The organism is Chamaesiphon sp. (assembly GCF_041738855.1).
Lineage (GTDB): Bacteria > Cyanobacteriota > Cyanobacteriia > Cyanobacteriales > Chamaesiphonaceae > Chamaesiphon.
This window is the reverse complement of record NZ_JBGSPA010000137.1, coordinates 57,672-108,614: the sequence shown is the minus strand read 5'-3', so window position 1 is coordinate 108,614 and position 50,943 is coordinate 57,672. Positions and strand designations below refer to the sequence as shown.

Below are 50,943 nucleotides of genomic sequence, written 5' to 3'. Positions count from 1 at the left end.
TTGGTGCAACACATGCACCAGGGTTCCTCCGCCTGAACAGCATCCGCAAACCCTCGGCAGAGCCTACGTATCGCGAGCCGCTGGTGCAACACATGCGCCAGGTATCCTCCGCCTGAACAGCATCCGCAACTGTCAACTGTTAACCGATCGCTAGCCGCCATGCCAACCGATCGAACTTCCTTGATATACTAAACAGACAAGCATAGACTAATCGCCATCCCCCAGACATGCAGCCTACAGATCCTTCCAAATTTACTCTCCAAGCCTGGGATGCAATTACTAAGTCACAGGATGTCGCGCGGCGATTCTTCAATCAACAGTTGGAAGTCGAACATGTGGCGATCTCGTTGTTGGAACAACAGGATCTCGCTCCGAGGATTCTCGCGCGCGTGGGGGTGGATGCCGAAAAATTGGCACGGCAATTGCAGGAATTTACCACCCGTCAACCCAAGCTAAATCGGGTTGAGGATCTATATTTGGGGCGAGGTTTGGATTTATTACTCGATCGTGCCGAAGCTAGTAGAGAGAGCTGGCAAGACCCGATTATCGGTGTCGATCACCTGATTTTAGCGTTGAGTGAGGACGATCGGATCGGGAGACGCTTACTCAAGGCATTTAATTTCGATCGATCTCAACTCGAAGCTGCTATCAGACAGCTTCGCACGACTACCCCCAAACCTACTACTACGGCGATCGAAACTAGTGGTGAGGCGTTACCCAAATATGGTAAGGATCTCACCGCAGCCGCCAGAGCGGGGAAAATGGATCCCGTCATCGGACGCGATGAAGAGATCAAGCGGGTGGTACAGGTACTCTCTCGCCGTCAGAAAAATAACCCCGTCCTCATCGGCGAACCAGGTGTGGGTAAAACCGCCATCGCCGAAGGATTGGCGCAACGGATCGTCAATGGGGATGTGCCCGAATCACTCAAAGATCGCACCTTAATCTCGCTTGATATGGGGAGTCTGATCGCAGGTGCCAAACTGCGCGGCGAATTTGAAGAGCGGTTGCGGGCGGTACTCAAAGAAGTCACCGAATCAGCCGGACAAATCGTCTTATTTATCGACGAACTCCACACCGTCGTCGGTGCAGGTGGCAATCAGGGGGCGATGGATGCCAGCAATCTGCTCAAACCGATGCTAGCACGGGGCGAATTGCGCTGTATCGGTGCGACAACAACTGATGAATATCGCAAATATATCGAGAAAGATCCCGCCCTAGAGCGGAGATTTCAGCCCGTACAGGTGAGCGAACCCAGCGTGGATGATACGATCTCGATCCTGCGGGGACTCAAAGAGCGATATGAAGTCCATCATGGGGTCAAAATCAACGACTCGGCATTAGTCGCCGCCGCCAACCTCTCTAGTCGGTATATTGCCGATCGCTTTTTGCCAGACAAAGCGATCGATTTAGTGGATGAAGCTGCTGCTAAACTGAAGATGGAGATCACCTCCAAACCCGCCGAACTCGAAGCGATCGATCGCCGCGTGATGCAGCTAGAAATGGAGAAGCTCTCCCTCCAAGGTGAAAATCTCCACAGCAACAGCGATCGTACCACCCAAGGACGCCTAGAAAAAATCGACGCCGAGATCGCCCAGCTCACAGTCAAACAAGACGAACTCAATCATCAATGGCAAGGCGAAAAGCAACTCCTCGACGGCATTAAAAGCCTCAAAGAACAAGAAGATCAGATCCGCGTCCAAATCGAACAAGCCGAACGCGCCTACGATCTCAATACCGCCGCCCAGCTCAAATACGTCAACCTCGAAAAACTCCAACAAGAGCGCGAAGTCAAAGAATCCGAACTCGCCGTAGTTCAAGTGCAAGGCTCCACCCTCCTGCGCGAACAAGTATCTGAAAGCGACATCGCCGAAATCGTCGCCAAATGGACGGGCATCCCAGTCAACCGCCTACTGGCTTCAGAGCGGCAAAAACTGCTCCAACTCGAAGCTCACCTCCATCAGCGCGTGATCGGGCAGCATGAGGCTGTCAGCGCAGTCTCAGCCGCGATCCGTCGCGCCCGCGCGGGGATGCAAGATCCCAATCGCCCGATCGGATCGTTCCTATTTATGGGGCCGACAGGTGTCGGGAAGACCGAACTCGCCCGCGCTCTGGCGGAATTCTTGTTTGATAGCGATACGGCGATGGTGCGGCTGGATATGTCGGAATATATGGAGAAACATGCAGTCTCCCGCCTGATTGGTGCGCCGCCAGGATATGTGGGACATGAAGATGGCGGACAACTGACTGAAGCCGTGCGGCGGCATCCCTATAGTGTCGTGTTATTTGATGAGGTCGAAAAAGCTCATCCCGACGTGTTCAATATCCTGCTCCAAGTCTTGGACGATGGTAGAATCACCGACTCCAAAGGTAAAACCGTCAGCTTTTGCAACACGGTGATCGTGATGACGAGTAATATCGCCAGCGACCAGATTATGAGTGTATTACTCAATCCCGCTCGCGACAATACTCAAACCAACGATCTCCGCGAACAGGTGACTAATACCCTGCGATCGCATTTTCGTCCAGAATTTATCAATCGGATCGACGAGCTGACGATCTTTGAACCGCTCAACAAGAGCGAACTTCGGCAAATTGTGACGATCCAAATTCAGGGGATCGAACGGATGTTGGCAGACCAAAAAATCAAAATTCACCTCACCCCAGCAGCCCAAGATTATCTCGCCGAGGTCGGCTACGATCCGAGCTATGGTGCCAGACCCCTAAAGCGCGCCATTCAGCGGGAACTCCAAAACCCGATCGCGACTAAAATCTTGGAAACTACTGTGGGGGCAGGTGATACAATTTTTGTCGATTGTGTCGTTGGCGTTGGCGATAGCCTGCCGTTAGGCACAGCCTCTCTGAAAGAGAATCGATCGTTGACTTTTGGCACCAAACCACTCAAGGTCAAAAAGTCAACGCCAACGGCGATATCGGAGATTGTTTTACCAACGGTTGCAGTTGAAAAGTAGCGGATCGCCCACCCTCCAATCTACATTAAAATATAATCGCCGATGACCATAATTGAGTAAAGCTAAACGATCGAATCACTCAGATCTATTTCAGAGGTGAAGCTATGTTGACAGTCATCAATACGGGTGAAGAGAGAACCTTTCTCCACAATATCAGTTGGCAGCTCTACGAAAGTCTCCTCGCCGAGATTGGCGATGATGGAAAAGCGCGACTGAGCTATTACAGTGGAAATTTAGAATTCATGACTCCGCTACCAGTACACGAAAATTATAATCGTCAGATCGATCGCCTAATCATCGTCATAGCAGAGGAACTCGATCTCAACCATAATGTGTTTGGCTCGATGACGATTAAACGTCCAGATCTCGCAGCAGGGAAAGAACCAGACTCTTGCTACTACTTCGCTAATGAACCCGCAGTACGGGGCAAAACCAAACTAGATTTTACTCAAGATCCGCCACCAGATTTAGCAATAGAAATCGATATTACTAGCAGTTCACTCAACCAACTTGCTCTATACGCGACGTTGGGAGTTGGTGAAGTGTGGCGATATGATGGAGCCGAATTAGTATTTTACCAGTTGCATTCAGCCAAATATGTCGCGGTCGATCGCTCTTTGACATTCCCGATGCTAGCTCCGGCTAGAGTGCTAGATTTTCTCGCAGATTGTCAAAGTGAGGGCGTAAATCAGGCGGTGAAAAGTTTACGCAAGTGGGTTCAAGCGCAGCTCTAACAGTTTGACTCCTCCTCATTCAGGGAGGGCTAGCTGCTCGCTGGCGGTGGCTAATTCGCGCTGAGGAGATATTAGCGCGATTGTCCAGACCAGACAGCGCAACATTAGACTTCCTGCGAAAGTCAGGTTTTAGGCTTTAGGCTTTAGGGGAAGATATGGACGAAAACAGCGGTGCGCTCCCTTGGAGGTTTCCTCCGCATGAAGGCGCAACAAGACAACACTAGCAAAGATTTTGTTTTTACTTTCGCAGGAGGTCTATTGTGTCGATCGACTGCAACACCTTTGCAAACGGTCTAGTAAATTGCTAAACATAGCGAGAATTGATAAACTTGTTCGTATTACCCGACGAATGAGCAATGTGCGATGACTCTCGATCCACTTTCTCAGCAGCCCAGTGAGTCCCCCACACCAGCCTACACAGCTTTATTTCCGATTGTGGGGATTGCGGCATCTGCGGGCGGATTAGAAGCATTTTTGGAGCTAGTCAGCAATCTCCCGATCGATACGGGGATGGCGTTTGTGCTGATTCAGCATTTGGCTCCCGATACCAAAAGCCTGCTAACGGAAATCCTGGCGAAGGCGACACCCATGCCCGTGCAGGAGGTTACTGCTGGGATGAGGGTCGAGCCGAACCAGATCTATGTAATTCCGCCCAATACCAAAATGATCGTCGCGGCAGGTACGCTGCAACTCTCCGCCCGCGAACGAGTATCCGGTCAATATATGCCAGGAGACTCCTTCTTTACCTCGTTGGCGGAGGATTGCGGACACAAGGCGATCGCGATCGTCCTATCTGGTGGTGATGGCGATGGCTCGTTGGGGCTGACCGCCATCAAGGCGGCGGGGGGCGTGACGTTTGCTCAGTGCAAAGATACGGCACGGGTGAACAGTATGCCCAGTCGGGCGATCGCCACTGGGAATGTGGATTTTGTCCTACCGCCTGCCGCAATTGCCGCTCAACTAGTCAGACTCAGCACTGAGCCGATCTTGTCTGCGCCACTGCTCACCCTGGCGGATGAATCTGCGCCGACAGATGGGTTAATCCAGATTTTCGCGCTGCTCAGAGCGGCTACGGGGGTTGACTTTAGCTACTATAAGTCCAGCACGATCTCACGGCGGATTCAACGCCGGATGTTGCTGTTGCGGCTGGAACGATTGGATGAATATGCTTCGTACCTAACCAACGATCCGGCAGAAGTCAAGGCATTGTATCAAGAAATTACGATCCATGTAACGAGCTTTTTTCGCGATCCTGAAGCCTTTGAGCTGCTCAAAACTCAAGTCTTGCCCCAACTGCTCCGCCACAAGTCGCCAGAGTCGTCAATGCGGATCTGGGTACCTGGCTGCTCCACTGGCGAGGAAGTGTATTCGATCGCGATCTGCTTGCTAGAGGTGTTGGCACTAGCAGACACGCCACCACTGCAACGACTGCCGATCCAGATTTTTGCCACCGATATCAGCGATCTGGCGATCGACAAAGCTAGATCGGGGATCTATACCGAGAATCAGATGGTGGATATTTCCCCCGAGCGTCGCCGCCGCTTTTTTAATGCGATCGAGGGCAATCGCTACCAGATCGGGAAGTCGATCCGCGAACTGTGCGTATTTGCCCGTCAAAACCTGGGTGGCGATCCGCCGTTTTCCAATCTCGATCTGATTAGTTGCCGCAATGTATTGATTTATTTGGGCGAATCGCTCCAAAAGCGGATTATCCCGATCTTTCATTACAGCCTCAACTCGACTGGATTTCTACTCCTCGGTACCTCCGAAAGTACGGGTACTTCAGACCTGTTTCATAATATCGATAAAAAGTACCGAATTTATACCAAAAACCTCACTGTCAATCTGCCGACATTTTCACTTACACCCAGCAGTTACCCGGCAGTGAAGCTCCACGATCGCCAGCCACTAACAGCTCCCGCCGATCGGTTTGACCTACAGCAGCAAGTCGATCGGGCGATCGCCGCGCACTATGCACCCACTGGAGTAGTCATCAACAACCAGATGCAGGTACTGCACATGCGGGGCGAGATCGATCGCTACTTGCAACTGCGATCGGGAGTCGCTGATTTCAATATCTTCAAACTGGTGCGATTCTCCACAACTGAGACGACATCCACAGACTTGCGAATCGAACTCCGAGCGGCGATCTATCAAGCGCAACGGCAGGATTGCCCAGTTACCAAGCAGGGAATTGCGATCGAGATCGATCGCCGTATCGATCTTCAGGTGATTCCGTTTAAAGTGCCCACGACTGAAGCATATTGCTTTTTGATATTATTTGAAGAAGCGTTGCCCATCAGGACGATCCAGCCGATTTCCATCGAGCCAGTCAACCCTCAAGGAGATTTGGAGCGGGAAAATATGCGCCTGCGGCAAGAACTCGACGCAGCAATCCTCGAACTTAATACTACGCAAGAGTATCTCGAAGCAGTCATCATCGAACACGAACGCAGTGATAGCGACCTCAAAACCGCCAATGAGGAAATTCTCTCCAGTAATGAGGAAATGCAAAGCACCAATGAAGAGTTAGAAACTGCCCAAGAAGAGATCCAAGCCACCAACGAAGAACTGACCATCACCAACGACGAACTCCGCAGCCGCAATCGGGAACTGTACCGACTCACCAACGATCTCACCAACCTCCTCGGCAGTATCAACATCGCGATCGTCATGTTGACTGACGATCTGCGGATTCGTCGCTTCACACCGATGGCGCAGCGGTTATTTAACTTGCTCCCTGCCGATACTCACCGCCACCTCAGCGATATCCGTAGCAATCTCGATCTGCCCGACTTGGAACAAGCGATCGTCGAAGTCCAAGAAACCCTCGGCACCAAAACTCTCGAAGTCCAAACGCGATCGGGACACTGGTATATGCTCACCATCCGCCCCTACCGCACCACCGAAAATCAGATCGATGGAGTTGTCCTGGTTTTGCACGATATCAACGCCTTCAAGCGCGCTCTTGCCACCGTAGAAGCCGCACGCAACTATGCCGAAGAGATCGTCGAAACCGTCCAAGTCCCCCTGCTAGTACTAGAGTCGGACTTCCGCATCAATAAAGCCAATCGCGCTTTCTACCAAACATTTCAAGTGGAATGGCTCGAAACCATTCGCGCGTCGCTGTTCGAGCTAGGTAATGGTCAGTGGAACATCCCCAGACTCCGACCACTGCTCGAAGGGATCTTGACCGCTACTACCACCGTCGAGAATATCGAGGTCGAGCATCAATTCGAGCAGATCGGTACCAAAATCATGCTCCTCAATGCCGTGAAGATCGCCGAAGTCGGAGCGTCACAGCGGATCTTGCTATCGATCGAAGACATCACCGCCCGCAAGCAGTTCGAGCGCGAAAGCTTGCAGCTCCTGACGGCACAACTAGCCCGTCAAGAGGCAGAGACTGCCAACCGCGCCAAAGATGAGTTCCTCTCCAATCTCTCGCACGAACTCCGCAACCCGCTCAGTGCCATCATCGGTTGGGCGCAACTCCTCACCGCCCGTCAGCTCGATGAGCCAACCGTCAGACGGGCATTGGATAGCATTTATCGGAGTGCGCGGGCGCAGTCACGACTGATTGAAGACATGCTCGATATCTCGCGGATCGACAGCGGCCAACTGCGCCTCAACACTCTGCGGCTCGATCTAGTCTCCGTCGTCAATGCCGCGATCGATTCTGTCCAACTTGCTGCCGATGCCAAATCGCTCCAGATTAGCTCCCGCCTCACCTCCACCATGTTTGTCGGCGATCTCGATCGATTGCATCAAGTGCTGTGCAATCTCCTCTCCAATGCGATTAAGTTTACCCCAACTGGCGGACGCGTCGAAATCACCCTCGTACCGCTCCCAGATCGAGCCGAGATTCGCGTCAGCGATACTGGGATTGGCATCAGTGCCGAGTTATTACCGCACATATTCGATCGGTTCCGACAGGGAGATAATGGCACCAACAAAGCCAACCAGGGTCTGGGCTTGGGCTTGGCGATCGCCCGTCAGATCGTCGAACTGCATGGTGGCACCATCCGCGCCGAGAGTCCTGGCGTCGGGCAGGGCACCACGCTCATCGTCAGCCTACCACAGCGATCGATCCCAGCTCTACCAGCCGCGATCGAGCCAACCACCGTACCCCTACCCCAGCTCACCACCGAGCTACCCTCGCTCTCCAGCTTACAACTCCTCTCCGTCGATGACGATCCCGACCTCCTCGAACTGATGAAATATCTTCTCGAAAGCGTCGGCGCACAAGTGACGAGCGTTACCTCAGCCCGCGCCGCCATCGCCGCTCTCACCGCCGAGCCAGACAAGTACGACGCCCTCCTCGTCGATCTGGGGATGCCAGACGAAGATGGTTTGGCATTACTAGCGCACGTTAGAGGATCGGAGCGAGAATCGATCGCCCAGATCCCTGCTGTCGCCGTCACCGCATACGTCAGCGATCTCCAACGCCGCCTCGCGATCGCTGCTGGCTTCCAGCTCCACTTAGCCAAACCGATCGATCCAACTCAACTGATTCAGGCGGTTGCTAGTTTGACGGGTAGGGGGTAGAGGGTCGAGGGTAAATCTAGGACGTTGTGCGAGGCTAGATCCCCGACTTTTCCAAGCAGTCGGGGATCTGATCGTCCTAACCAAAGAGATCGATGTTACGTTAATTAATAGGTATTCCCTATTCACCATCCACCATTCACCATTCACCCTCCACCCTCATGGCAGCACCCGCACCACTGCATGGCACCGAATTAATCGACTGTGCCCAAGCCAATGCTAAAGAAAGCATCGAAGTAGCCGCCAATCTCTGCGGATATAGTGACGATATCGTCACCTTCGAGCGAGAATTACAAGCCGCCGCTCACCAAATGGGCATCACACTGCATGGTTTTCAAGGTTTGACAAAAAGTTCCGAAGAGGAAGAACCGCTGGGAATTGAAGTCGAACCTGATACTTCCACCGAGCTATGAACGTGCGTAGCCAAAAGCTCGACATCAATCTAAATGACCGCTAAACAGCATCAACCCAACGAGCCGCATGACAAGTTTATCAAACAAGTCGTGCCGATCGTCCTCAAAAATTTATTCGAGAGTCAAACGAGTGTATCCGTTCAACTATCAGAACAACTAGCAGTCGATATTTTATGTACCGCGATTAAGCGCGATCCTCAAGTCACAATTACCTCCGGTAGCTTCGCCAACGATGACTCGTTAGGACTGCTAGGTCGCCTAGTCGCCATTCATCCGACGATTATCATCGAGCATTATAGTAATTATTTAGATTTGGAAGATATAGATTCATGTATTCTTCGCAGTGCCATTTATTGGGAACTAAATAAAAGCAAAGCTGATAATTTACGTAAAATGAGGGTAACAAAAGATTCGGTATCTAGAATTGAGAAATGATATCATAGAAGTATCGATTAAGCACTGTGTCTATCTGGAACAATTTCGATCGGGATTAACTGCGGAGGATCTAAGTTTTATGACTTATGTAAAAGAAGTTGAAGAAGCCTATCAAGACTGGGTAAAAAAAAGACAAGCAGAAGGCAAGATTGAAGGCAAGATTGAAGGTAAGATTGAGTTAGTAAATAAGATGGTGAGGGCTAAGTTTGGCATCGATACTCTGACACAAGATTTAAGCGATCGACTTGCAAAATTAAGCGATCGCCAACTTGATGAATTTACGTCAAAAATTTTTGAGTGGCAGGATCTGAGTGAAATGACAGCTTGGTTACAAGATCTATCAGCTTAATGCAGAAAACTTTGAATCAGCTCGAACCGCAACAGCGGCGGGATTTGCTCGTATTATTTAGTGCGGGCTTATTATTTTGGATTAGTATCGGAGTTTTACTACCAACATTGCCTGCATATCTCGATGCGATCGGCATCAAGCAGCAGCAGATTGGGTTAATTATCGGGGCATTTGCGATCGGCTTACTGGCAACACGTCCGCTAGTAGGGAAGCTCGTCGATACGCGCGGACGCAAGTTAGTATTGCTGATTGGGACGGCAGTAGTCGCGATCGCGCCATTGGGTTACTTAGCGACTACTTCGATCCCTTTATTGGTGATTATTCGAGCATTTCATGGGATTAGTATCGCCGCTTTTACGACCGCTTATAGTGCCTTGGTGGTAGATTTGGCTCCGCCCAAACAACGGGGGGAAATCATCGGTTTGATGAGCCTTACCAACCCTGTGGGGATTGCGATCGGCCCCGCAATTGGCGGCTATCTCCAAGTAGCAGGGCTGTATCGGGAGATTTTTTGGATATCGATCGGTTGTGGAGCAGTTGCCTGGATCGCTACAACTCAGTTGCGCCAACCGTCAAGCACTTTGGCGCAGAAGCTTTCAGAGAAAATCGATCCGCGCGAAATCGAGCCAGTCCCCACTACGTCAATTTGGAAAATCTTAACGAATCCAGCTTTGGGGATTCCAGCATTGGTACTGATGCTGATCGGGTTTCCGTTTGGAGCGATTCACACATTTTTACCGCTCTATATTCAGACGATTCACATCGATTTCAATCCTGGCTTATTTTATACCATTGCGGCGATGGCAAGTTTTAGTGCGCGATCGCTGATTGGCAGCAGATCCGATCGCTACGGACGCGGCATCTTTATCGCGGGAAGTTTGTGTTGTTATACCGCTGGGATTGCTTTTCTGGCTACAGCCAACAGCGAACTGAGTTTCATCTGCGGGGCAGTTTTGGAAGGATTGGGAAGTGGGACTTTGATCCCGATGACAGTTGCGCTGGTATCCGATCGCTCGTTGCCGCAACAACGGGGGCAGGTATTCTCAACCTGTATCACGGGGCTAGATCTGGGGATTGCGATCGCTGCGCCTGTATTTGGCTCGATCGCGCCAGCAGTGGGTTATCCTGGTATCTTTACAATCGGGACGGGGATGGCTGCAAGTGCGATCGTCGTGTTTTCGATCTGGGGCAATCGCAGCTTACAACACTCGATCGGCTTTTGCTTGGGTCGCGATCGCGATGTTTATCGGCAGAATTAGCGATCGATCCTCACTCTCATAACTCATAGCGGATAAGAAGAGCCTAGAGACTGAAGTCTCTGCTCATGATGCAAAGTCCGCCGACGCGGACTGAAATATTAGTCCGCATGAGCCACGATGTTAATCGTTGGTGGCACTAGAACGAAGCCAATATCCTTGACCCGAACTGACCAAATACGGTTCGATTAAGTCCATTTTCTTCGATATTGTCAGTCCGCGAAGGCGGACTTTGCATCACTAGCGGCGGTTTCAACCGCTACCTAACTAGCTAACCGAACCGTATTGCGAACTGACCGATCGACTATCAATTATTTAACGCCTGATATGCAGACTCAGTCACCGCTCGAATTGCGACCAGATCTGGCGGCATCACCAGCTCATCACCACCAGTATTCAACCACAACAGGTACTCAATATTTCCGGCGGGGCCAACCAATGGCGACCAAGTAAGTCCCCGATAATTCCAACCCAGCGATTGTGCTGTAGCCAAGACCCCCAAAATCGCCACTGCTTGCGCCGATAAGTCTCGAACTACTCCATTCTTGCCGATCGCCCCTTTACCTACCTCAAATTGCGGTTTAACCAGCAATAAGAGTTCTTTTGGCGACCCGAGCAAAGATGTCAACGCTGGTAAAACTTTGGTCAGCGAAATAAATGAGACATCAACTACCCCCAGGTCTGGTAAAGTAACTGGATAAATCCCCTCAACTGGCTCACCATAGAGTTCTACTGAGGTGAGATGTCGAATATTCGTCCGTTCGCGTAAGATTAAGCGATCGTCAGTCCGCAGTTTCCAGTCTACTTGCCCGTACCCGACATCAATCCCATAAACTTGCCGTGCGCCAGCCTGCAACAGACAGTCTGTAAAACCGCCTGTCGAGATCCCGCCATCTAGGCAAATCCGATCGCGTGTCTCAATCTCAAACATCGCCAACGCCTTCGCCAACTTCTCACCCCCACGGGAGACAAATCGCGCTCTAGCTTTGACTTCGACCGTTGAAGTCAGTGAGATTGCCGTGCCCGACTTATCTACTACCTCGCCATTTACCCGCACTTCTCCCGCCTGAATCCACCGCTGTGCTAACTGGCGAGATTCACACAGATTGCGCTCTACTAGTAACAAGTCCAGGCGTTGCTTTTTCAACTTAACCAATATCTGTCTGGGAATCGATCTGAGGGGTGGAGCATCTTCTGTGCTAGAGCATCGGTCACTCACATCTATATCACTGTAGCGACTACCCGAGTGCGCTATCACTGGCAAATGAGTGCTGATTTGCGCTCGACCACAATTCCCACAAGTACGATTCTACTCGATCGGGCAAGTGCGTGACGAAGATCCCTTCCGCACGATCTAGATTGGTACACAGCCAATAGCCAGTTAGTCCGATTTCAACTCGATCTAGATCGCAGCGATGCACGGTGACACTTTTAATGCCCTGATTGTGGAGATAAAAATTCACGGCAGTAGCTTCGCAGATCGTTTCTGGCAAAAGAAAATTTGCCCTCTCCGCAGTTGCCAAGAGCGTCTCACCAGTGCTAGTCGCGAAGATCAGCCGCCGCTCGATCCAATCATCTAGATCCGCCGTGAGTAATTCTAGATGTACGGCTGTTTCCGTGTAAATCAATTTCAACATGAAGTTTATGGGGTGATGAAGTTGAGGTGTTGACTCTTGGCAGTAGCTTAAATAAAGATTGTGAGGAATTTGTGAGGAACGGGAGCGATCGCCGCTGGGATCGAGTAGCAATGTATCGCTCGGTATCGGCTCAAGCTGGCAGCTACTCACTATTATTGCTCCCGATCGTCAAGATCGAAATTCTCCCAAAGAATCGTAACTACCTGCCGTTGCCAATATAAATTACGTGAGGAATTTAAGATCGATTTTTGATGCCCGCACACATTCCCGATCGTTTGATATTTACTTGCCCACCACAGCTACAACTACCACCATCCCAATTCCCTAACCAAGCGATTAAAAAAATGACAGATGTTACCAAGTATTGAATAATTAGGAAAGTTGAGCATAATCTTTGCAATTTGGTGCAAAAAATACTACACTAAATACACCACCCTGTTCGTTCAAACTCTCGGAGCAATCACACAATGCACACACTCAAGCGCACCCCCACGACCGAAATGGAGGTTACTAGCATTCGCCTAGAACGCGAACTTAAAGAACGTCTCAAGGAAATCTCCGGTCATCAAGGCTACCAAGCATTGATCCGCGAGGTATTGTGGAAATATGTCCAGCAAAAATCTGGTGATTACCGCCATCGGTTTACCTCTGAAGATATCCGCGCTACCGTTGCGGCAACTGCCAATACCGAAGAACGTTGTGGGATTACAGGTAAAGTTATCGATGCCAATGAACCCATGTTGTTGGGTTTAACCAGCACCTGTGATTTTATTCCGCTCTCACTTGATAGCTTAACTGCTGCGGCTCCAGAGGCAGCCGCCTAGTGGCGCGATGCTATGCTGATTTGCTTCGATCGACTCCAACTCAGCTAGCCGGATCTAGTTTTAGTAACTAGTTTTCCATCCGATCTCACTAAAAAATCGATCGACATAATTGCTGATTTTAGCAATTATGCCGATCGATTTTTGCAGATATTTGAGCGATTAGTTACAGATCGCGTTCGCTGATTTCACGAGTCATATGGTCGAACGGTGCATCCACACAGCTAGTATCAGTCGCCCCAGCTAGAGCCAATCGATCCTTGATTGCTGACTTCATAATTTGAATCCCTCGCACTGTCGGTGCGATCGGCGTACCTAAAGAATTATACGTCTCTCGCAAGCCTTGGAGCACCCGCTCATCCAAGACGTTGGTATCTCCAGCGACGATCGCATAGCTAGCATACCGGAGATAGTAATCCAGATCCCGCAGACATGCTGCATAACGCCTGGTGGTGTAAGCATTACCACCAGGACGGATCAACTCTGGTAACTCTTCAAATAATTGCAAGCTGGCTTGCTTGACGATCGCGGCTGCATTGGCATTGATGACTCCCGCAGCAGCAATTCTCGCCGCACCAGTATCAAAATATGATTTTAAGCTATCGATCGCGTTCCGGTCTAAATAACGACCTGTTATATCGTAATTTCTAATGAGATTTGTTACAGCATCCCGCATGAGATCGTCCCAACAATAATTCTTTTATCGGTTTATCAGTATCGCAGAAAATGGCACCCGTACGGCATAGCCGCGTTACAATTCGCAATTGTCCAAGTCTAGACCTGGGGTAGCAAATCGCAACTAGCGACGACCGATCGCTAACTGAGAACTACTACCGCTTTTCGCCCAAGGATTCAACCAATTGAATCCACTACCAAGCGGGGAAACCAAGTTCAACTCTTCAGGATAACGGGGTTGGGGATCGTTGGCTAGCACAACTGGGGGTACCATACTGGGATCGTAAGCAATGACTGTATCGACGATCCCCGGACGGTGCTTGATTTCGACTCTTTGTCCAGGGCGATAAATTGCCATTTCTTGCGCTTCGCCCCAGGTTGCTTGCTCCGCCATTGCTACGATCCCCGTTATATTACTGATTAAGTTTACTTATCTGATGATAACTAAAATTATCTAACAATAAAATAGAGTTTGGTCAATTACGATACTTTTTTTTAAGATTTTATCCCAGCGGGGATCGCGATCGTCGGCAAGATCGCGATCCCCGCACCCTTATCAGCGTCAAAGATCGATTAGTCCGGTCGATCTAATGAAAAGAGTTGCAGATCGACCGCACTGACATAATCCCGATCGGTGAGCGTAGCTGGAGTCAATTGCTTTGCCGCGATCGCTGCTTTAATGACATCTTTCGCCGTAATCTGGCGGTAATGATAACCGAAGATCAGCGAAGCAAACCCAGGGATACCCTCGCTCCGATACGTCCCTTGATAAGCCAGCGAAACCAATTGAAATGGGGTAATCTGGCTGCTAGGTTCGATTGCGATCATCATGGCGATCGATTTAGACTCATTGCTGATATTAGTTGTCGCCTGGACTGATGTAGTTGCAGCCAAGGATAGACAAATCAGTGACAAACTGGCAATTGCAAAGTACTTCATTATCGATCGGTTATCAATTATTTAACCTCATTACTATCATAAGACTCTTTCGTGAGTCGATCCCGATGGGTTGTCGATCGACCAGATCGAGAGGACTATGCTGATGTTACTTGAGTGTTGTGCTCTCATGAGAGAAAAAGAAAGAGAGAGATAATGGATAGAGTGCAAGTAAAATCGGACTCCCAGTGAGGATGTATGCAACTGCCAATAGTAGCTCCAGCAGCAATCGTGAGCAAACATGCTCAGGTATTTCGGCCGTTATTCAACGATGTGCGCCAGTATCAAAACTTTCAGAACTATCTCACAGGGCTGATGGTACTGGAGAACAAAAGCTTGGCAAATATCAGCCGCTGCATCATCAACAGTGCAGACAAAAGTAATCTGTCACGGTTTATGAGTGAATCACCGTGGCAACCAACAGAGGTAAATCGAGTACGGATCGATTACATGCTGGAGCAGACAGGCGGAATCAGAATGGCAGCATCAGAGTCATACTTCATCATTGACGATACATTATGTGAGCATGTAGGGAGTTTGTTTGAGTACGTAGATCGTCATTACGACCATTGTGACGGCAGTTATCCACTCGCACACAATTTAGTGACCAGCCATTATCTTAGTGGAGCAGTGCGGATGCCAATCCACGCAGAAATTTATCAACGCTACGAGACAGTCTTACAAAAAAGTTGAGATTGGCCAGCGTACTTATTGGTGTTTCACTTTCTGCGTCCGCCTAGATAGTCTGGGCAAAGTCCGTCTGACAATTAGCTTTGACAACCCTGAATTGACTGGGACTTATGCTGTTCTCATCACCAATCGCTGTGACTGGTCAGCCGCTCAAATGGTTGCCAAATACTTGCGCCGATGGCCAATTGAAACCTTCTATCGGGATAGCAAACAACTTCTTGGTCTTGATGAATACCGCACACGTTCATTTGCAGCCATCGAAGCACATTGGTGTTTAGTGTTTGTGGCGTATTCGTTCTTGCATCTTGATTGTCTCCCGCTATCATCGACTCAAGACTCATCTCCACGACCGACAATTCCCTACCAATCCATTGGAGCTGTCTGCCGACAACAGGCTCAATCGTTAATTGAGCACCTAATTTTATTTGCTCATGACCGCTTAATCGAAGGATCCTCTGCTACTGAGTTATTTAGCACCTTGTTTGCTAAACAACATTCAACGACAAGATCATCCTCTCCCGTATTCTCATAACTGATTTTTCTCTCATGAGAGCACAACACTCAAGATGTTATATTGAGATTGTCGTTACTTAATGGAGCCTTCCTAAATGTCACATGACGAACTATCCTCCGCTCACCATTTCGCGCCTCAGTCAGCTCACCGATCGAGAACTACAATCTAACTATCTCAATCATCTCGATCGTACCGCCGAAATTGCCACTCTCTTAACTCAGATAACCGATAAAGATCTGGCATTGAGGATCGTCAATCTCGCTTTAGAAGTCGATCTCTATCTGGGTGCTAGTTTGACGGGATCGATCGAGCCAGAATTACAAAAGGTGGTGGTTGATGCGATCGATCGATTAGAAATTACGACTCGCCTCAAAATCGAACTTTGGAGCGTAACTAAATCTAAAGCTGCCTTGTCATATTTACAATATATTTTTATCCTTAAAAATCGATATCGGAATAGTGAGTATGAAACGATCGAATCGGCAATATCAGCTATTATAACGATCGATCGCGATCTAGCTATAGCTCTATTAATTGAAGATTTATATGATTCTCGATGCTATTATGCCGCCATCAAAAACTTAGTAGATTTAGATCCTGTCGAAGCGGTAGAAGCACTAGGAGATGTGCTATGCAATCAAGAACACAGAGATATTTCAGCTAAATCTCTTGCGATCGATATTTTAGATAAGATTGGTACAAAATCAGCTATTGAAAAGATTCATGATGCACTGAATTATTGCAAATGTCGATGGTCTGATAGTTACTGGGTTAAGGGATTGGGAATTGTTGCCGCACCCGCAATGGTAGAGCATTTAATCTACTTGCTCTATGAACCGAATCGATATGTCTATAGATCTACTGAGTATCCTGCTAGTGAAGAGCATTATGCAGATGAAGCTGTTCGTCTATGTTGTGAAGCGATCTCAGCACTAGAACGGATTAATGGAGATAAAGTATTTGATTGGCTGCATCAAGCAATGTACTGGACTCAAGCTTATGATTATCCATGTCCATTTAACGATATTGTCGAAACTTTATTTCGCCTAGATCGTAGTCGTACCTTTTCAGCATTAGAAAACGACCTTAAAAATCAAGAGCCAGCTATAAGAAAACTTGCTGTCATTGCATTGTCAGAGGAGGATAATCATTACTTAGATTGTAATTTATCAATTTTGTTAAATGTAATTGACGATCCTAATTTAGATGTACAGCTAAATATTACTGATAGCATCAGATGGATTATCCGTCGTTGCGAACGAACTGATGTTACTCCAGAACTAATTGAATATGCTATCTTTATCACTAAACCAATTATTGTCAAATTGACTAATCATCCCGATCCAGAGATTCGAGAGCGAGCTTTTAGCCAGCTATTAGTAACAGAACCAGATGAACGAAAATTAATGCTTCAATCATTGGAGAATGCTGGTAACGATAATATCGCTATATTTAGATATGGATCTAATGAATTTCTAGAACTTTCCGATCTGCCGATTCTACTCACACATCTGCAAAGTAGTTGGATTCACGTTAAAAATTATGCCGTAATTGGTATCGGAAAGATCGGTAATAATTCGATTCTTCCAATCTTAATAGAGCTAATCCACGATTCAGACAGTGGTATCCGTAACACAGCAGTACAGAGTATAATTGAGTTAGGAAGTGCGGCGATATTTTCTACGGTATTAGAACTAGCCAATAATCTCGAACTAGTGTCAACACTCATTTGTGAATTCATGAATACTAATAGATTGGAGACTCGATCTATAATCTTTGAGGAGTTTCGTCGAGATCTATCGACTACATTAAAGTTTTTACAAACTGCCGAACAATCTTTACTTGAAGCGATTGAGAAGAAGATTGGTGCCATTCACAAAAATATTCATGCGTTAGGTGAAGTTGGTACCGATCGAGCGATTCCTATTCTCTTACAACTTATTCAGACTGGCGATCCTACTGATTATGAAGTAGACCAGTACTGTGTATCTGCTTTAACAAAAATAGGTACGGATCGATCGAGAGTCGCACTCTTAAAACTTTTGCCTGATGACAGTACTTTAGGGGGTTCGATCTGGAGGGAGTTACTTTACAGTGGTAAATTAGGTCTTCTGCCGCAGATATGGCAATTTGAACATCAATCTCACTCCCCACGTTCGTTCGATCTCATCTCCACAATTCAAGAACGAGAAGGATTGTATAATCCTGAATTTAGCGAGCGATCTCATCCATTATTTGAGCCGCCTCGTCCTCGATTGCGGCACATGCTTTTAGGCGATAACTAGCAACTAATAAGCTCGATTATGAACACCAAAGATAAACTTATTTGCGCCACCTACGGGCTAATTGCCTTGGTAGCTCTACCAGCTACCTGGATTAATAATATTGCCTTCATGAGCCAGCCCACCAAAAATTCCATGCTGGATTTTGGTCGTGCTGCTTATGCAAACGCTGCGGCTGCTTCACTCGCCAACGACCTATTTTTACTAGCCGCCGCCGCGAGTATCTTCATGGTTATCGAAGGTCGGCGGGTGGGGGTGCGTTATCTGTGGCTGTATCTCCTGCTATCGCCGCTAATTGCAATTAGCGTTACCTTTCCGCTATTTCTCCTCGCCAGACACCTCAAGATGACCCAGCAGCCTGCCCAAAATCTGACCGAAACCGCTTGAAATACGGCGCGAATGAGCTGGCGACTTTCTGGATGCAAAACCAACCTATCGCCCTCTCTCTGGCACTCGATCGGTAGACCGCACACCCATAAATGAGTGGCTGATGATACCATAAATAAATAAGAAAGCTGTACATGTAACGATATAAATAGTTCAGCACTCATATTTTTAGATTAAATTCCCCCATCGCTTGCCTCCTATGCTGAAAAAATTATTTGGCGATCCCAACGTTCGCAAACTTAAAAAATACCAACCGATCGTCACTGAAATCACCCTGCTAGAGGAAGAGATGCAGCAGCTCAGTGACGAACAACTCAAGGGAAAAACCACAGAATTCAAGCGTAGACTGGAGCAAGCGAATAACGATGAGGAAGAAAAGGAACTCCTCGACGAAATCCTCCCCGAAGCCTTTGCGGTAGTCCGTGAAGCTGGCAAGCGCGTCCTCGGTTTGCGACACTTCGATGTGCAAATGCTCGGGGGGATGGTGCTCCATGAAGGGCAGATTGCCGAGATGAAGACGGGAGAAGGCAAAACCCTGGTAGCGACTCTCCCAGCTTATTTAAACGCCCTCACAGGCAAAGGCGTCCATGTCATCACCGTCAACGATTACCTCGCCAGACGTGATGCGGAGTGGATGGGACAAGTCCACCGCTTCTTGGGACTATCCGTCGGACTGATCCAATCGGGGATGAATCCCCCCGAGCGGAAGAAAAATTATGGTTGTGATGTCACTTATGCAACCAACAGTGAGCTAGGCTTTGACTATCTGCGGGACAATATGGCTGAAGCGATGGGAGAAGTCGTCCAGCGTCCATTTAATTTCTGCGTTATTGATGAAGTAGACTCGATCTTGATCGATGAAGCGCGGACACCACTGATTATCTCTGGTCAAGTCGAACGCCCGACTGAGAAGTACCTCCAAGCTGCTGATATCGCGCGGGGATTGAATAAAGAGAACCACTATGAAGTAGATGAAAAAGCTCGAAATGTACTTCTCTCTGATGAAGGCTTTGCCGAAGCAGAGCGACTTCTGGGTGTAACGGATCTCTACAATGAAGAAGATCCGTGGGCGCATTATATCTTCAATGCGATCAAAGCCAAAGAACTCTTCATCCGCGATGTCAATTACATCATCATGAACGATGAAGTGACAATCGTCGATGAATTTACCGGACGCGTACTATCGGGACGCCGCTGGAGCGATGGCTTGCATCAAGCTGTCGAAGCCAAGGAAAAAGTCAAAATTCAGAATGAGACTCAAACCCTCGCGACGATTACTTACCAAAACTTCTTCCTCCTCTATCCCAAACTCGGCGGGATGACGGGTACCGCCAAAACCGAAGAAGTCGAGCTGGAAAAAACTTATAAAATCCAGGTAACTGTCATGCCCACCAATCGCAAGAGCCAGCGGTATGACTATCCCGATGTCGTCTACAAAACCGAAGAAGCCAAGTGGCGCGCTGTCTCCCAAGAATGTGCGGACATGCACGGTACGGGACGACCAGTATTGGTCGGTACCACCAGTATCGAAAAATCGGAAATCCTCTCCCGACTATTGCATCAGGCGGAGATCCCCCATCAACTGCTCAATGCCAAACCTGAGAACGTCGAACGGGAGTCAGAAATCATCGCTCAAGCCGGACGCAAAGGCGCAGTAACGATCGCCACCAACATGGCAGGTCGCGGTACGGATATCATCTTAGGTGGTAACTCTGACTACATGGCACGGCTCAAGCTACGGGAATACTTAATGCCCCGCATCGTCGCACCTGAAGATGATGGTAACTTTAGCCCCGCGACAGTCGCCGCCGCCCAGCAAAGCAAAGCTTCCGGTAAAGGTTTCGCACCTGGTAAGAAAGTCAAAACTTGGAAAGCATCTCCCGACATCTTCCCCACCGAACTCTCCAAAGACACCGAAGCTCTGCTCAAAGATGCGGTCACATTTGCCGTTGGCTACTATGGCGAACGTAGCCTGTCCGAACTCGACGCGGAAGAAACCATCGCCGTCGCCTGCGAAAAAGCACCGACCGAAATCGAAGCGATCCAAAAACTGCGAAACGCCTATAAAGCAATTCGTCAAGAGTACGATACCTTTACCAAAGTCGAACATGAGGAAGTACTTAGCAATGGCGGCTTGCACGTCATCGGTACCGAGCGTCACGAATCGCGTCGAGTTGATAACCAATTGCGCGGTCGTGCAGGTCGTCAAGGCGATAAAGGCTCCACTAAGTTCTTCCTCAGTTTAAAAGATCCCTTGATGCAAATTTTCGGTGGCGATCGCGTCAGTGGTTTGATGGATGCCTTCCGCGTCGAGGAAGATATGCCCATCGAGTCCAAAATGCTCACCAACAGCCTCGAAGGTGCTCAGAAAAAGGTCGAGACTTACTACTATGACATGCGGAAGCAGGTATTTGAATACGACGAAGTGATGAACAATCAACGTCGCGCCATCTACGCCGAACGCCGCCGCGTCTTGGAAGGTCAAGATCTCAAGGAACAAGTAGTCCGCTATGCCGAGCGGACGATGGATGATATCGTCAATGCCTACATCGACCCAGAGTTACCACCTGAAGAGTGGAAGCTCGAAAGCCTAGTCTCCAAATCGCGGGAATTTGTCAATCTGTTCGATGACTTGACCCCTACCCAAATCGACGATATGACCTACGACGAAATCAAAATCTTTATGCGCGAAGAAGTGCGTAGAGCCTATGATATCAAAGAAACTCAGATCGATCGAGTTCAAGCCGGACTGATGCGTCAAGCTGAACGCTTCTTCATCCTCCAGCAAATCGACACCCTCTGGCGCGAACATCTCCAATCAATGGATGCCCTCCGCGAATCAGTCGGTTTACGCGGTTACGGTCAAAAAGATCCGTTGATTGAGTACAAGCAGGAAGGTTATGAGATGTTCTGGGAAATGATGACTGACATCCGTCGGAATGTGGTTTACTCGATGTTCCAATTCTCCCCCGAACGTCAAGCCCAAGCAGCGTAGAAAATTATGAAACCCAACACTTAAATGTTGGGTTTTATTCTTCAACCTAATTACGCTGCTCTTAAGCTATCTAAGATATTTAAAGCGATCGATCGCTATAGAAGCTAAGGTTAAGTGGCGGGCAGTGACCACTACAAATTTGATGTTGTGACTACGACAAATAATATCGATCTTTTATCTAGGTTTATTTGAGCCGATTTGTGCCAGAATATCACTCCGAATCAATAACCGATTGCCTCCGGCACGCTACACGAACGATTTGCTCGTCCAAGCAATCTCAGCAGGCATGGATGTTCAGATCTTGGAACACCGCAAATCGCTCGATTACAGTAGAATCAGATGAAGGTAAAAGCAGCAATTTCTCTAATCGAAGATGATGGTTGGTATTTGGTTCGGATTCGTGGTAGTCATCGGCAATATAAACATCCTGTTAAATCTGGATTGGTGACAATTGCAGGTAAATTATCTGACGATCTCGCAAGTGGAACGGCAAATAGTATTTTAAAGCAGGCACAACTCAAAGATAAGAAAACAGATGAAGTCGATCTAGAAGAGCAAGTTTCAGATGAAGATAATTTAGAGGAATTAAACTAATGCGTTACGCGACCATCATTGAAAAAATGCCGAATAACTATTCTGCTTATGTCCCAGATTTACCAGGCTGCGTAGCGACAGGTTCAACCATTGAAGAAATTTCAGTCGAGATTCAAGCCGCAATTTCATTTCATCTAGAAGGTTTGCAATTAGAAGGCTTACCGATTCCAGAACCGACGACTATTTGCGAATATATTGAAGCAGCCTAAATACGCGATCGATATTGGCTAAAATAATCATCTGTTTGCTGTATGTACGATCGCGATGACATCGAGATCGACAGCATCAGGTTAAGGTCGTAGTGACGGAATTTTTAGCTTCTTATGGCGAGTTATTAGTTATACATCAATCTCCATCTCCCATATCTAAAAAACAGATATTACTTTCATAGCATACATCCGCAGTTGGACAATGCTCGCAAGTAAATAAATTAATCATTAGTTCCCGATTGATTAGCTGTGCTATTTGTATTCTCTTTTTCTCTTCTTGATGCCATGTATTTAAGTCTTCAATTGATATATATTTAGATATAATATTGTTGTTTTTTTCACGATAGTTCAAATCTTCTGTTGTAAAAATGCTACAATCAATTATCTCGATCGGTATACTCCATTGTCTAGATAATTTAGCTCTGAAATCAACTGATTGATTTACAACCTTTTGTCGATGGTTATTTCTCCGCTTGCGTGCCGTAGGACCAAAATGATTGTAATCTATAAACTTAGTTTCAATTATCATCACTCTTCTCGCTTTAGAAATATAGACAAAATCACATTTTCCTGATTGAGTTGCATCTGACAAATCTGGAGTTTGTTCATACATTAAAATATTAGTGTATTCAGGGAAAAATCGATCTATATTAAAAAACAAAAATGCTTGTAGTAACATTTCTTTATCACAAGAATCTAGTATTATTTCTTGAAATTCTTGCTTAAAAAATAGTTTTCTTCCATCTTGAGATGTTTTACAAGCACAGACAAATCTTGTTAAGGTATCCATATTAATAAAAATTATCGCCGCCAAATAATTACGATATCTTTAGTATTCCCGCTTTTTAACAAAAGTTTCTTGGTAAAGGTAGTTTTGTAGTGTCTCGGCACGACTAAATGTCATAAAAATCGCCAATGTCTCATGCTATTTCTGCGCTAATTCTTAAAGGCAATTTTGACCTAAAGATTGCCAAATCCTACGATCTAATCGGTATTGGGTTGGATTTTGAGTTGACCATGTTCCCCATCACTCACTATTACACGGCTTGCTGGCGGAAAAAACTCGATATTTCAGGAATTTTGCCAGGAGAAAATCCTTTTAACCTATTGATATTTCCGTGTGAACTAGTTGTTGCTCATCTCATGATGAAAATCTCCGATCGATTAGAACCGATATATGCTGCGATCGAAACAGACTACTTTGGTGGAATTGGCAATCAATGGGCACTTGTTTATCAAGGTACTCAGCTAGCCGATACCAATATTAACCAGATAAGTCCAGCCTTAAAGTTTTTGGGCGTCAAATGTCAAGATGGCATGGATGAGTTTGACACGGTAGGATTGGCAAAATATCGATCGATGCCAGAGTATTTAGACAAGTACGTTGATATAGCCGAACAGCTTGGTGTTTGAATTTTAGATCTGTAGGTTGGATAGAGCAAGGCAAAACCCAACAGCCACAACTAATGCTGCTCGATCGATCGGATTTTTGAGCTGAATCGATCGCCTGTACTCACAAGTTCCTCACATTTATCGGTCATAATTTAGATTTTTAGCTCTGAGCAAGGATGCTAGCAGCGATGGCGATCGACGTCGTTCGGCAAGCAGAGGCGATCGCCATTACACTCACCCGCTTTAATTCCATAAATAATGTTCGGGAATCAGATCGTCAGGTGCGAATAAATGGGGACTCATCGGTGCTGATGCTGTGTCGTACCAGGATTCGAGCAAATCTTGAGTCTCTTGCATCTCACCGAGCGACAGATCGCGGGGGATGATGATCCCGATACTGCGATCGGGGATCGCGACATAATAACCGTCAGGAAAATATTTATCTAAATAGGGTGAGAGCAAAATCCGCGAGGAGCCAAAGCCGTCAGTGTGCATCGCGATCGCCCAAATGATACTACCATCAGCGCGGAGCTTTTGATGCGTCCACAATTCTTGTGAGGCTACCTTGAGGTTGATTACCGCTCGTTGTTGCCAGTCGATCCCCTCAGCTTCCCACACAGCTACCATCTCTGATGTGACATTCTGATAAGCAACTCGCCCCTTGGGATGGCGATCGACGATTACCCAACTGAGTGCATAGTCCCGTAAGGGTAATTCCTGATAGGGGGATGCCCAGAGCTTGGAGTTGAGACAAGTAGAGTGAATAATCAATGGCATTAACCGATCGATCGCATCAATGATAGTTCCTGACATAGCGCAGATTGGGGGGACGTGGTAATACTCTCCACTTATATTACCCACCAGATCTCAGTCAGTTCACATTCAGTTAAATTGTTTTTTATGCTCCCATTTTTCAAATTTGAGTGAGTGAGATCTCATTCCTTGGCGACTGCTATAGAACTAATTACCCAGCTTTTGACACCTTGAATCCCGATCGCCGCAGTATCGATCGTTCCTAATCGAAAAAACGATCGTCACCAACTTTTCCATTAAAGAAAGTTTGTCGTCTCGCACCCGATCGAAATCGGTGCTAATGATACAAAGTCTCTAGGCAAATAGTAAACCGAACCTTTACAAGAGCGATCGGTCGGAGTCAAAATAGAGAGTCAGCATCAAAGAGGATCTAGCAACGTGAGTCAAGATTTTGACTATGATTTGGTAATTATCGGTGCAGGTGTCGGCGGACACGGTGCTGCGCTCCATGCAGTTAGTTGCGGTCTGAAGACGGCAATCATCGAAGCGGGAGATATGGGTGGTACCTGCGTCAATCGGGGTTGTATCCCTTCCAAGGCACTGCTGGCAGCTTCGGGGAGAGTCAGAGAGTTAAAAAATGCTCACCATCTCAAGGCGATGGGGATTCAGGTCGATAACGTCAATTTCGATCGCGAAGGCATCGCCGCTCATGCTAGTAATCTCGTCACCAAGCTGCGCGGCGACTTGACAAATAGTTTGACGCGGTTGAATGTCGAAGTGATTCACGGCTGGGGCAAGGTAGTTGCCGCGCAGAAGGTGAGCGTAACCACACCTGAAGGCGAGAAATTTATTACCGCCAAGGATGTGATGATTTCATCTGGTTCGATTCCCTTTGTTCCCCCAGGAATTGAAATTGATGGTAAGACGGTATTTACTAGCGACGATGCGATTAAATTGGAAACAATTCCCCAATGGATCGCGATTATCGGGAGCGGTTATATCGGCTTAGAATTTTCCGATGTCTACACAGCATTGGGTTCAGAAGTCACAATCATCGAATTTTTCGACCAATTGATGCCAGGATTCGATACTGACATCGCCAAACTCGCCAAACGGATTTTGATCGATCCGCGCGATATCGATGCGCGCCCTAGCTTACTCGCCAAACGGGTAATTCCAGGCTCCCCAGTAGTTATCGAACTCGCCGATGCCAAAACCAAAGAAGTCGTCGAGATCCTAGAGGTCGATGCTTGCCTCGTGGCGACGGGTCGGATTCCCGATACCAAAAACCTCAACCTCGAAGCTGTCGGGGTCGCCCTCGACCGGAGAGGCTTCATTCCAGTGAATGATAAGCTCGAAGTCCTCATTGATGGCGAACCCGTCCCGCACTTATGGGCGATCGGCGATGCGACTGGTAAAATGATGTTGGCTCACGCTGCCTCCGCTCAGGGTATTATCGCCGTTGAAAATATCTGCGGTCGATCGAAACAAATCGATTATCAAAGCATTCCCGCAGCAGCATTTACCCACCCCGAAATCAGCTTTGTCGGGATGACGGAAACCCAAGCCAAGGAAGCCGGAACTGCTGGCGGATTTGAGATCGCAGCGGTGAGAAGTTACTTTAAAGGTAACTCTAAGGCAATCGCTGAAGGTGAAGCCGATGGCATGGCGAAGGTCATTTACCGCAAGGATACTGGGGAAGTATTGGGTACTCACATTATCGGCTTACATGCGGCGGATCTGATTCATGAAGCGTCAAACGCGATCGCGCAACGCAATTCGGTACAGAATCTCGCCACCTACGTTCACGCTCATCCTACTCTGTCTGAGGTCTTGGATGAAGCCTACAAACGCGCGGCTGGGGTTCATTAATCTCTAGCTTCGTTCGGCAACCGCCCTCGAATGAATTCGGGGCTAGTGTCGCAAAGTCCGCCAACGCGGACTAGATAAATTAATTAGTCCGCGTAGGCGGACTTTGCATCACCAGCCGAGACTTCAGTCTCCAGGCAATTCTCCAGATCCCCATCAAAATTAGTGAAGCGAGATCGCTTCACAATTCGGCACAGGAAATTAAAAATCTTATGAATAAACTGGTTCTTTTTGATTTAGATGGAACATTGCTGGATCGAGACGAATCAGTTAAGCAATTTATCACAGTACAATACGAGCGATTCAATGATAGTTTTAGCCATATTTCCAAGATAGATTATGTAATCAAATTTACCGAATTAGATTGTCATGGACATGTTTGGAAAGACAAGGTTTATCAAGACCTAGTTGCCGAATTCAAAATTACCAGCATTACTTGGCAAGCATTGTTGAATGATTATGAGACACAGTTTCAATTCCATTGTGTGCCATTTTTCGGTCTAGTTGAGATGCTAGAAATATTGAAACAGCAAGGTTATCGGCTAGGCATCATCACAAATGGAAGAGGCGAATTTCAAGCTAGAGCGATCTCAGGATTGGGAATTAAACAGTATTTTGATGCGATCTTGATTTCTGAAATAGAGCAAGTCAGAAAACCAGCAGCAGAAATTTTCGAGCGCGCGATAACTCGATTGGGAGGCTTGGCACAGGATAGTGTCTTTGTTGGGGACAATCCTGAAGCCGATATGATGGGAGCCAAAAATGCCAAGTTGCGGACAATTTGGAAACATAGTCTACTCTGGGAGGAAGCCGCAGGGGCTGATGCCACCATCGATGAATTGCTGGAAATACCTGCTGTTCTGGAAAAATTCAACTCTGCATTATTTAATCAATCTAAGCACGTAAATCCTTGAGCGCGATCGTCGGTTTGAGGTTAGATTTACAATAACAGAATCAGTAATTACCTAAGTAACTCATGGGATCGAATTAGGAATGCCTTACATCAAGCCCTTGGGAGATAAACTGTATGAAATCAGAGCGGATGTAAATCGCAATGCTTTTCGAGTAGTCTATTTTCTCTACACGGGAAGGAGGTTTATTTTGCTGCATGGCTTCCAGAAGAAGGCACAAAAAACACCCACAAAGGAATTGGCAAGAGCCAGAACGTATCTTGAAGATTTTCTAGAGCGCAATACGGAATCTACAGATTTAGAACAAGAGGATTAAAATATATGCCTGCCAAAACAATTTCACTTGCCGAAGTAGTCGCCAAGAGTCTGAGTAATCCCGCAATTCGACAAGAATATGAAGCCCTTAGAGAAGAGTTTCAGATTGCCCAGCTAATTATTGATATGCGAAAGGCAGCTAAATTAACACAACAAGAACTAGCAAATCGCACTGGTATCAAGCAACCGCAGTTAGCAAGAATCGAGACAGGGGCGCAAATGCCGCGATTAGATACTTTGGCAAACTTGGCAAAAGAAGCTGGCTATGATGTTGAGATTCACTTGATTCCCAAATCTCCAAGTGTTGATAATAATCAAATACTTTCGATCGCAGTTACAGCTTCCACTTAATCTCTGGTGTAATACAGTACGTATTTACCCGGTTGTACTTAGAGTACCTTCGATTTTGGGTATTTTAAGATGATGGAATATGGGAGGATCGATCGTGAATCAAAAAGAATTGGCAAAAGTAATTGAGAAAGCAAGAGTCGATCGAACCTCAATCCTAAACTTGAGTGGTCAGCGGCTTACTCGTATACCAGATAGTATCGGTAATCTCTCTCACCTAACTGAGTTAGATTTATCTGAAAATCGACTCAGTGATTTACCAGATACTATCAGTAATCTCTCACAACTGACCTATTTAGATCTTTCAGATAATAAATTAGATAAACTCCCTGAACATATTAGTTGTCTCTATAGCTTGAGTAAATTATGTCTAGCAGACAATAAACTCACTAGTCTCCCAGAAAGTATCGGTAACTTGATTAATTTAGTCGAACTCGATCTACATGGAAACGATCTCAATAGCCTCCCAGAAAGTATCAGCAATCTTTCAAATTTGATCTATCTTGGTCTAAATTATATTGAACTGACAAGTCTTCCAGAACACATTGGCAATCTTACCCGGTTAGTTTATCTAATTTTATTCGGTCACTCGCTGACTAGCCTCCCAGAAAGTATTGGGAATATGTCTAGTCTTACTTATCTGGATCTAACTCGTAGCGATCTTACTCACCTCCCGGAGAGTATTGGTAATCTCTCTAATCTTAATTATTTGAGGATAAATTCTAGCCAAATTACTATCCTTCCAGAAAATATCGGTAGTCTCTCGGCACTACATACACTATGTTTAGATAATAATCAAATTGCTAGTATTCCAGACAGTATTGGCAATCTTTGTAATTTATCATACTTATCGCTGTCAGGAAATAAACTTATTATTATTCCAGAAAGTATCAGTAATCTCTCTAATTTATTTGATATGTCTATTGATAATAACCAGCTTAAAAGCTTGCCAGATAGCATTTATCATCTTCCTAATTTAAGGCGATTTTCTCTTAATAACAATCAGCTTAACAGCTTACCAGATAGCATTGTCAACCTTACTAATCTGACCGAACTTTCCATCGCTAATAATCAATTTATTGATATTCCTAGCTGTGTTGGCACTCTATATAATCTTACCTATCTAGATATTAGTGGAAATAATCTCACCACTATACCAGGATGGGTTGTCAATCTTACGAATTTGAATCGTTTGGTTATTGAAGACTCTCAACTTATTAGTTTACCAGATAGTCTTGGAGATCTCTGCAACTTAAATCGCATATATCTAAATAGAAATCCCTTGACAGATATGTCTATTCTGAAAACTTTACCAAAACTAGAAATTGTCAGATTTTTCGATTTAGATCTCCCTCGCAAGTATTGGACTAAGTTTAGTGATTGGAACCCTCAGTGGTTATTAACTGAGAAAAATGTGGAGATTAGACGAATGTTAGTCCAAGAGGTTGGTTATGAAAAAATTTGTCATAGACTAAAAGCAGAAACACTTGATAATTGGAGAGAATATACTTTACTTAAAATCAAAGCTGGCATTGATGAAGAACCAATGGTATTACTCAAGATGACTTGTCCATCGACGGGACATGTCCATATTCTGCGCGTACCGCCAGAAATGACCAGTGCCGAAGCCGCAATTACCTGGGTAAATCATGGCATTCATCCCGACGAGTTTAGCGTACAGACTTGAATCGATCGATAGAAGCTATACTAGTACAGGATCCTAACAACCGCCAATATGAAAGTTGTCTCTTTCAGCGAAGCAACGAGTAACCTCAGTGCAGTGATCGATCGCACGATCGAAGATGTAGACTACACTGTTATCGCCAGAAGTGATGCGTCTGATGCGGTGGTGATGTCACTAGATTTTTTTAATAGTTTGCTAGAAACAGTGCATCTGCTCAAATCTCCCGCAAATGCTGTCCACTTGGAGCGATCGATCGCCCAATACCAACAGGGCAAAGCGGTAGAAAGAGACAGTCATTATACATAAAGGATATTTGCTCCGCTCTAGCACCGCCCACGATTGAAATCGGGGCTAGTGTCGCAAAGTCCGCCTTCGCGGACTAATTAAATTACCTAGTCCGCGAAGGCGGACTTCGCATCACCAGCCGAGACTTCAGTCTCCAGGCAATTTCTCATCAAAATTAGTGAACCGATCGCGTCCCAGTGATAATCCCGCTAGAATAGAGATGGTAAACTTATCGCCAAAGATCGAAACGTGCGCGCAAAGATTCTCGCCTGGTTAAATGAAAATGTTCCTCCCAAACGCATCCAGCATATACTGGGAGTAGAACAGATGGCGATCGAGCTTGCCACACATTACCAGCTAGATGTTGATAAAGCCGCACAAGCGGGGCTAATGCACGATCTGGCAAAATATTTCAAACCCCAACGTCTACTATCATTAGCACGAATTGAAGGAATACCGATCGATGAAGTGGATCTAGCCGCACCACACCTCTTACATGCTGACGTGAGCGCAATTGTCGCCAGAGACGAATTTGGATTTACAGATCCCGAAATCCTCCACGCGATCGCCGATCACACTCTCGGTAGACCAGGGATGAGTGCCATGAGTTGTATCATCTTCTTAGCCGACACCCTCGAAGCCGGACGTGGCGACACACCCGAATTGCAATCCCTGCGCGAGTTGAGTTATCAACATCTACATCAAGCCGTCTGGCGCGCCTGCGACTACTCACTTCAGTATCTCCTATCCACTCGTTGCCTCATCCATCCCCGCACGATTCTCACCCGTAACTGGGCGATGACTATGAGCTAGGCTTTAGGTATTAGGCTTTAGGCTTTAGGGATCGGAGTTGAGATTTACTCCTAATCCCTAACACCTAATCCCTAACACCTAACCTAACACCTAACACCTAATCCCTAATACCTAATTGAATGACTGAAACCGCAACTTTGACAAATACCAACCAAACTATCGACTACACGATCGAACAACTAGCACTCCTCGCGGCTGATGCCGCAGACGATCGCAAAGCTGAAGACATGCGGCTGATCGATATTTCGCAAGTATCGACACTTGCTGACTACTTACTGATCGTCACTGGTTACTCCAAGGTGCAGCTCCGAGCGATTTCTGGCTCGATTATCGACAAACTTGAAGAAGATCTCCACCGCCCACCATTGCGGACAGAAGGGCAAGATCGGGGTGGGTGGATTTTGATCGATTATGGTGACTTGATCGTGCATATTATGATGCCAGAACAACGAGAATTTTACGATCTGGAGACTTTCTGGGGGCACGGTCAAACGGTAACACTACCACCAGCAACCTAGACCAATGCGATCGATGAGTAATCCTACTTCTTTTTGTCCGGTTCCCAAAGAGCAGCAACCAATTAATGAATACCAAGAGTTGCAAACTTCTTGGTTTTTTGGCTGGGTGAAACTAGAGCCGATTAAATATGTTGCGAAGCTAGTTTGGGTGGGGATTTGGAGCTTGATAGTGACCGCTCCCCTTGCTGCGGCTAGCTTTCCGATCGCCAAATTCCCACTTCAATTTGGACTGTGTGCGATCGCTGGTAGCTCACTATTCATCACTTTAGCTGCGATCAGATTGTATCTCGGTTGGATTTATGTCAAAAATCGCTTGTATGGAGAAACGATTTTTTATGAAGAATCGGGTTGGTATGATGGTCAAACTTGGCTTAAAACACCAGAAATACTCACACGCGATCGATTGCTAGTCAGTTATGAGATTCAACCCATTCTCAATCGAATTAAAAATACCTTTTTAACCTTACTCGCAACATTTGTGTCTGTCCTGAGCTACTGGCTACTATTTATTAATTAGTAACTCATTATCGATGCCATTGAATCTCGATTAAGTCAAGATTGAATTATCAATTATCAATTATCAATTAATCAAAGAATGGCTCAACGTACCAAATCACCAGCTCTAACTGTCAGCCTACTCAGGGAAGGAATTATCGAATCCGTCCATCAGGTTCAAGCCGTCGTTTGCGATAGTCGGGGGCGCGTTTTATCCGTGGCGGGAGATGCCGAACATCCGACCTTCATTCGATCTGCGCTCAAACCTTTTCAGGCGATCGCCGTCACCAGCAATGGTATTCTCGAACGCTACCAGCTCACCGATCGCGATTTGGCAATCATGTGTAGCTCTCACGCTGCCGAAATCATTCATACGCGGCAAGTCTTCAATATTCTCTGGCAGGCAGATATCGATACTAGTGCCCTCCAATGTCCGACGCCAGCAGACAAAACCAGCCCCCTAGAACACAACTGTTCTGGCAAACATGCGGGGATGTTGGCGGTTTGTCGCGCCCACAATTGGCCCCTAGGTAACTATCTAGAGCGGACTCACCCCCTCCAAAAACTCATTTTGAGTAAATTTGCCGAAATCCTCAAAATGCCGCCGGATGAGTTTATTGGCGTCCATGATGACTGTGGTGCGCCTGTCTACCTGATGCCCCTCTCCCAAATGGCGACGCTTTATGCCTATCTCGCTTCTGGCGAAAGTTTGGATCTAGAGCGGATCGTCCGCGCGATGACTCACCACCCCGAACTGATCGCTGGCACGGGAAGATTTGATACACAACTGATGCAGCTCACGCAAGGCGAACTAGTGAGCAAAGCAGGAGCCGAAGGGATTCAATGTATCGGGAAAGTTGGCGAAGGGATGGGTTTGACAATCAAGTCCAATGACGGCTCAAAACGCGCCAAGTACGCCGTCGCGATCCACCTGCTCCATCAGATGGGTTGGATTACCCCCGCCGTCTCGGAGATTCTCACCGACCAATTTTTATCGATCGGTGCTTATACTCGCTTGGATGTCACAGGCGAGTTGGCAATGGTGTGAATTACCCGCCACGCTCATCAAGGTAATCTAGATCGACTTGAGATGACAGTGACAATCGGGTTTTTCCAATAGAGATGCAATCAAAGCATTCGCCGCTACTGCTGCTAGGAGTCCGCCGCCGATCGAGCCTTGAATAGTTATATAGGGTACTCCAACAGCCATCAGTCGCCGTTTGGCAGCCGGAGCGTGACTAAAGCCGATCGGCATTCCAATTACTAAAGCTGGTTGAATCTGTCGCTGTTCGATCGCACTACACACGGTCATCAGTACAGAAGGCGCATAGCCGATAATCAGGATCGAACGATCTGGAACGTGGTGGAGGCGATTTAGCCACTCTTTATCTTGCCAAAATGCTTGCTCCGCTTCAGCTACACCTGTGATGTGAGGATCGTCGATCAGCGTCTCGATCTGACAGTCTAGATGAGCTAATCGAGTGCGATCGAGTGTAGCAGTTACGGCGGCGATATCACCCACAATCTGGCAGCCATTTTTGAGAGCTGCTCGTGCTGAACCGATCGCATCCCCACTCAAGCGGACAAAATTAACCAAGCTCACATCACCACAAGCTAGCACCAGTTGAGAGAGCAAGTCTACTTCAATCTCTGAACGGCTAGAAAGATCTGGTAACAGGTGTTGTAGGGATTCCTGGAAGGCTTCAGGGTGAGAATCGACGGCACCATCGAGGTGATGCCAAAGTCCTTCGATTTCCCCCAATCGCTCTTGACTTTCTACTTCCAAGAGTTTTAACTGGGCGATCGCTTCGGCTTGAACAATCTGACAATTATTATCTCGCCCTAATATCCCTTCTAATGCCGATGCTGTATGCCTTAGCCGCGCTAATTGTTGAATTACCGACTGGTATTGCTGTTGCAACTGAGCTACTAGACTGGGACTGAGATCGATCTCTGAGTCACTTTCGAGGAGCTGTTGGATGTGGGACAACTGAAACCCTTGCTGTTTGAGGGCGACAATCCGCTGTAGCTGTTGAATATTTTGGGGGGTATAAAGTCGGTAGTTACCGATCGATCGCTGGGCTGGCGGCAATAAACCCAAGGTGTGATAGTGCCGCACCATGCGTGGGGTGATATCCCCGCCAACTGCGTCGGTGAGTTCTTTAATCGTCAAATATTCAGCTTCCATATTTTCTGAATCTTAGTATGTACCTTGACATTAACATCAATGTCAAGGTGTAGGGTATGAAGGCAATCTATTTTTGTTGTCATGTCTTCCCCTGCCCTGTCTAGATTCCGTTGGCAAACACTATTTAAAGCACACCCCGATGCGATCGCGGCGGGAATTTGCGCGGTACTGGTGTTGCTCGGTTGGCTCACTCTCGATCGCGGGTGGTTGGGAGTAAGTTTACTAATTCTAGCCGCTGCGTATGTGATTGGGGGCTATCAAAACACCCTGGAAGGGCTGGGCACTTTGTGGCGGGAGAAAGAGCTGGATGTGGACTTATTGATGATTGTGGCAGCGTTGGGAGCCGCTATTTTAGGACTATGGCGTAAAGAGTACTACTTCATCGTCGATGGTGGGATGTCGATCCTGATTTTTGCCATCAGCGGGGTACTTGAAGGCTATGCAATGCAACAGACTGAGCGGAGTATTCGGGGGTTGATGAGTCTGACTTCCGAGTTGAAAAAACCGTCGGCGATGAGGTATTTGCAGGGACGATTAATGGTAACGGTGCGTTAAAAATTCAGATCGATCGATCGCCAGAAAGTAGTCTGATTCAACGGGTAATTCGGTTAGTAGAACAAGCACAGACAGAAACTCCCCCTTCCCAACAGTTCATCGAACGATTCGAGCGCGGCTATGCCAAAGCGATCGTCTTACTGGGCATTCTACTGGGCACTTTACCACCATTTCTACTCGGTTGGACTTGGGAAGATACGGTTTATCGCGCCCTAATTTTTTTGGTAGTAGCTTCGCCCTGTGCATTAATGGCAGCAACGATGCCAGCCCTATTATCTGGCATCGCCAATGGGGCGCGACATGGGATTTTATTCAAGAATGCCGCGCAGTTAGAAGCGATCGGACAAGTTAAGGCGATCGCCTTCGACAAGACTGGAACCCTGACTACAGGCAAACCTCAAGTCGTCCAAGTCATGGCGATCGAACATCCAGACAAATTGCTCCAAGTGGCTGCTGCGCTAGAAAGCATGTCCGAGCATCCGATCGGGGATGCGATCGTCCGAGCTGCCCAGAAACAGGGCGGGGCATGGATTGAAGCCGTTAATGTTTTAGCTGAACCTGGGCGGGGGATTAGTGGCGAAGTTGAGGGGAAAATAGCTGTAGTCGGTAAAGCCGCCTTTGTGCAAGCGCAAGTCGCTAATTGTTCGGATGCGATTGTCAATCAGAGCCAAAAGTGGGAACAGGATGGCAAAACCGTTGTCTGGGTTGCTCATGACAATCACATCTTGGGAATTATCGCCGTTGCCGATACTGTCAGAGCCACCGCAGCTCGATCGATCTTGCACTTGAAACGACTGGGTATCGATCGCATTGTGATGTTAACGGGCGATCATCAGCGCACCGCCGATAGTATCGCCCAAGAAATTGGGATCGATGGCGTGTATGCCGAACTCTTACCGGAAGCTAAACTTGAGGTAATTCGCCAACTCCAGCAACAATATCAGTCTGTGGCGATGGTTGGGGACGGGATTAATGATGCCCCGGCGCTTGCTCAGGCATCCGTCGGGATTGCGATGGGGACTGTCGGCAGTGATGTGGCACTAGAAACAGCGGATGTAGTATTGATGACCGATCGATTGGAGCAACTAGAGTATGCCATGCGGCTCAGTCGTCGCACTGGGCGGATTGTCAAGCAAAATATCATTTTTGCCCTGAGCTTTATTTTCATCTTGCTAATCGCCAATTTTACTGGCAATATGACTCTTCCCTTGGGTGTGCTCGGTCATGAAGGATCGACTGTGTTAGTGATTTTAAATGGTTTACGATTGCTGAGATTAACGAAATTTTAATTCTAACTAACGTGAGTTCGGGTTCAGCAGAGCCTAGAGACTAAAGTCTCTGCTCGTGATGCAAAGTCCGCCTTCGCGGACTAATATTTCAGTCCGCGAAGGCGGACTTTGTATCATGAGCCACGATTTTAATCGTCGGCGGTACTAGAACGGAGCAAATATCCTTAACCCGTTGGCGAAGCCTGTGGCGCCAGGAGAAACTCACGTCAACGATGGTGCTGTCGGCACAGTCTGACTAGCTGCGATCGAGTCTGCTCAACGTTTGTGTATTTTTACCCAATCCGAGCAGATATTTGCTAATCTTTATTGTTATACTGACCTTATTAAGAATAATAAGCAATTACAATTCATGAATTCGTCGCCCGATTGGGGTATCCGAAGCGCATCAATTGCTGTGTTCGACAACATCTTCGATCGCAAGTAGCTCATAAATGTCCGATTTCTCCAACTCCCAGTCGTCCACTTATTCATTAGCAGCAGCAACGACAGGCGATCGCGTTCGCATTGTTTCCCTCAATTGTGATGAAGCCAATAACCGTCTGATGGGCATGGGTTTTATCCCTGGGGTCGTGTTAGACGTGATTAGTACAGGGACTGGTTCGATTGTTGTAGCCATCCAAGCTACCCGCTTGGGGTTGGGGGCAGATATGGCACAGCACATTCAGGTGACGAAAGCATCAGCCACAGATCGAGAATATATTGCAATAAAATCGGAAAAAATCATGCCAACTAGCCCCGAACCTGCCGTGCTCAGATTACAAGCAGCGGCGATCGGTTCGACATTAAGAGTCGTCAGTTACGACCCGACATCCCGCGACTACAAGCGTAAATTACTCGCGATGGGACTGACCCCTGGAACGGAATTGATCGTCAAACGCCATGCTCCCTTAGGCGATCCGATCGAAGTTGAAGTACGCGGATTTCGGCTGAGTCTTCGCAAAGAGGAAGCAGCGGCATTAATTGTTGAATCTATTGAAGGAGTCGCAGCATGAGCCAGCCAACCATCGGATTAGTAGGCAACCCCAACTGTGGTAAAACCACCCTATTTAACGCCCTCACTGGAGCCAATCAACACGTCGGTAACTGGCCAGGGGTAACAGTAGAACGCAAGGAAGGTAACTATCAGCATCAAAATCGAAAAATTGTCGTAGTTGATTTACCTGGTGTGTATTCTCTAGATGTGGAGGAGAGTACGACGGGACTAGATGAGCTGGTGGCGCGAGACTATCTCTTATCTGGTACTGCCGATGTGGTGGTAAATATTGTGGATGCTTCTAACTTGGAGCGCAACCTCTATCTGACAACTCAACTGTTAGAGATGGGTGTCCCGATGGTCATCGTTCTCAATATGATGGATCTAGCTGCCAAACGGGAAATTAGGATCGATCCCGCTCTATTATCCCAACGCCTCGGTTGTCCGGTTTTACCCATATCTGCTACCAGCAAAAAGGGCTTACCGCAGTTAAAAGATGCCCTCGATCGGGCATTGGATCGGCCGCTGGTGCCCCAGACTTCCGTCGCCTATCCACCCGTAATTGAAGATGCCCTTGCCGATCTAACGCCGATATTAGCGGCTCAAGCTGGTGGCAATGGGGCAAATGCGCGCTGGTTTGGTCTAAATTTACTTCAATACGACGATCGCCATCTGCCGGACTTAGGACAAGATGTGTTGCGGCGGATTGGCGAACACCGACATCGAATCCATCAGACTCTGGGCGAAGATACCGACCTCCTGATTGCTGACAGTCGCTACACTTGGATTAGGCAGCTAATTCAGGGTGTGTGCGAACGCACGAATATAGTCAAGCAGACAGTCTCCGACAAGATCGATCGAGTTGTGCTCAATCGCTGGCTGGGCATCCCGATTTTTCTAGCAGTGATGTATCTGATGTTTCTGGTGTCCATCAATCTGGGCGGAGCTTTTATCGATTTATTCGATCTGGGGATGGGGACAATTTTTGTCGATGGGACAGCGCACTTATTAGCACAAGTTAATGCTCCAGGTTGGCTGATTGGGATCTTAGCCAACGGTGTCGGCGGTGGGATTCAGGTTACTTCGACATTTATTCCCCAAATCGGTTTATTATTTGTCTTCCTCGCACTTCTCGAAGACTCTGGCTATCTGGCGCGGGCTGCATTTGTGATGGATCGCCTGATGCAGTTTGTCGGACTACCTGGGAAATCTTTCGTGCCGATGATGGTCGGATTTGGTTGTAATATTCCTGGGATCATGGCAACTAGAACCCTGGAAAATCGCCGCGATCGATTGATGACGGTGATGATGAATCCCTTCATGTCCTGCGGTGCTAGGCTACCTGTTTACGCGCTATTTTGTGCGGCATTCTTTCCCACTAACGGTCAAAATGTGGTCTTTATCCTCTACATTCTCGGCATTCTCGCCGCCGTGTTTACGGGGCTAGTGATGAGTAAAACGTTATTCAAAGGAGATGCGGCTCCGTTTATTATGGAACTGCCGCCCTATCATCTGCCGACCTTCAAAGGCATCCTGCTTCGGGCTTGGGATCGACTCAAGGCATTTATCACCAAGGCGGGGAAAATGATTGTGGTGATGGTGGTGATTCTGGGGATGATGAATTCGGTGGGTATGGATGGATCGATCGGTAAAAAAGACACCCAAGACTCGATTTTAAGTGCTTTCGGCCGTACAGCAACACCAGTGTTCGCACCAATGGGGATTCGTCAAGAAAATTGGCCAGCTACAGTCGGTTTAATGACTGGGGTATTTGCCAAGGAAGTAATGGTGGCAACGATGGATTCTCTCTACACCTCCTTGGGTGAAAAAGAAGCAGCGGCGGCGGGTGAGCCACCCGCCAAATATGATTTCTGGGATGGCATGGGCAAGGCAGTTGCCAGCGTGCCCGAAAAATTGGGCGAACTGGGCGGTCAAATCCTCGATCCGCTCGGATTTAATATCCTGAACGATGTCGGCGACCAAACAGCCGCCGCCGCATCTCAATCAGTCAAAGCTACTACTTACGGTCAAATGGCCACTCGCTTTGGTAGTTCTAGTGCCGCGATCGCTTATCTATTATTTGTACTGCTATACTTCCCCTGTGTAGCCGCGACTGCCGCCGTCTATCGGGAAACGAATCTGGGTTGGACAATATTTGTGGGCTGCTGGACTACAGGTCTTGCCTATTGGGTAGCAGTCCTCTATTACCAAGTCATGACCTTTAGCGAACATCCTGCTAGCTCGATGGGTTGGGTCGTCGGGCTGGCTGTGACGATGCTGGGCACACTATTTGGCTTGAAACGATTTAGCGATCGCCACCAGATTAAAACTCGTCCAGAAATCAACAGCAGCCCCTTGGGTAATCGATAAAGAGATGATTCTTCAACAACTTCAAGCTTACCTACGGACTATTCCTTCAGCCTCACTGGAGGAATTAGCCCGACACTTCAAAATTGATGCCGACGCGCTCCGAGGAATGCTCGATCCCCTGATTCGTAAGGGGCGAGTGCGGAAACTATCCGGCAAAAAATGTGGCGGTTGTCAGAGCTGTGCGCCGGAAAGTCTAGAGCTATATGAGTGGGTGATGCCTATTTCTGAGTATGAGAATGTTGGATGAGCCATGAGTGACAAGTGTTGCCAAGCCAAGGGTTGTAAGCGATCGCAACTGAAACAACAGCAAGCCAATGTACTCTGGGCGGTAATGAAATCGACAATCTCAGCTAATTACCAGATTTGTTAAGATATCAAAGGGAGCAGCGATCTGGTTTTGATTATATATCAGCATAAATTTAATAGTCACGCGTGATGTCGAGCGGATCGTGAGTTGCGATGGCTCTCTCCTGACAGATCTTCGTCAATGTAGTTAAATATCGCCCGATCTAATCATGAAGATAAACAACAATCACCAATCTACCCAGCGGCAGTTAATGGATCGAAATCAACTGCTGTCGATCTTTACCCTTGTAGGATCGGTTATCTCGATGCTGCACCTTCAACCAGCAATCGCCATTGGTGTGGCAGCTAGTCAGCCCGTTGAGCAACAGATCGCGCGTCAAACTACCAAAAAGTCCCCAACTGCTACCCCCCGCTCTGCCAGGGAGTATTACAATCGTGCGATGAGTCGCTACCGCAACGGGGAGCGAGTTGGGGCGATCGCCGATTTCGATCGCGCGATTGAGTTACAACCCAATTTTGTCGATGCGTACAACAATCGGGGCATTATTAAGGGCTTGAATGGTGACAGTGTAGGGGCAATTGCTGACTATAGTCGGGCTGTCGCCCTCAACCCCAGATTTTTTGAAGCTTATGCCAATCGTGGGTTTGCCCGATTGAGTGTGGGAGATAAAGCAAGTGCAATGGCAGACTTGCAAGTAGCTAGCGAGATTCAACCCAACGATCCGCAAGTAGCGATCGGGAAAGGGATAATCATGGCTCAAACTGGCAACAACCAAGGGGCGATCGCGAGTTACGATCGGGCGATCCAACTCCGTCCCCAAAGTGGAGATGCTTATTACAATCGCGGTTTGGCTAAACTCGATCTCGGCGATCGTCAGGGGGCAATTGCCGACTTCGATCGCGCGACTCAATTGCGACCTAATTATGCTAATGCTTACAATAGCCGTGGCAAAGCCAAAGCCTTGACAGGGGACGCTCGCGGTGCCATCGCTGATTACAATCGCGCGATCCAGCTCGATCCCAAGCGATCGACTGCTTATTTCAACCGCGCCGTTGCCAAAAACTCGATCGGCGATCGGGCAGGTGCCGTCAGTGACTACAATCGAGTTGCCCAACTCGCTCCCAATGACGCTCTTTCCTACTTCAACCGCGCTGTAGCCCTTGCCGAAAGCGGGCAGCGATCGGCAGCCATCGCTGACTATACTAAGGCGATCGCGCTCGATCCACAGCTAGCTGAAGCCTATAACAATCGCGGCATCATCTACTTTACAATGGGCAACCGCCCAGCAGCCATCGCTGACTATACCCAAGTCATCCGACTCAAGCCTGACTATGCTGTCGCTTATCTCAATCGGGGTATCGCTTTCTATAGTAGTGAAGAGTACGATAAAGCCGTGGTGGATTACGATCGCGCGATCGCCCTCCAGCCCAATAATGCCGAAATCTACTTCAATCGCGGCGTCACCAAAGCAAGACTCAAGCAGCACCAGCAGGCTCTGGATGATTTCAATACTGCAATCCGCTTGCAACCCAACAATGCTCTAGCGTACAGCAATCGGGGACTACTCTACGCCCAACTGCAAGCAACTCCCGCTGCTACCGCAGATTTGCAGACGGCGGCAAAATTGTTTAAAGCCCAAAATAATCCGGCTGGCTATGATTCGGTGATGCGGAATTTAGCAAGAATTAAATAACGTGACTTCGGAATAAGAGGAGCCTAGAGACTGAAGTCTCTGCTCGTGATGCAAAGTCCGCCTTCGCGGACTAGGATCTCAGTCCGCGAAGGCGGACTTTGCATCATCAGCCACGATTTTAATCGTTGACGGTACTTGAATGGAGCAAATATCCTCAATCCGAATTCACGTTAAATAACCCAAGTTACCATTACATCAGATCCATTGGTATCGACATTTTAATCGCCAAGATGTTGTAGTAAAGCCTGACGCATCACCTCGACTGGAGCTGGCTGCTGCAACCACAATTTAAACGCGATCGCGCCTTGCTGAATCAACATTTCCAACCCATCGATCGCGATCGCACCATTATCTGTTGCTAGTTGTAAAAACTTAGTCGGTCGCGGTGTATAAATCAGATCGTAAGCGATCGCATCAGCTCCAATTTTAGAGAGCGTTTCTGTACTCAGTGGGCTATCTTCAACTGCTGGATACATCCCGATCGGTGTACTATTGACCAATAATAACCGATCGCGAAGGGTAAAACTTGGTAATTCGTCCCACAGATGAGTCTGGAGCCTTACAGGTACCGAGACATCCCGATCGATCGTCCCCAGCTCCAGATCCTGCCAACTCGCCCCAAACTCGGCTAATTTTGGTGCAGTTCTCCCAAAGACATGAATCTCCCCACAGCCCAACTGATGGCACCCCGCGACTACCGCCCGCGCCGCGCCACCATTGCCCAAGACGAGCGCGGTTGTCTGTCCCCAGTCCCGCTCTAGTCCCACTAGCGGGGCGACAAAACCTGGAATATCTGTATTCGTACCATGCCAGCCTGTAGGCGTGTTCCAAATGGTATTTACCGCCCCTACGGCTCTAGCCAGCGGGCTAATTTCTGCCAGTAGCGGGATGATTGCTTGTTTGTGTGGGATGGTGACGCTACAGCCAACGACACCGATGGCGGCGAAGCCTGCTAGGGCTGCCGCTAAGTCTGCTGGGGTGACGGCAAACGCGACATACCGATAATCCCAGCCCAAATGCGCGATCGCGGCATTGTGCATGACGGGTGAAAATGTATGGGCGATGGGATTGCCGATGACACCCAATAATTTTGTGGTACCAGATATTTGAGGCATGAAAGTTGGGGGTAGGAGGATGGGATCGGGATGCGAGTGGAAAAATCTGGAGATCGCCAGCGAGGTTCTAGGCGATCGACGTAAAATAGTAGGTAAGAATTGATAAATATGCTTAGGAAGATCGATCGCTATGATGCAAGTAGATATTGGAATCGACGCCGATAGTCGCCAGGAAATCGCTGACGGGTTATCGCGACTATTGGCAGATACATATAGTTTGTACCTCAAAACTCATTACTTCCACTGGAATGTAACTGGGCCGATGTTCCAAACACTCCATCTGATGTTTGAAACTCAGTATACCGAATTAGCTTTGGCAGTAGATCTGATTGCCGAACGGATTCGGGCACTAGGATTCACTGCACCTGGCAGCTATACTCAGTACGCAAAATTGAGTTCGATTCCTGAGACAACCAACGTCCCTAAAGCGATGGAGATGATTAAACTCCTCGTCGAAGGACAAGAAGCTGTGTGTCGCACTGCGAGATCGATCTATGCTAGTGCCGAGAAAGCTAGCGACGAACCGACTGCCGATCTGCTCACCCAGAGGTTACAATTGCATGAAAAAACTGCCTGGATGTTGAGAAGTTTACTAGACTAATCATCGATCGAATAGGGTTAAACAGTTGATAGTTGACAGTTGCGGATGCAATCACGCGGAGGTTTCCTGGCGCATGTGTTGCACCAGCGGCTCGCGCTCCTCGGCTCTGCCGAGGGTTTAGCGAGACAAGACAAGCAGATAGTTGATAGCGAGGTTTTTAGGGTGGGGATTTTAACCCCACCCTAAAAACAATCCTCAACGATCGGCTAGATTGATGTAGTAGGATGGCGATAGTTTAGATGGTTAGCGAGCGATAATTCCCTGACTGAAGCACACATGGACGATCGTCATATCTTAAAATTGCAAGCATTAATGCACAAAGTTGGTATTAGGAGCTTTAGTGAATTGGCTCGATCGAGTAAAACTTCCGAGCGAACTATTCGGAAACTGCGATCGGGTGGAATTAACACATTGCGGTGGCAAACTCTCGCAAATATTAGCAGCACTTTGCATCTGACAATTAACGAGCTAACCGAAATATTTGGTACGCCATCTAGCTCCACTCCCGAACGTCAACAACTAGACATCCTCCGTCAAGAATATCAACTTCTGCACCAACAATGCCAACAACAACGCGCCACACTTCAAGCCGAATTTCAATATCAAAGCCTACAGGCATTAGAATCGTTCCTGACTTACTTTCCCGCAGCCAAAGCAGCCGCAGCGCAGAATCCCGACTTTCCAGCTAGTAAGCTAATTCCCTTGGTGCAGTCGATCGATCGATTGATCGCCCAATGGGGTGTCACTGTCATTGGTGAGATTGGAGCTGAAGTCGCTTACGATCCGCGCTGGCACCAACTTATCGCAGGGAATGCTACCCCTGATGATGTAGTTACCATTAGATATGTCGGCTATCGACAAGGTGACAAGCTGATATTTCGGGCGAAAGTTGGTAACTAAATGTTAATCGAGAGCCGATCCGAGCGTGCCACCACGATCCATTTACCAGCGACTTCAGCCGCCAGTCCATCACTAAAAGTCGAAGTCCGAGTCCGGTTAGGGGCATCGATCAATGAAATTGTCGCTTCAATCTGAGTAAATGTAGGCATCTTGCTCAAAGCTTGAGCGAGGAATTGGCGGATCACACGTCGCTGGAGCGAGAGCGCAAGCGGAGCGAGGATGAGTCGATCTAGCCGCACGCCCTCTAGATCCAATGCTTGCTGATACCAGTCCGTGGCTAGCGACTCCAGATACTCGACATCAGCGCGCACAAGTTCGGCAGTACGGGCTAAATGACTCTCGACTTGGGGGTTGAAATCTGCTGCTAGCTGGGGCATAATCTCCAATCGCAGTCGATTGCGGGCGTATTTGAGATTCTGATTGTAGTCATCTTCCCAGACGGGTAATTGATACTCGCGGCAAAAATCACCTGTCTGAGCGCGATTGACTGCCAGCAATGGACGCACCAAACCAATCTCTGCTGTCAATTGCCGCTGCCAAGACAGCGCGCAGAGTCCATCGGCACCTGCACCCCGCACGAGGTTATAGAGCAATGTTTCTGCTCTGTCGGTTTGAGTGTGAGCGGTGACGATCTGAGTACTATTGGTAGCTTGAGCGATCCTGACTAAAGCTGAATATCGCCATTCTCTCGCCGCCCCATCTGTTTCTGGCAAATTGGCAGTGGTTTCACAATGAAATGGTAACTGCCACCGCGCGGCAACTTGCGCCACGCGATCGGCAATTCCGACATCTTGTGCCCAACCGTGATCGCAATGAGCGACGGCTAGCTGCCACTGCCAGCGGTTTTGGAGATCGCGGAGCAATTGCCCCAGACACAATGAATCTTGCCCTCCAGAAACTGCTATCAGGATATTGGTGCCGATCGGTAGCAACTGTCGATCGATCAGGCACTGGTGAAGCTGACTATGTAAAGGTGTCCAAGGCATCAGTCAAATAGCTAATTGCTACACTGTAGAATTCGTAGTAAGTTTAACAGGTTGAGCTATTATACCAATGCCGTTGTGATTAGTCGGCATTTATAACTGTAATCAGCAAGATCGAGTAAATATGTCCGATATTATTGACGGATTTTCGATCCCGATCGTATCATCTGCAACCTCGATAATGTATCCGCACTTACTGTCAGAGTGAATTAAATAATGCATTACGGCACCATCGACATCTTTCAGATCGTCAAAGTCATCCTCGCTAGAAATTTGGAGATCGATCCAGAGGCGATCGATCTTGAGTTTAAATTTCATAACTTTATCGATCGACTTGCCGAGCGTCGCCAAAGACAGTCTGGATCTAAAAGTTTGCTGTACTATCTCGAAGCTGCCAATATTTACTTCGATCTGTCAGCAGCTTTCGAGCTAAATTTTTTGGCTGATTTTACCGACTCTGCCTGCATTACAGTTGCCGATCTGACTTTATTGATTCGATCGAAACTAGATAGTCGATTAGTATAGAACCCATTTGAGATCTTTTTAGGTGACAGGTGGGGCAGCTAATCTTTTAACCATAAGTCTGATCAAACACAGTTTGAGCTTGGCATTAGAACGAGCGAGTGTACGGTCAAAGTTTTTGACTAAGCTTTTACATCTTTCGACCCAAGCATTCGATCTTTCGATGACCCATCTAGCCGCAACAGGCACAAATCCAGATTGTCCTTTCGCCTCTTTCTCCGCTTTTGATGGTTTGGCAGAGAGTTCAAATTGAATCTTAGTCATAATCTCAGGATAAATCGCCTCCAGTGCTTGAGTCAGTTTTTCAGGGTGATAGCCGTTATCTAACAAGATGGTGGTCTTCGGTAAAGCGACAGGTTTCAATTTGAAGTAATTAATGTTGTGCGCCAGCATTTCAATCAAACCTTGGTCGTCAGGTACGCTAGCCTTAGTACAGTGAGTAAAGAAAGGAAAGCCTGGTATGTCTACGGCTAGATGCCTTTTGATGCCATTGGTACATTTGTACAAACAAAACCCTTTCGACTCAATACTCGCATTACAAGTGTTTTTCACCGCTTGAGAGTCAATCATGATGAGGGTTGTCCATTCTGTTTTTTTTTGACTTGTTCGCGTGCTTTCCCATGTAATTTAGTCATGATTAGATCGATGGCACCTTCTTCACACCAATTCTGGTAGTGCCAGAAGACAGTTGAATATGGTGGTAGATCTCTGGGTAAGTCTCCCCAATTACAACCGTTCTTGAGCTGATAAAATATGCCATTGAGGAGTTGTCTCTTTGTCCACACAGGTGGTCGAGTTTTCTTTTTCTGTGGTAGTAGTGGCTCAATTATTTCCCATTCTTCGTCTGTCAAGTCGCTTGAATACCCCATTTCTCGCCCCAATTTACTCGAATTTACTTACTTTGCCCTGATTCTACGCGATCGCCTAAAAGATCTCAAATGGGTTCTATAACAACATCAACGCTCGGTACCTCGATCTACAGATGGCAAAATTGGCAGCGCGATCGATTGCCAGATATTTAATTCCCGATCCTCATCACTCACACCAAGCTGAATATTCTCAACATCAAGACGAGAGCGGTATGTACCAAAGAGCCGATCCCACCAGCTCAGAACACTACTGTAGTTAGAATTGGTTTCGGCGACGATTTGGGAGTGATGGATGCGGTGATAGTTGGGAGTGAGGATGACAAATGCGAGGAGCCGATCGATCGCCGCTGGTAAGCGCAAGTTGCTGTGATGCAGTGCGACAATCAAGGTAAATACTAGCTCGTAGCCGAGCACCCAATTGCTAGCAATTCCCAGCCACCAAATCAGAGCGAGTTTAGGCATACTCGAACTGATAATTTCGATCGCGTGAAATCGATATGCTGTGGATACATTCATCGTTCGATCGGTATGATGGACGCGATGAAATCTCCATGCCAGTGGCACGATGTGCATCAGTCGATGCCAGCAATACATATAGAGATCGAGTACCAAGAACGCCAAGATCCCCGCGATAACTGGGGATGAAATGGTGGTAAAAATACCTGGAGCCGATCGATCGAGCGGGATAAATCTGGCGATCGCGATCGCAAATAGACTGGAGGCGATCGAGTTGACAATACCCAACTCGAAGTTATTGGTAATTCGCGAACGTAGGGAATTCTGGTATGCAAAGAAGGGAAACTTATATTCCAGCATCAGCAGACTGACGATCGCGATCGGGACGACAACTAATTTGACTGTCATAGGTTCGTATCATTGGCAAAATTTTACAAATCACATCTCAACTCATCGATCTCACATCTTGCATCTTGCATCGAAATATCGTTAATAGTGGATGGTGGATGGTGGATGGTGAATGGTGAATGGTGAATGGTGAATGGTGAATGGTGAATGGTGAATGGTGGATGGTGAATGGTGGATGGCTTGCACTGAGCGTAGCCGAAGTGTGAATGGTGGATGGTACCGATCGGTAAGTTTTTTAGCTATTTTTCATCAGTTATTATGTACTTGTCAAAGACGTGAATTACCCCAACTCTCGATCCGATTTCCAGATTTGGGTACTCTAGATCTCGACCAGTCAGACGGCTGACTCTCAAGCTTGTCTGGCAACAGTAGGAATGAATTTTGATGTCCACTATCTTCGGTTTAGCTTTAATCCTCGTCAGTATCTATTTTTTAGGTCAAAATATTATTTTCACCACCCACTACTATTCTAACTGGTGGCAAAAAACATCAGCGACCGCTTCCGTATTAGCGTTAATTGCTGGGATCGGCTCGCTCACCTTTTGGCGGCGGGAGATGGGGAACTTCGGATGGATTTTTATCGCCGTAGGAATCATCCTCGTGTTTCTCAACAGTGGTGTCATCTTGCGATCGACTAGTCTGTGGACATTTTTTGTCGCACTGCTAGCATTTGCTAGTGGTTATCAACTGCTTACTAGCGGTAGAATAAGATTCTAAAGTATTATTTTGAAATTCAGTTAGCTGGGTAGTAGCGATGAACCGACACATTCACCTCAGCCTCTATTTATTGGCGATGGTTGTCATGACTGCCTGTGGCAAAAATAGCCAGCCACCAACGGTAGTAGTCACACCTCCGCATACCCCCATCGTGACGCCGCCGATTTCATCGCCTGTTACTGTCCAGCCGCCACTACCTACCCCATCACCGCCACCGCTGACACCGACTGTCAAACCCACACCCTCATCGGCACCAACACTCTCCGCGCTCCCTCCAGCTCTCTACCCAGTTCCCACTCCGGTGGCGATCCCCACTTTACCACCAGCCAAAACCAAGGCTAATCCCAAACCCGATCCCTTCTCCAAACTCAAGCCACCCACAGATCCAGAGCAGCAAATTACGCCAGTGGGGATTGGTAGTGCCAGAATTGGGATGACTTTCCAAGAGTTGAAGGCGCAGCTCGGCGAGGGGTTCGAGTTCCCTGTCAAGACAAACTTTATCGTCGATTTTGATGCGATCGCGGTGACCAAAGCTGGGGCGGTACAATACTATATCCCCTATCCGGCTGGCACCAATTTTACTGATACCGATCGGATTCAACATCTAATGACAGACAACCCCAACTTTCGGACTGCACAAGGTGTTGGGCCAGGTACTCCGATCGGTCAAGCCGTCACTGTCTACGGTGGTGCGACGCTCTCGATGAGCAAAGACAATGAATCACGGGAGTTTATCAACTTTACTCAACACCCCAATGGTCTGGCATTTCGTCCCAAACCAGTTGGATCTCGCAATTTTGCGGGCGAATATCCTGAAAGTAATGAAGAGTATCTCAAAACCAGCAAGTACGATCGTCGCGCCGCGATCGGTCAAATTACCGTTTCTTGTCCAGAAGATAAGTGTGAACCATCTCAGTAATTAGCTTTGGGTTTGAGGTTTTAGGCTTTGGGTTTTAACTAGCTACCCGATCGATGTCGCAGGGAGCGATAAGTCCCCTGCCAGGGTAAGCCATTCATGTCGGAGCCGATCTGAGTGCGATCGAGTGAGACAGTCTCAAGCTGCGCGGACAACAACCGTTTATTTTTATTAATCTTAAAACTGAAGTGAGATGGGTAGATGTTGTCAACTTTGTTACCGATCGGATTGAAGTTGGAGTTTACACTTAATCTAAGTTACTCCCTGCTGAGCAATCGAGTAAATGTTGTCATCGATGCGGTAGAACCACGCTCCACAGGATGCAGGTTAGCTATTTTTGAGGTGGAGGTAGTACTGCCTGTCCCCTCAATGGGGTCATCAGTTTAGTCTCACCACTTATTGGTAATAAACAGCTAGCCAGAAGTAGGTGCAATCGATCGATTGCACCTACTTCTGGCTGTGGTGATGTAAATTAATCTTGAACCAAGTGGATATGTTTATAGCCTAGTTTGATACTGAAAATATCACCTTCCTTCAGTCCCATTTCTTTGGTATAGGCTGCACCGATCAACAATTGACCATTCTTGTGAACAGTCGCCTTGTACGTCGCGGTTTTGCCGCGATTGTCTCTACTGGTTTCGTCAAGTTTGACTCCTTTGGCTGTCAGCACAGCGTCATAAAATCCAGAGAGATCGGTGCGGGTGACACCTGCTTTGGTAGTTTTCACATAGCCACACTGTGTGGCAGTTTCACGCTTGGCAAGATGCGAAAGTTCTTTAACTCTTTGAAGCAAAGCTTTCCCAGTAAGTGGGGATGTAGGGATGGTTAGTTCTGCTACGGAATCGACTTTAGACATAGTTTGATTAATGGATACGGCGGATAATTTTGACTAGATATGCAGTTTACTTCATGTATTATTCATCATGAAGCTGACCTTATATTAGTATATTATGCACTTAATTATAATGATAGTTCCAATTAACTTTAAAGTTATTGGGAAAATTCCGCCGATCGCGCTCATTTTGTTCTTACTGGCAGATCCCGATTTTCAAAATCAAATCCCCAATCTTCATCGTCTAGATTGTTTGAAGGAGTAGGGCGATATGGCGATGTGGGCTGGACATCCGTTGTCGATCTAGCATCATCTTCTGCTTGATTTGTGTCGGTGTCCTCGGGTCTAAATGACTCGCGGTTGTCATCAAATTCATTTGCTAGCGGCTGTTTATACGGCGGCTGAATCAATCTAAAATCGGCGTCGTATACTTCTCGACTAGGTGGTTGTGGTTCGCTGTCGATGCTGGCGGTATCTCGATCTGGATAAATTCGTTGGCTTTGTCTCTCAGGTGGTAAGTCATTGACAATTGTCGAGCGATGAGGTGGAGATGACCACTGTTGCGGGCGGAAGGGCAGCGGTGAATCTTCCCAATCTAATTGACGATTTGCGGCTGGTTCTGCATCCCAATCATCGCTGTCATCGACTGAAGTTGGCTGGGCTGATGGTGGATGATTGGATCGATCGGTCAGAGGCGATCGATAACTTTTAAAGCGGCTGGTTTTGGTGGGCGGTGTTGCTGATTTGTCAGGTGAGGAGTCATCGGTTTCAGGCGATGCTGAAGTATAGGTAAAAATATCTGGATCTGGCTGTCGGATGCGCGATTGTTGTTGCCGAAGCTGTCGATCGAGGAGACGACGATCGACAAAGATCGCTAGTTGAATCAGACTACTAGATAATAATCCCGCGCCGATGGCGATCGCCAACCACACGCCGATCGGTAATGCTACTGTAGGCTGATTGAGGATAACTACGGTCATCGTTGGCAGTAAATTAGAGCCGATAATTATTCCCAATAAAATCAGGATGACGAAGATAACGATGATGTTCATACTCCCGTGCCTGTGACAAATTAGATCTTAAAGAGTAAATGGTGGATGGTGGATGGCGATTCGCGCTCCTCGGCAAAGCCACTGGGGCGCGAGCTTTGTGGGGGAAGCTTCCCCCACAAACGTCGCTTCGGGTCACCCGACCAAAGACGAGCGCGAATCGCTGTCAACTGTCAACTGTTTAATCGCTTTTCCACCGATCGATCGGGATACAGTCGATATCGAGTCGATCCAAGGCTCTAGCTACGACAAAATCAACTAGATCGTCGATCGATTGCGGTTTATGATACCACGCTGGACAAGCTGGGACGATCGCGGCGCCAGCTTCAGCCAGAGTCGTCAGATTCCGCAGGTGAATCAGACTAAAGGGCGTTTC

Annotated in this window: 51 protein-coding genes and 2 pseudogenes (1 of these 53 cut by a window edge); 37 read left to right on the top strand and 16 right to left on the bottom strand. The window is 47.5% G+C overall.

The window, feature by feature from the left end; genetic code table 11:
• Nucleotides 1–227: 227 nt before the first annotated feature.
• The 7 genes from clpB to ACEW9I_RS13965 all read left to right on the top strand — a co-directional run bounded on the left by clpB (nucleotide 228) and on the right by ACEW9I_RS13965 (nucleotide 10,704).
• A complete protein-coding gene (clpB, locus tag ACEW9I_RS13995) occupies nucleotides 228–2,972 on the top strand; it encodes an ATP-dependent chaperone ClpB (protein ID WP_373540943.1) in 2,745 nt (914 codons plus the stop codon).
• Nucleotides 2,973–3,076: 104 nt separating this feature from the next.
• On the top strand, nucleotides 3,077–3,706 hold the full coding sequence (locus ACEW9I_RS13990) for a Uma2 family endonuclease (protein ID WP_373540942.1): 630 nt from the start codon (nucleotides 3,077–3,079) through the stop codon (nucleotides 3,704–3,706).
• A 363-nt stretch (nucleotides 3,707–4,069) separates the two neighbouring features.
• Nucleotides 4,070–8,251 (top strand): chemotaxis protein CheB, encoded by a 4,182-nt coding sequence (locus tag ACEW9I_RS13985; RefSeq protein ID WP_373540941.1) that lies wholly within the window; start codon nucleotides 4,070–4,072, stop codon nucleotides 8,249–8,251.
• Between the two features lie 158 nt (nucleotides 8,252–8,409).
• A complete protein-coding gene (locus ACEW9I_RS13980) occupies nucleotides 8,410–8,661 on the top strand; it encodes a hypothetical protein (protein WP_373540940.1) in 252 nt (83 codons plus the stop codon).
• Between the two features lie 33 nt (nucleotides 8,662–8,694).
• A complete protein-coding gene (locus tag ACEW9I_RS13975; RefSeq protein WP_373540939.1) occupies nucleotides 8,695–9,096 on the top strand; it encodes a hypothetical protein in 402 nt (133 codons plus the stop codon).
• 79 nt (nucleotides 9,097–9,175) lie between these two features.
• Complete coding sequence (locus ACEW9I_RS13970) at nucleotides 9,176–9,445, top strand: DUF4351 domain-containing protein (protein WP_373540938.1); 270 nt, start codon at nucleotides 9,176–9,178, stop codon at nucleotides 9,443–9,445.
• On the top strand, nucleotides 9,445–10,704 hold the full coding sequence (locus ACEW9I_RS13965) for an MFS transporter (protein ID WP_373540937.1): 1,260 nt from the start codon (nucleotides 9,445–9,447) through the stop codon (nucleotides 10,702–10,704). Before ACEW9I_RS13970 ends, ACEW9I_RS13965 begins: the two co-directional genes overlap by 1 nt.
• Before the next feature lie 304 nt (nucleotides 10,705–11,008).
• Here the strand turns inward: ACEW9I_RS13965 and ACEW9I_RS13960 are convergent, their stop codons facing one another.
• Together ACEW9I_RS13960 and ACEW9I_RS13955 are read right to left on the bottom strand one after the other, a co-directional pair.
• On the bottom strand, nucleotides 11,009–11,848 hold the full coding sequence (locus tag ACEW9I_RS13960; protein ID WP_373540936.1) for a TlyA family RNA methyltransferase: 840 nt from the start codon (nucleotides 11,846–11,848) through the stop codon (nucleotides 11,009–11,011).
• A 91-nt stretch (nucleotides 11,849–11,939) separates the two neighbouring features.
• Complete coding sequence (locus ACEW9I_RS13955; protein ID WP_373540935.1) at nucleotides 11,940–12,338, bottom strand: alr0857 family protein; 399 nt, start codon at nucleotides 12,336–12,338, stop codon at nucleotides 11,940–11,942.
• Nucleotides 12,339–12,367: 29 nt separating this feature from the next.
• Between ACEW9I_RS13955 and ACEW9I_RS13950 the strand changes: the two genes are divergently transcribed.
• Together ACEW9I_RS13950 and ACEW9I_RS13945 are read left to right on the top strand one after the other, a co-directional pair.
• Nucleotides 12,368–12,559, top strand: coding sequence for a hypothetical protein (locus ACEW9I_RS13950; protein ID WP_373540934.1), 192 nt, complete (start codon nucleotides 12,368–12,370; stop codon nucleotides 12,557–12,559).
• 246 nt (nucleotides 12,560–12,805) lie between these two features.
• A complete protein-coding gene (locus ACEW9I_RS13945) occupies nucleotides 12,806–13,162 on the top strand; it encodes a hypothetical protein (protein ID WP_373540933.1) in 357 nt (118 codons plus the stop codon).
• A 163-nt stretch (nucleotides 13,163–13,325) separates the two neighbouring features.
• On the opposite strand, the gene apcB is transcribed toward ACEW9I_RS13945, so the two are convergent.
• The 3 genes from apcB to ACEW9I_RS13930 all read right to left on the bottom strand — a co-directional run bounded on the left by apcB (nucleotide 13,326) and on the right by ACEW9I_RS13930 (nucleotide 14,773).
• Nucleotides 13,326–13,835, bottom strand: coding sequence for an allophycocyanin subunit beta (apcB, locus tag ACEW9I_RS13940; protein ID WP_373540932.1), 510 nt, complete (start codon nucleotides 13,833–13,835; stop codon nucleotides 13,326–13,328).
• Nucleotides 13,836–13,958: 123 nt separating this feature from the next.
• Nucleotides 13,959–14,228, bottom strand: a complete 270-nt coding sequence (locus ACEW9I_RS13935; RefSeq protein WP_373540931.1) for a hypothetical protein — start codon at nucleotides 14,226–14,228, stop codon at nucleotides 13,959–13,961.
• A 179-nt stretch (nucleotides 14,229–14,407) separates the two neighbouring features.
• On the bottom strand, nucleotides 14,408–14,773 hold the full coding sequence (locus ACEW9I_RS13930) for a hypothetical protein (protein ID WP_373540930.1): 366 nt from the start codon (nucleotides 14,771–14,773) through the stop codon (nucleotides 14,408–14,410).
• Between the two features lie 195 nt (nucleotides 14,774–14,968).
• Here ACEW9I_RS13930 and ACEW9I_RS13925 point away from each other — a divergent pair, with 195 nt between their 5' ends.
• The 7 genes and pseudogenes from ACEW9I_RS13925 (at nucleotide 14,969) to ACEW9I_RS13895 (ending at nucleotide 22,441) form a co-directional block, all read left to right on the top strand.
• Entirely contained in the window at nucleotides 14,969–15,463 is a 495-nt protein-coding gene (locus ACEW9I_RS13925) for a transposase (protein WP_373540929.1), read from the top strand.
• Entirely contained in the window at nucleotides 15,393–15,992 is a 600-nt protein-coding gene (locus ACEW9I_RS13920) for a transposase (RefSeq protein ID WP_373540928.1), read from the top strand. Before ACEW9I_RS13925 ends, ACEW9I_RS13920 begins: the two co-directional genes overlap by 71 nt.
• A gap of 83 nt (nucleotides 15,993–16,075) precedes the next feature.
• Nucleotides 16,076–18,259 carry a HEAT repeat domain-containing protein gene (locus ACEW9I_RS13915; protein ID WP_373540927.1) on the top strand — a complete coding sequence of 728 codons (2,184 nt, stop codon included), beginning with the start codon at nucleotides 16,076–16,078 and terminating at the stop codon, nucleotides 18,257–18,259.
• An 18-nt stretch (nucleotides 18,260–18,277) separates the two neighbouring features.
• The gene (locus tag ACEW9I_RS13910) at nucleotides 18,278–18,643 is read left to right on the top strand and encodes a DUF2834 domain-containing protein (protein WP_373540926.1); all 366 of its coding nucleotides are present in this window, start codon (nucleotides 18,278–18,280) and stop codon (nucleotides 18,641–18,643) included.
• Between the two features lie 199 nt (nucleotides 18,644–18,842).
• Nucleotides 18,843–21,638 carry a preprotein translocase subunit SecA gene (gene secA / locus ACEW9I_RS13905; RefSeq protein WP_373540925.1) on the top strand — a complete coding sequence of 932 codons (2,796 nt, stop codon included), beginning with the start codon at nucleotides 18,843–18,845 and terminating at the stop codon, nucleotides 21,636–21,638.
• 339 nt (nucleotides 21,639–21,977) lie between these two features.
• A pseudogene (locus ACEW9I_RS13900) lies at nucleotides 21,978–22,160 on the top strand (type II toxin-antitoxin system HicA family toxin); the annotation flags it as partial.
• Between the two features lie 71 nt (nucleotides 22,161–22,231).
• Nucleotides 22,232–22,441, top strand: a complete 210-nt coding sequence (locus ACEW9I_RS13895) for a type II toxin-antitoxin system HicB family antitoxin (protein WP_373540924.1) — start codon at nucleotides 22,232–22,234, stop codon at nucleotides 22,439–22,441.
• A gap of 136 nt (nucleotides 22,442–22,577) precedes the next feature.
• Here ACEW9I_RS13895 and ACEW9I_RS13890 read toward each other — a convergent pair whose 3' ends face one another.
• Entirely contained in the window at nucleotides 22,578–23,231 is a 654-nt protein-coding gene (locus ACEW9I_RS13890; RefSeq protein ID WP_373540923.1) for a hypothetical protein, read from the bottom strand.
• Between the two features lie 125 nt (nucleotides 23,232–23,356).
• Between ACEW9I_RS13890 and ACEW9I_RS13885 the strand changes: the two genes are divergently transcribed.
• A complete protein-coding gene (locus tag ACEW9I_RS13885) occupies nucleotides 23,357–23,854 on the top strand; it encodes a hypothetical protein (RefSeq protein WP_373540922.1) in 498 nt (165 codons plus the stop codon).
• A gap of 222 nt (nucleotides 23,855–24,076) precedes the next feature.
• Here the strand turns inward: ACEW9I_RS13885 and ACEW9I_RS13880 are convergent, their stop codons facing one another.
• A complete protein-coding gene (locus tag ACEW9I_RS13880; protein WP_373540921.1) occupies nucleotides 24,077–24,646 on the bottom strand; it encodes a hypothetical protein in 570 nt (189 codons plus the stop codon).
• A 378-nt stretch (nucleotides 24,647–25,024) separates the two neighbouring features.
• On the opposite strand from ACEW9I_RS13880, the gene lpdA reads away from it, so the two are divergent.
• The 10 genes from lpdA (at nucleotide 25,025) to ACEW9I_RS13830 (ending at nucleotide 32,872) form a co-directional block, all read left to right on the top strand.
• Nucleotides 25,025–26,458 (top strand): dihydrolipoyl dehydrogenase, encoded by a 1,434-nt coding sequence (gene lpdA, locus ACEW9I_RS13875; protein WP_373540920.1) that lies wholly within the window; start codon nucleotides 25,025–25,027, stop codon nucleotides 26,456–26,458.
• A 209-nt stretch (nucleotides 26,459–26,667) separates the two neighbouring features.
• On the top strand, nucleotides 26,668–27,369 hold the full coding sequence (locus tag ACEW9I_RS13870; RefSeq protein WP_373540919.1) for an HAD family hydrolase: 702 nt from the start codon (nucleotides 26,668–26,670) through the stop codon (nucleotides 27,367–27,369).
• A gap of 67 nt (nucleotides 27,370–27,436) precedes the next feature.
• Nucleotides 27,437–27,682: a type II toxin-antitoxin system RelE/ParE family toxin gene (locus ACEW9I_RS13865; RefSeq protein WP_373540949.1), complete on the top strand. Its 246-nt coding sequence runs from the start codon at nucleotides 27,437–27,439 to the stop codon at nucleotides 27,680–27,682.
• Between the two features lie 5 nt (nucleotides 27,683–27,687).
• Complete coding sequence (locus ACEW9I_RS13860; protein WP_373540918.1) at nucleotides 27,688–28,032, top strand: helix-turn-helix domain-containing protein; 345 nt, start codon at nucleotides 27,688–27,690, stop codon at nucleotides 28,030–28,032.
• A 94-nt stretch (nucleotides 28,033–28,126) separates the two neighbouring features.
• Complete coding sequence (locus ACEW9I_RS13855) at nucleotides 28,127–29,716, top strand: leucine-rich repeat domain-containing protein (RefSeq protein ID WP_373540917.1); 1,590 nt, start codon at nucleotides 28,127–28,129, stop codon at nucleotides 29,714–29,716.
• Between the two features lie 48 nt (nucleotides 29,717–29,764).
• On the top strand, nucleotides 29,765–30,019 hold the full coding sequence (locus ACEW9I_RS13850) for a type II toxin-antitoxin system Phd/YefM family antitoxin (protein ID WP_373540916.1): 255 nt from the start codon (nucleotides 29,765–29,767) through the stop codon (nucleotides 30,017–30,019).
• 228 nt (nucleotides 30,020–30,247) lie between these two features.
• A complete protein-coding gene (gene yqeK, locus ACEW9I_RS13845; protein WP_373540915.1) occupies nucleotides 30,248–30,811 on the top strand; it encodes a bis(5'-nucleosyl)-tetraphosphatase (symmetrical) YqeK in 564 nt (187 codons plus the stop codon).
• 119 nt (nucleotides 30,812–30,930) lie between these two features.
• The gene (gene rsfS, locus ACEW9I_RS13840) at nucleotides 30,931–31,329 is read left to right on the top strand and encodes a ribosome silencing factor (protein WP_373540914.1); all 399 of its coding nucleotides are present in this window, start codon (nucleotides 30,931–30,933) and stop codon (nucleotides 31,327–31,329) included.
• Nucleotides 31,330–31,342: 13 nt separating this feature from the next.
• Nucleotides 31,343–31,846, top strand: coding sequence for a CGLD27 family protein (locus tag ACEW9I_RS13835; RefSeq protein WP_373540913.1), 504 nt, complete (start codon nucleotides 31,343–31,345; stop codon nucleotides 31,844–31,846).
• A gap of 78 nt (nucleotides 31,847–31,924) precedes the next feature.
• The gene (locus ACEW9I_RS13830; RefSeq protein ID WP_373540912.1) at nucleotides 31,925–32,872 is read left to right on the top strand and encodes an asparaginase; all 948 of its coding nucleotides are present in this window, start codon (nucleotides 31,925–31,927) and stop codon (nucleotides 32,870–32,872) included.
• Nucleotides 32,873–32,899: 27 nt separating this feature from the next.
• On the opposite strand, the gene ACEW9I_RS13825 is transcribed toward ACEW9I_RS13830, so the two are convergent.
• Entirely contained in the window at nucleotides 32,900–34,012 is a 1,113-nt protein-coding gene (locus ACEW9I_RS13825; protein ID WP_373540911.1) for a precorrin-8X methylmutase, read from the bottom strand.
• Between the two features lie 81 nt (nucleotides 34,013–34,093).
• Between ACEW9I_RS13825 and ACEW9I_RS13820 the strand changes: the two are divergent.
• From ACEW9I_RS13820 to ACEW9I_RS13800, 5 genes and pseudogenes are all read left to right on the top strand, one after another.
• Nucleotides 34,094–35,856 (top strand): annotated as a pseudogene (locus ACEW9I_RS13820) (heavy metal translocating P-type ATPase).
• A gap of 431 nt (nucleotides 35,857–36,287) precedes the next feature.
• A complete protein-coding gene (locus ACEW9I_RS13815) occupies nucleotides 36,288–36,848 on the top strand; it encodes a ferrous iron transport protein A (protein WP_373540910.1) in 561 nt (186 codons plus the stop codon).
• Nucleotides 36,845–39,199, top strand: coding sequence for a Fe(2+) transporter permease subunit FeoB (gene feoB / locus ACEW9I_RS13810; RefSeq protein WP_373540909.1), 2,355 nt, complete (start codon nucleotides 36,845–36,847; stop codon nucleotides 39,197–39,199). Before ACEW9I_RS13815 ends, feoB begins: the two co-directional genes overlap by 4 nt.
• A gap of 4 nt (nucleotides 39,200–39,203) precedes the next feature.
• Entirely contained in the window at nucleotides 39,204–39,446 is a 243-nt protein-coding gene (locus tag ACEW9I_RS13805; RefSeq protein WP_373540908.1) for a FeoC-like transcriptional regulator, read from the top strand.
• A gap of 268 nt (nucleotides 39,447–39,714) precedes the next feature.
• Nucleotides 39,715–41,199: a tetratricopeptide repeat protein gene (locus ACEW9I_RS13800; RefSeq protein ID WP_373540907.1), complete on the top strand. Its 1,485-nt coding sequence runs from the start codon at nucleotides 39,715–39,717 to the stop codon at nucleotides 41,197–41,199.
• A gap of 218 nt (nucleotides 41,200–41,417) precedes the next feature.
• Here ACEW9I_RS13800 and ACEW9I_RS13795 read toward each other — a convergent pair whose 3' ends face one another.
• Nucleotides 41,418–42,314, bottom strand: a complete 897-nt coding sequence (locus tag ACEW9I_RS13795; RefSeq protein WP_373540906.1) for a shikimate dehydrogenase — start codon at nucleotides 42,312–42,314, stop codon at nucleotides 41,418–41,420.
• 130 nt (nucleotides 42,315–42,444) lie between these two features.
• Here ACEW9I_RS13795 and ACEW9I_RS13790 point away from each other — a divergent pair, with 130 nt between their 5' ends.
• The gene (locus ACEW9I_RS13790) at nucleotides 42,445–42,915 is read left to right on the top strand and encodes a Dps family protein (protein ID WP_373540905.1); all 471 of its coding nucleotides are present in this window, start codon (nucleotides 42,445–42,447) and stop codon (nucleotides 42,913–42,915) included.
• Between the two features lie 276 nt (nucleotides 42,916–43,191).
• Entirely contained in the window at nucleotides 43,192–43,815 is a 624-nt protein-coding gene (locus tag ACEW9I_RS13785; RefSeq protein WP_373540904.1) for a helix-turn-helix domain-containing protein, read from the top strand.
• On the opposite strand, the gene tilS is transcribed toward ACEW9I_RS13785, so the two are convergent.
• The gene (gene tilS / locus ACEW9I_RS13780) at nucleotides 43,812–44,801 is read right to left on the bottom strand and encodes a tRNA lysidine(34) synthetase TilS (protein WP_373540903.1); all 990 of its coding nucleotides are present in this window, start codon (nucleotides 44,799–44,801) and stop codon (nucleotides 43,812–43,814) included. The two genes, ACEW9I_RS13785 and tilS, sit on opposite strands and share 4 nt — an antisense overlap.
• Before the next feature lie 213 nt (nucleotides 44,802–45,014).
• On the opposite strand from tilS, the gene ACEW9I_RS13775 reads away from it, so the two are divergent.
• Nucleotides 45,015–45,323 carry a hypothetical protein gene (locus tag ACEW9I_RS13775; protein WP_373540902.1) on the top strand — a complete coding sequence of 103 codons (309 nt, stop codon included), beginning with the start codon at nucleotides 45,015–45,017 and terminating at the stop codon, nucleotides 45,321–45,323.
• Nucleotides 45,324–45,341: 18 nt separating this feature from the next.
• On the opposite strand, the gene ACEW9I_RS13770 is transcribed toward ACEW9I_RS13775, so the two are convergent.
• The 3 genes from ACEW9I_RS13770 to ACEW9I_RS13760 all read right to left on the bottom strand — a co-directional run bounded on the left by ACEW9I_RS13770 (nucleotide 45,342) and on the right by ACEW9I_RS13760 (nucleotide 47,053).
• Nucleotides 45,342–45,890: a transposase gene (locus tag ACEW9I_RS13770; protein WP_373540901.1), complete on the bottom strand. Its 549-nt coding sequence runs from the start codon at nucleotides 45,888–45,890 to the stop codon at nucleotides 45,342–45,344.
• Nucleotides 45,887–46,189 (bottom strand): transposase, encoded by a 303-nt coding sequence (locus ACEW9I_RS13765; protein WP_373540900.1) that lies wholly within the window; start codon nucleotides 46,187–46,189, stop codon nucleotides 45,887–45,889. Before ACEW9I_RS13765 ends, ACEW9I_RS13770 begins: the two co-directional genes overlap by 4 nt.
• A gap of 87 nt (nucleotides 46,190–46,276) precedes the next feature.
• Complete coding sequence (locus ACEW9I_RS13760) at nucleotides 46,277–47,053, bottom strand: sterol desaturase family protein (RefSeq protein WP_373540899.1); 777 nt, start codon at nucleotides 47,051–47,053, stop codon at nucleotides 46,277–46,279.
• Nucleotides 47,054–47,437: 384 nt separating this feature from the next.
• Between ACEW9I_RS13760 and ACEW9I_RS13755 the strand changes: the two genes are divergently transcribed.
• Both ACEW9I_RS13755 and ACEW9I_RS13750 read left to right on the top strand, forming a co-directional pair.
• On the top strand, nucleotides 47,438–47,770 hold the full coding sequence (locus tag ACEW9I_RS13755) for a hypothetical protein (protein WP_373540898.1): 333 nt from the start codon (nucleotides 47,438–47,440) through the stop codon (nucleotides 47,768–47,770).
• Nucleotides 47,771–47,807: 37 nt separating this feature from the next.
• Nucleotides 47,808–48,689, top strand: coding sequence for a hypothetical protein (locus tag ACEW9I_RS13750; RefSeq protein ID WP_373540897.1), 882 nt, complete (start codon nucleotides 47,808–47,810; stop codon nucleotides 48,687–48,689).
• Nucleotides 48,690–49,158: 469 nt separating this feature from the next.
• Here ACEW9I_RS13750 and ACEW9I_RS13745 read toward each other — a convergent pair whose 3' ends face one another.
• From ACEW9I_RS13745 to ACEW9I_RS13735, 3 genes are all read right to left on the bottom strand, one after another.
• Complete coding sequence (locus ACEW9I_RS13745; protein ID WP_373540896.1) at nucleotides 49,159–49,542, bottom strand: AbrB family transcriptional regulator; 384 nt, start codon at nucleotides 49,540–49,542, stop codon at nucleotides 49,159–49,161.
• Between the two features lie 161 nt (nucleotides 49,543–49,703).
• Entirely contained in the window at nucleotides 49,704–50,570 is an 867-nt protein-coding gene (locus ACEW9I_RS13740) for a hypothetical protein (RefSeq protein ID WP_373540895.1), read from the bottom strand.
• Between the two features lie 178 nt (nucleotides 50,571–50,748).
• On the bottom strand, nucleotides 50,749–50,943 hold the end of the coding sequence (locus ACEW9I_RS13735) for a flavin prenyltransferase UbiX (RefSeq protein WP_373540948.1). Its footprint extends 411 nt past the window's final position; only the last 195 of its 606 coding nucleotides appear in the window; the start codon falls outside the window, past its right edge; it ends in the stop codon at nucleotides 50,749–50,751.

Coding starts and splice junctions, on each gene's coding strand:
- clpB (WP_373540943.1), top strand. CDS start 228: ATGCAGCCTACAGATCCTTCCAAATTTACTCTCCAAGCCTGGGATGCA.
- ACEW9I_RS13990 (WP_373540942.1), top strand. CDS start 3,077: ATGTTGACAGTCATCAATACGGGTGAAGAGAGAACCTTTCTCCACAAT.
- ACEW9I_RS13985 (WP_373540941.1), top strand. CDS start 4,070: ATGACTCTCGATCCACTTTCTCAGCAGCCCAGTGAGTCCCCCACACCA.
- ACEW9I_RS13980 (WP_373540940.1), top strand. CDS start 8,410: ATGGCAGCACCCGCACCACTGCATGGCACCGAATTAATCGACTGTGCC.
- ACEW9I_RS13975 (WP_373540939.1), top strand. CDS start 8,695: ATGACCGCTAAACAGCATCAACCCAACGAGCCGCATGACAAGTTTATC.
- ACEW9I_RS13970 (WP_373540938.1), top strand. CDS start 9,176: ATGACTTATGTAAAAGAAGTTGAAGAAGCCTATCAAGACTGGGTAAAA.
- ACEW9I_RS13965 (WP_373540937.1), top strand. CDS start 9,445: ATGCAGAAAACTTTGAATCAGCTCGAACCGCAACAGCGGCGGGATTTG.
- ACEW9I_RS13955 (WP_373540935.1), bottom strand. CDS start 12,338: ATGTTGAAATTGATTTACACGGAAACAGCCGTACATCTAGAATTACTC.
- ACEW9I_RS13945 (WP_373540933.1), top strand. CDS start 12,806: ATGCACACACTCAAGCGCACCCCCACGACCGAAATGGAGGTTACTAGC.
- apcB (WP_373540932.1), bottom strand. CDS start 13,835: ATGCGGGATGCTGTAACAAATCTCATTAGAAATTACGATATAACAGGT.
- ACEW9I_RS13935 (WP_373540931.1), bottom strand. CDS start 14,228: ATGGCGGAGCAAGCAACCTGGGGCGAAGCGCAAGAAATGGCAATTTAT.
- ACEW9I_RS13930 (WP_373540930.1), bottom strand. CDS start 14,773: ATGAAGTACTTTGCAATTGCCAGTTTGTCACTGATTTGTCTATCCTTG.
- ACEW9I_RS13925 (WP_373540929.1), top strand. CDS start 14,969: ATGCAACTGCCAATAGTAGCTCCAGCAGCAATCGTGAGCAAACATGCT.
- ACEW9I_RS13915 (WP_373540927.1), top strand. CDS start 16,076: ATGACGAACTATCCTCCGCTCACCATTTCGCGCCTCAGTCAGCTCACC.
- ACEW9I_RS13910 (WP_373540926.1), top strand. CDS start 18,278: ATGAACACCAAAGATAAACTTATTTGCGCCACCTACGGGCTAATTGCC.
- secA (WP_373540925.1), top strand. CDS start 18,843: ATGCTGAAAAAATTATTTGGCGATCCCAACGTTCGCAAACTTAAAAAA.
- ACEW9I_RS13895 (WP_373540924.1), top strand. CDS start 22,232: ATGCGTTACGCGACCATCATTGAAAAAATGCCGAATAACTATTCTGCT.
- ACEW9I_RS13890 (WP_373540923.1), bottom strand. CDS start 23,231: ATGGATACCTTAACAAGATTTGTCTGTGCTTGTAAAACATCTCAAGAT.
- ACEW9I_RS13885 (WP_373540922.1), top strand. CDS start 23,357: ATGTCTCATGCTATTTCTGCGCTAATTCTTAAAGGCAATTTTGACCTA.
- ACEW9I_RS13880 (WP_373540921.1), bottom strand. CDS start 24,646: ATGTCAGGAACTATCATTGATGCGATCGATCGGTTAATGCCATTGATT.
- ACEW9I_RS13870 (WP_373540919.1), top strand. CDS start 26,668: ATGAATAAACTGGTTCTTTTTGATTTAGATGGAACATTGCTGGATCGA.
- ACEW9I_RS13860 (WP_373540918.1), top strand. CDS start 27,688: ATGCCTGCCAAAACAATTTCACTTGCCGAAGTAGTCGCCAAGAGTCTG.
- ACEW9I_RS13850 (WP_373540916.1), top strand. CDS start 29,765: ATGAAAGTTGTCTCTTTCAGCGAAGCAACGAGTAACCTCAGTGCAGTG.
- rsfS (WP_373540914.1), top strand. CDS start 30,931: ATGACTGAAACCGCAACTTTGACAAATACCAACCAAACTATCGACTAC.
- ACEW9I_RS13835 (WP_373540913.1), top strand. CDS start 31,343: ATGAGTAATCCTACTTCTTTTTGTCCGGTTCCCAAAGAGCAGCAACCA.
- ACEW9I_RS13830 (WP_373540912.1), top strand. CDS start 31,925: ATGGCTCAACGTACCAAATCACCAGCTCTAACTGTCAGCCTACTCAGG.
- ACEW9I_RS13825 (WP_373540911.1), bottom strand. CDS start 34,012: ATGGAAGCTGAATATTTGACGATTAAAGAACTCACCGACGCAGTTGGC.
- ACEW9I_RS13815 (WP_373540910.1), top strand. CDS start 36,288: ATGTCCGATTTCTCCAACTCCCAGTCGTCCACTTATTCATTAGCAGCA.
- feoB (WP_373540909.1), top strand. CDS start 36,845: ATGAGCCAGCCAACCATCGGATTAGTAGGCAACCCCAACTGTGGTAAA.
- ACEW9I_RS13805 (WP_373540908.1), top strand. CDS start 39,204: ATGATTCTTCAACAACTTCAAGCTTACCTACGGACTATTCCTTCAGCC.
- ACEW9I_RS13800 (WP_373540907.1), top strand. CDS start 39,715: ATGAAGATAAACAACAATCACCAATCTACCCAGCGGCAGTTAATGGAT.
- ACEW9I_RS13795 (WP_373540906.1), bottom strand. CDS start 42,314: ATGCCTCAAATATCTGGTACCACAAAATTATTGGGTGTCATCGGCAAT.
- ACEW9I_RS13790 (WP_373540905.1), top strand. CDS start 42,445: ATGATGCAAGTAGATATTGGAATCGACGCCGATAGTCGCCAGGAAATC.
- ACEW9I_RS13785 (WP_373540904.1), top strand. CDS start 43,192: ATGGACGATCGTCATATCTTAAAATTGCAAGCATTAATGCACAAAGTT.
- tilS (WP_373540903.1), bottom strand. CDS start 44,801: ATGCCTTGGACACCTTTACATAGTCAGCTTCACCAGTGCCTGATCGAT.
- ACEW9I_RS13775 (WP_373540902.1), top strand. CDS start 45,015: ATGCATTACGGCACCATCGACATCTTTCAGATCGTCAAAGTCATCCTC.
- ACEW9I_RS13770 (WP_373540901.1), bottom strand. CDS start 45,890: ATGATTGACTCTCAAGCGGTGAAAAACACTTGTAATGCGAGTATTGAG.
- ACEW9I_RS13765 (WP_373540900.1), bottom strand. CDS start 46,189: ATGGGGTATTCAAGCGACTTGACAGACGAAGAATGGGAAATAATTGAG.
- ACEW9I_RS13760 (WP_373540899.1), bottom strand. CDS start 47,053: ATGACAGTCAAATTAGTTGTCGTCCCGATCGCGATCGTCAGTCTGCTG.
- ACEW9I_RS13755 (WP_373540898.1), top strand. CDS start 47,438: ATGTCCACTATCTTCGGTTTAGCTTTAATCCTCGTCAGTATCTATTTT.
- ACEW9I_RS13750 (WP_373540897.1), top strand. CDS start 47,808: ATGAACCGACACATTCACCTCAGCCTCTATTTATTGGCGATGGTTGTC.
- ACEW9I_RS13745 (WP_373540896.1), bottom strand. CDS start 49,542: ATGTCTAAAGTCGATTCCGTAGCAGAACTAACCATCCCTACATCCCCA.
- ACEW9I_RS13740 (WP_373540895.1), bottom strand. CDS start 50,570: ATGAACATCATCGTTATCTTCGTCATCCTGATTTTATTGGGAATAATT.